The sequence below is a fragment of the Bradyrhizobium sp. CCBAU 51753 genome, from assembly GCF_015291565.1.
Classification (GTDB): domain Bacteria; phylum Pseudomonadota; class Alphaproteobacteria; order Rhizobiales; family Xanthobacteraceae; genus Bradyrhizobium; species Bradyrhizobium ivorense.
The window spans coordinates 2972468-3029503 of the sequence record NZ_CP030037.1 but is presented as its reverse complement, the minus strand read 5'-3'; the positions used below and the strand labels follow the sequence as shown (position 1 = coordinate 3029503).

Sequence of the window (57036 nt, the reverse complement as noted above, 5' to 3'; positions counted from 1 at the left end):
TGAAGAAGTAGCCGGCTTCTCCCTCTCCCCGCTTGCGGGGAGAGGGTCGGGGTGAGGGGGAGTCTCCGCAGGGACGGTGAGCGCAGAGTGCGGGGAGACTCCCCCTCACCCGGCGCTACGCGCCGACCTCTCCCCGCAAGCGGGGCGAGGTGAAGGCCTCAATTATCTTCCCGCACCGCCGTGAATGCGCTCTCGATCACGTCGCCGATCGGCTGCCAGGCGTTGCCATCGAACTGCACCAGGCGCATCTGCTTGATCGGGCGGAAATCCTTCGGGCCGGTGTTGATGACGATCCCCGGCAGCGCGATCGGGCTCTGATAGTTCTTCAGCGAGGCGGCCTGCCGCATGATGTTCTCGCGCGAGAAATCGTCGCCGCATTGGCGCAGCACCTGGTGCAGCGTATCGGCCGCGGCATAGCCGAACATGGCGTTGATGTCGTCCTTGCCGCCGTCGGGGAAATATTGGTCCATGAAGTCGGACCACGCCTTGATATGCGGATCGTCCCGCCACGAGGCGTCGCCGGCGTCCTTCAGGAACGAGGTCGAAATCACGCCGAGCGAATTCTGCAGGCCGGCCGGCTGCAAGGCGCTGGCGATCGAGGCCGACGCATTGTCGAGGATGAACACCGGATGCCAGTCCATCGCGGCGACGACACGGATCGCGCGCGCGGCGATCGCCGGCGCGCCGTCGAACACGAGAATCTCGGCACCGGAATCCTTCAGGATTCCGAGCTGTTTCTCGATCCTTGTCTCCGATGCATCGAAGGCGAGATCGGCCACGATCCTGCCGGCTGTGTCGCCGAGCCCTTCCTGCAATCCCCTGAACAGATCGCGGCCGAACTGGTCGTTCTGCCACAGCACGGCGATCTTGCGGTCGGGATAGGCGACCTGGATGTAGTTGGCGTAGATCCGCCCCTCGGCGCGGAAGGATGGCTGCCAGCCCATGGTCCAGGGATAGGTTTTGGGACGCGCCCACTCCTCGTCGCCCGAGGCGACGAACAGTTGCGGGACATTCTTCTCGTTCAGGTAGTTTCGGACGGCGAGGTTGCTCGGCGTGCCGAACGAGCCGAACATCAGCAGCACGTTCTGCTTCTCGACGAGATCGCGGGTCTGCTCCATCGCGGCCTTCGGATTGGAGCTGTCATCGACCGAGACGAACCTGATCTTGCGGCCGTTGATGCCGCCGCGCGCGTTGACCATGTCGAAATAGGCCGCCTCGGCCCGCCCGATGGTACCGAACGCCGCGAGCGGCCCGGTGTAAGGCATGACGTTGCCGATGCGGATGTCGTTGTCGGCCGTGGCCTGCGAGGCCTGTTGCGCGCGCAAGGGCGCAGCGACCAGCAGCGCGGCAACCGATAGGGAAAGCGCTATTTGTGTTCTTGTTTGCATCAACATCGCCATGACGTCGGCGATGTTGCCGACGTTCCTCCCGAGCGACCCGACCTTATCGCCCAAGGCAACGCCGGGAAAATGAAATGTTGATGGCGGAGGCTGGCCTCAGCGCAATGTTATGTCGAGCCAGCCCAGCGGATTGACGGTCACACGATCGCCCGTATCGACCAGCACCGTCGTGGTCTCGGCTTCGATGATCGCCGGACCGGTTAGCGCATGGCCGGGCCTGAGATCGTCGAGCGCATAGACCGGCACCTCGCGCCAGCCGCCGAGCCAGGCCTGCCGGCTGCCGCGCGGCGCGCAGGGCGCGGCTGCGGTGACCTCGCCGACATCGCGGCCACCAGGCGCGACCTTGCCGACCGCAGCGACGCGGGCGTTGACGAACACCACCTCCTGCCCGCGCGAGGCGTAGGTATAGAGCTCCTCGTGGCGACGGTGAAAGCGATCCTCGATCTGCGCCACCAGGTCGGCGGCGCTCAGGTCGAGTTCGCCGAGCGGCACGTCGATCTCGAACACCTGCTCGCCATAGCGCATCTCGGCGGAGCGCTCGATCGCGATCTCGCCCTTGAACCAGGAGCGCAACCGGCCGGCCGCCTGCGCTTCCAGCGCCGCGAACAACGCGCGCACCTCGTCGGCGGAAATCCGCCCGGTACCGTAATGGGTGCGGCTGACCTCGTAGCGCAAATCGCTGGTCAGCATGCCCCAGGCCGACAGCACCGAGGCGACCGCCGGCACGATGATGCGCCGGATTTCGAGCTCGCGCGCGACTTCCGCCGCATGCATGCCGGCGGCGCCGCCAAAGCTGAGCAGCGCAAACTTCCGCGGATCGACGCCGCGGCGCAAGGTCATCAGGCGGATGCCGTCGGCCATCTTCAGATTGATCATCTTGGCGATGCCGGCCGCGGCCTCGATCCGCGACAGCTGCAGCGCCTCCGCGATGCGATCGACCGCGGCTTCCGACGCCGCGCGATCGAGCGGCCGCGCGCCGCCCATGAAGGCGGCCGCATCGAGATAGCCGAGCACGACATTGGCGTCGGTGACGGTCGCCGCCAGGCCGCCATTGCCGTAGCAGGCCGGGCCCGGCACCGAGCCCGCGCTCTCCGGCCCGACCCGCAGCGTGCGGCTGCCGTCGACGCTGGCGATCGAGCCGCCGCCGGCGGCGATGCTGGCGATGTCGAGGCTGCGCAGCGCGATGCGCTGTCCCGCCAGCATGCCGTCGGCGGAGAGCGAGGCCTGGCCATCGGCAATCAACGAGATGTCGGTCGAGGTGCCGCCCATATCGAACGGCACCAGATCGGGAATGCCGAGCATTTCCGCGCAGCGGCGGCTGCCGGAGATGCCGCCGGCCGGCCCCGACAGCACGGTGCCCGCGGCGAGCCGCGAGGCCTCTTCGACCGGCGCCATGCCGCCGTGCGACAGCACCACGAACAGCGAGCCCTTGAAGCCGGCCTCGGTGAGGCTGCGCTCGAGGTTGGTGAGATAGCGCTGCACCGTAGGCTGAACATAGGCGTTCACGATCGTGGTCGAGACCCGCTCATATTCCTTGATCTGCGGCAGCACGTCGCTGGAGCGCGACACGCTGACGTCAGGCAGTTCCTTCGCGAGCCGTTCGACCGCAGCAAGCTCGTGCGCCGGATTGAGATAGCCGTGCAGGAAGCAGACCGCGACCGAATTCGCGCCCGACCGTTTCACCTCGGCGATGACGTCGCCGAGCGCAGCGGCATCGAGCGGGATCGCCGCGCTGCCGTCGGCCTTCAGCCGCTCGCGCACGCCAAAACGGCGCTCGCGCGGCACCAGCGGCTCCGGCGGCGGCGTGCGCAAATCGTAGCGATCGGGCTTCAGGCCCTCGCGCATCTCGACGACGTCGCGATGGCCCTCGGTGGTGAGCAGCGCGACCTTGGCGCCCTTGCGCTCGAGCAGCGCATTGGTCGCAACCGTGGTGCCGTGCACCAGCCGATCGGTCGCGGCCAGCATCGCCGCGCGCGTCACACCGAGCCGGCGCGCGAGCTCGTCCAGTCCGGCCATCACGCCAACCGACTGGTCGGCCGGTGTCGACGGCGACTTTGCGAACACGGTGCGGCCGGTTTGATCGGTCGCAACCAGGTCGGTGTAGGTGCCGCCGACGTCTACTCCAATCGTGTACATCACTGCCCTACACCGCTTTCGAAACCAGACCCTGGGCGGCGTCGCGCGCCCGCGCGTCCGCCGAGCGCCTCGAAGGCGGGCCCCAGCCGCCGCCGCCGGAGGAGCGAACCTCCAGACAGTCGCCGGGACGCAGCTCGATGCCGACCTCTTTTGTCCTGAGCACGCGCGGCTCGCGGCCTTCGGAGAGCAGGCGGTAGCGATGCGGCTCGCCGTCCTTGCCGCCGAGCATGCCGCACGGGCCGTGCCGCGCGCCGTCGCCGGCGGTGTTGCCTTTGGCCGGCTTCTGCGTCTCCAGCACCATGTCGAGCGCGACCCCGAGGCCGCCGCGATGCTGGCCGTCGCCGCCGGAATCGGGGCGGAATTCGTGCTGGCGGAAATGCAGGGGGAAGCGCACTTCGGCCACCTCGATGCTGCCGAACTTCAGGCCGCCGACGGTGTGCCACTCGCCGATCGACGAATAGCCGTCGCCGCCGATCGAGGCCCCGCCGCCGGGCCGCGCCTGGAACATGTGCCAGATGAAGTTGCGTCCGTTGCGCGGATCCTCGCCCTGGATCGCGATGCGGAAGCGGCGGCCCCATCCGCCCATCACGCGGTCCGGACAGGATGACGCCATCGCCTTGATGATGGCCTCGACGATTTCATTGGACGGATGGCTGGTGCACAGCGTCACCGGGCGGCCGGGATCGGCCCAGACGATGGTGCCCTGCTTCGCGATCACATTCAGCGGCCGCAGCGCGCCGGTGTTTTTCGGGATGTCGGCGTCGATCAGATAGGCGAACGCCATCGCTACCGCGGCCTGCATGTTGGCATGCGAGGAATTGACGAAGCTGGTCGACTGCGGATCGGAGCCGGAAAGATCGACCTCGATGTCGCTGCCCTGTTTCGTCACCTTGGCTGATATCTTGATGTCGGTGCGGCCGTGGCCGTCGTCATCGAGCAACGCCTCGCCGTAGAACACGCCGTCTTTCCAGGTCGACACCACGGCGCGGGTCTGCTGCTCGGTGGCATCGAGAATGGCCTCGATCGCGGCTTCGACAGTGTCGGCGCCGAACTCGCTGAACAGCTTTGCAACGCGGCGCTCACCGAGATGCGCGGCGCCCAGCATCGCAGCGAGGTCGCCGCGGAATTCGCGGGGGTTGCGGATGTTCAGCGCCAGGAGGTCGAGCAAGTCCTCCCGCGGCTTGCCGGCCTCGTAGAGTTTGATCGGCGGAATGCGGATGCCTTCCTGATAGATCTCGGTCGCGCCGGGATTGTAGGCGCCGTGGGTGGCACCGCCGATGTCGCTTTGATGCGCGCGCACGATGGTCCAGAGCAGCCGCTTGCCGCCGTCGAACACCGGCACGAACGCGGTCACATCAGGCAGGTGGCTGCCGCCGCCCTGATAGGGATCGTTGAGCAGGATGACGTCGCCGGGCGCGACGTCCTTGAAGCGCTCCTCGACCGCAAGCGTCGCCCAGGGCAGCGCGCCGACATGCACCGGGATGTGATCGGCCTGCGCGATCAGCCGGCCGCGCGTATCGCAGATCGCCAGGGAGAAATCGCGGCTGGAATTGAGGATCTGCGAATAGGAGGTGCGCAGCATGGCCTCGCCCATCTCCCGCACGATCGAGGAGAGACGGTGCTGGACCACGGAGCGGGTGATCGGATCGATCTTGCTGGACATTGTTGCCTTGGGTAGCGGCGCGATTGCGCAAACGAGACGGAGACCGGCCGACCGGAGCCGGAATTCCCTCTTATAGCCAGAGGTTTGCCGATCGCAAACCGGGCGACCCGGCGGAACGATGCGATCGATCAGCAAGTCGTGATCGGTCCCATGGAATAGAGCTCGCGCCACTACGTCCCACCCACGAAGCCGACGGCTTCAACGCCTGCGCGGCCCGGCCTCGGCCGTGGCGGGCAGCCGCCTCACGACAACCTTCAGGGTGTTTCAGATGATCCTGCGATTCTTCAGACCCGGCCTCGGCGCCGCGCTGCTCGGCGCGCGCGTCCTGTTTGCCCTCGCCGTCTCTCCGGCCGCAATGGCACAGGAAGCCAATCACCCGGTGCCGGCCGGACAGTCGGCCGAGGAGCGCGCGTTCCTCGCCGAGAACGATACCGCGATGACCAAGATGATGAACGACATGGCCGCCAAGCCGACCGGCGATGTCGATCGCGACTTCGTCGCGATGATGACGCCGCATCACCAGGGCGCCATCGACATGGCTGTGATCGAGCTGCGCTACGGCAAGAACGAACAGCTCCGCCGCATCGCGCAGGAAATCATCGTCGACCAGATGCAGGAAATCCAGGCGATGAAGCTCGCACTCGGCGAGCAGGTCACCGACACGAGCCCTGCCCCGACGCAACCCGGGCCGCGCGCAAATCCACAATCCAGCCCGGCCATGGCCGCACACGATCACATGAACATGTCCCTTGAGATGAAGATGCAGGAGACCAAGTGATGAACCGTCTTTTCATGAAGGCATTGCTGGCCACCAGCATGATCGCACTGTCGACGTCGGCATTCGCAGGGCAAGCGCCGGGTGCGGCGTCCGCACCAGACATCCCGGTCAGCCACCACGACCGCGTCTACGCCGCCGAGCAGTTCTCCAACACCGTCTCGGTCACCGATCCCGTCGACAACAAGCTGCTCGGCGTCATCCGGCTCGGCGATCCGCAGCCCGGCAATTTCAGCCCGCTCTACAAGGGCCAGGTGCTGGTACACGGCATGGGCTATTCGCCCGATCACCGCACGCTGGCCGTGGTCTCGATCGGCTCGAATTCGGTGACCTTCATCGACACCGCGACCAATGCGGTCAAGCACACTACCTATGTCGGCCGCTCGCCGCACGAGGCGTTCTTCACGCCGGACGGCAAGGAGGTGTGGGTCACGGTGCGCGGCGAGAACTACATCTCGGTGATCGATCCACAGACCTTCAAGGAAACCACGCGCATCGAGGTGCCGCCCGGCCCGGGCATGCAGATTTTCTCGCCCGACGGCAAATACGGCTACATCTGCTCGTCGTTCAATCCGGAGACCGACGTGGTCGAGGTCGCCGACCACAAGATCGTCGGCAACGTGAAGCAGGAAAGCCCGTTCTGCCCCAACATCGCGGCCTCGCCCGATGGCGATCAGGTCTGGTTCACGCTCAAGGACACCGGCAAGACCCAGGTGTTCAACGCCAAACCGCCATTCAACGCGATCAAGACCATCGACGCCGGCCCGATCACCAACCACGTCAATTTCGCCAAGACGGCGAAGGGAACATTCGCCTATGTGACGATCGGCGGCACCAACGAGGTCAAGGTATTCCGGACCGACGATTTCTCGCAAGTCGCGATCATACCGGTCGGCAACCTTCCGCACGGCGTCTGGCCGTCCGGCGACGGCACGCGGATCTATGTCGGTTTGGAAAATGCCGACGCGCTGGCCGCGATCGACACCGCGACCAACAAGGTGATCGCAAACATCCCGATCGGCCAGGCGCCGCAGGCGATCGCCTACGTGCCGAACGCCGCGCCCAACCCCGACGATCGCCAGAACCTGCAAGGCCTCGGCGTCGCCGGCCAGGCCGCGCATCTCACGCTGGCACCCAAGAAGCAAGCCAAGGGCGACAAGCCGCCGACCAGCGTCTCGCTGTTCGATCAGGGGCTGAGCCAGGTGCTGCAGGCCTCGGTCACCGGCCTCGAACCGAAGCAGCATTACGTTCTCGCGCTGGCCGACAAGGCCGACGGCAGCGGCATGCTGGAGCCGCTCGCCGCCTTCGTGACCAACCCGGCGGGCTCGGCGATCGTCAATGCGGCTGGCCCGATCAGGCAGATCGTGCAAAGCTCGGCCAAGGCCGAGCGGCGCTATCTGGTCATCGCGCCCGGCGAGCCGTCCAAGCTCGGCGCGGTCGTGCAGGTCCAGACGCCATGAGCGACATGCTGCACCAGATCGAGCCGGTGATTCCAGCGCTGCGCCGCTATGCGCGTGCGCTGGTCCGCAACCACGCGGCGGCCGACGATCTGGTGCAGGACTGCCTGGAGCGCGCCGTCAGCCACTGGAACCAGCGGCGCGACACCGGCAGTCCCCGGCCCTGGCTGTTTGCCATCCTGCACAACCTTGCCGTCAACCAGTTCCGCCGCGCCTCGACGCGCGGCCAACACATCTCCATCGACGACGCCGGCGAGCACGAGGTCGGAGAAAGCGCCGTGCAGGAGCAGAAATTGATTTATCAGGACGTCCTCGGAAAGCTGGCAAAACTTCCCGACGAGCAGCGCGCCGTGCTGCTGTTGATCGCCGTCGAAGATTTGAGCTATGCGGAGGCCGCCAGGGTGCTCGACATCCCGATCGGCACGGTGATGTCGCGGCTGTCGCGGGCGCGCGAGCGGCTGCAGCAGGAGCTCGAACGGCCCGCGGGCAGCCAGGGAGGAAACGTCGTGCAGTTGCGGAGTAATTCATGAGCATTCGCCCCATCTCGGAAGACGATCTGCACGCCTATGTCGACCGCGCGCTCGAGCCCGAGCGGCAGGCCGAGGTCGCCGCCTATCTGGAGAGCCATCCTGACGTCGCAAAGCGCGTCGCCGCCTTCGCCGATCAGCGCTGCTGGCTGCGCTCGGCCCTTGGCCCGATTGCCGAGGAGCCGCTGCCGCCGCAGCTCAATCTGTCGAGGATCATCGAGAGCCGGCGCCGCCGTCCGTCGTCGGCGCGCTGGGCGATCGCAGCGATGCTGATGCTCGCGATCGGCGGCATCGGTGGCTGGACGATCCGCGGCGCGACGCAGGCGCCGGCAAGCGGCCTTGCCGCGCTCGCCCAGGAGGCCAGCGATTCCTACCAGGTGTATGCTTCGGATCGCACCCGGCCGGTCGAGTTGCGCGACAGCACCGAGCTGGTGTCGTGGGTCTCCAGCCGGCTGCGCCAGCCGGTCAAGCTGCCGGATCTGAGCAAGTCGGGCTATCGCTTCATGGGCGGCCGCGTGGTGCCGACCGCCCACGGTCCTGCGGCGATGTTCATGTATGACGATGATCGCGGCAACCGGCTCGTCGTGCTCACCCGGCCGATGACGACGGACCAGAACGCGCCGATGGCGTCGCATGCGGGCAATAACGTCGCCGGCTTTTCCTGGGCCGACGGCGGCATGGGCTACAGTCTGGTCGGGCCGGGCGCAGCCGAACAGCTGAGGCCGCTGGCCAACGAGGTCCGCAAGCAGGCGCAGTCGATCTGATCGGGGGTCTACGCTTTGGTATAGACCCAGAACAGCACGACGCCGACCAACAGCACGAACGCCATGTACAGGAGCACCGCGGGCAGGCCGAACAGCGCCGCGACGCCGGCGGTGATCGACTGCATCAGCGCGGCGCCGAGGAAGAAAGCGAGGTTGACCGCCGACAGCGCCTTGCCGGTGTTCTGGGCGTCGACCAGCTGCCGCGTCATTCCGAAGATCAGCGGCTGCGCCGAGGTCGAAAGCCCGATCAGGATCAGCAGCACGAGATCGTATTGCGACGGCATCACGGCAACGCCGAACAGGTTGGAGACCGCAAGATGCGGCGCGCCGGCGGCCAGGAGCGCCAGCAGCAGCGCGGCGATCGCATGCGCGGCCGCCACCATGGTGCGACGGTGCCCGAACTTGCGATCGAGCATGCCGATGCAGAGCGGCCCCACGATCATCGCCAGCGTGAACAGGCCGAGCACGTTGCCGGCCTCAATGCGGGTCAGCCCCTTCACATCCATCAGCCACGGCCCGCCCCACAACCCGCGCAGGGTCAGCGATGCGCCGAGCGACACCAGCGACAGCGCGATCAGGCCGCGCAGGCCGCGCGACAGGCCGAGCCGCAGCACCTCGGCCATCTGATGCAGCGGCGAGGAATCGTCGGCGTGCGCGGCCGGCTGCCGCGGCACCAGCGCGAACACCGCGATCAGCACGGCGACGCCGAAGCCGGCGGAGACCCAGAACCCGGCGCGCCAGCCGAACTGGTCGACCACGAAGGCGAGCGGACTCGCCGACAGCAGCATGCCGATATTGCCGATCGACAGGATCAGGCCTGACCACAGCCCGAATTTTGCAGCCGACATCTGCTTGGCTGCCAGCGTCATCGGGCACATCAACATGCCCGAGGTGGCGACGCCGAGCATGAATTGCCCAAGCACGAAGGTGGTGGGACCCGTGGCCAGCGCCGACACCAGCGTACCCACCACCGTACCTGCGAGCAGGCTCAGCGACACCGGCCGCACGCCAAAGCGATCCATCGTGGCGCCGACCGGCACCTGCGAGGCGGCAAAAGCGAAATGATAGACCGAGGTGAGGCTCGCCAGCGCCTGCGGCGAGCTGCCGAAGTCGGATGCCATCAAATCGAGGCTGATCGCCGGAACCGTCCTGAGCAGCGTCGACAGCATGTGGCCGCAGGCGAGTGCCAGGAGTGCAAGAACCAGGGCGCGGAAACCGATCCCCGCCTCTCTTGTCGTCACCACGCCGTCCATGAACCGTCCATTCCCCAAGCATTTTGGGAACGGCGTAACACTATTGGGCTGACGGTGCCAACCGGTTAGCCCTCTCCCCGTTCTTCACGGGGTCGAGACGAGCGAAGCTCGCTCTGAGAGGGTTGGGTGAGGGGCTGTCTCAGCAAAAATGGTGACAGTTCGACGCGCGGAGGCTCCCCCTCACCCGGATCGCATCTGCGATGCAATCCGACCTCTCCCCGCAAGCGGGGCGAGGTGACTTCTAACGCTTATGGAACACCAGCGTGCGCAGCTCGATGCTCTCGCGCGGTGCGGCATCGGCCGGTGTGGTCGGATCGACGAACGCAGTGTGCGGTCCAAACCGGGTGCGGCCATCGGTCGCCGAGTCGTAGCATTTCAGCAGGATCGCCTCGTCCGGCGTCATCTCGGGAATGTAAAACCAGCGATGGTTCGGGTTGTACTTCACCGAATAGGTCTCGCCGCTGCGGTTCGGATAGATCAGGTCGGAGGCGACGAGATCCTCCGGCGCCACGGTAGTGCCGTCGGCCATCGCCAGCGGTGAATCGCGCAGCGGACCGCGGATCGGGCGCCACAGATTGATCACCTGGACGCGGCCCTTGACCAGCTCTTCGGCCTCGTCAGGCAGATGCTCGAACACGCGGTTGCGGCCGGAGACGTCGGTCTGGTCGACATGGACGCGGGTCGCGGGCTGGCGCGGACCGGCGCCGCGGATGTCTGCTGCACCGTCAACGCGCTTGCGCACGGTGTGATCGAAGATCAGGACGCGATCAGCCTTCAGCGTCGCCTTCAGGAACGCCTCGACCGCGGGGTAGTAGACCTTGCGGACTTCGTTGTCGTCGTAGAAATCCTTGACGAAGGTCGGATGCTTGACCAGGGCAAAACCCTCGCGATCGAGCGAGAAGTTTTCGGCGATCAGGCGCCCGTCGAAGATCGGAACGTTGTGGGGTTCGGGCAGCGCGGTGGATTTGGGTTCGCCTGGCGGTGGATCGAAGGCGTAGGTGCGCGGCTTGCCCGGCGTCGGCGCGAGATAGTTGAGTTCGGCGGTAACAAACGGCAACGACTCGATGCGAGTTTCTTGAAGGCCCATGGTGATCTCCCGGACTCGATTGTTCGTCTGCTTGATTTTGGCGGCGCGGAAGAGAGCGGCAAGGCCGCGGCGAAAATAGCAACGTTGCGGTTTTGGCGGGTCGGGAATGGAGAAAATCCTTGCCGGGCTTCCGCGCGCCGACGAATGGATATTTTTGGGATCACGGTTTCGTTAGTCGCAGGTCGCAGTCGGTCGTGCCTTCATGCGAGACCCCGCCCCCGTCATTGCGAGGAGCGGTAGCGACGAAGCAATCCATCCCTCCGCATATGCGGCTCGATGGATTGCTTCGCTTTGCTCGCAATGACGGGGAAGGTTCAGTGGCTCGAAGCTACAGCCCGGCGCCCTGTTCGATCGCCGCGCCGAACGAGCGGTCGACGATCTCCGCCGCGTTCACCTTCTGCCGGATCAGGCCCCAGCGGTCGTAGAGGTCGATGGTTTTCTGCTCGTCGGCGACCACGTCGTCGTCGATCGGCGCGATGCGGATCTTTGCCCGCGTCAGCCAGTTCAGCGGCACCGCCGGCGGGATGTTCATCAGCTTGCCCCAGGTCGCGGCATAGCTCTCGACATTGCTCTGCGACCACGCGCGCGCGGCCGCCAACCGGCGCACGAAATCCTCGAGCTGCGCGCGCTTGTCCTTGATCGCATCAGGCGTCGCCACCTGAAAACCAAGGCCCGGCGTGAGGCCGTCGGCCGTGATCACGAGGCGTGACTTGAACAGCACCTCCTCCTGGCTGACATAGGGCTCCCAGGTCGACCAGGCGTCGACCGAGCCTTGCGTATAGGCGACCTTGGCGTCCGACGGTGCGAGGAACACGATCTGCACGTCGCTCGCCTGCCAGCCGCGCGCCTCCAGCGCCGCCAGGATCAGCTGGTGGCCGATCGAGCCGCGGCCGGTCGCGATCTTCTTGCCGCGCAGGTCGTCAAAGCTCCTGATCGCGGAGTTTTCCGGCACCACGATCGCAAGGCCCGCGCGCGACTGCCTGACCGCGGCAATCGCCTTGACCGGAATCTTCGCGGCGGCGGCAAAGGTGAACGGTGCATCGCCGACCAGGCCGGTGTCGATTGCGCCCGCCCCCAGCGCTTCCAGCAGCGGCGCCGCCGCGGCAAACTCCTTCCATTCGATCCTGTAAGGGACGTCCTTCAGCACGCCGGCCGCTTCCATCACGGCCTGCGAATTGCCCTTCTGGTCGCCGACGCGCAGCGTCTGCGCGGCGGCGACGTCGAGAGCGGCGAGCGCAAGCGCCGCCGCGACAACAAGCCGGATCATTCCGCGGCAATCCCGCGCTGCTCGTCGCGCGCGGCGATCAGCTTGCGCGTCAGCGGGATCAGCTCGCGGCCGTAGTCGATCGCATCGACCAGCGGATCGAAGCCGCGGATCAGGAAGTGGCTGATGCCGAGATCGTAGTAATCGCCGAACACCTCGGCGACCTGCTCGGGCGTGCCGACCAGCGCAGTGGTGTTGCTGTTGGCGCCGGTGAGCTTTGCGATCTCGGTCCACAACCGCTTGTCGATGCGCGTGCCTTGATCGGCCAGCGCCAGCAGCCGCTTGGCGCCGTCGGTGGCGTGGTTGGGCCGGCGGTAGCCGGTCTTGTCCTGCAGCGCGGTGGCGCGCTCGAGGATCGCATCTGCCTTCTTCCACGCCTTCTCCTCGGTGTCGGCAAGGATCGGCCGCACCGACAGGCTGAAGCGCGGCGTCGGACGGCCATGCTTGGCCGCCGCGGCGCGCACCCGCGCCGTGACGTCACGCACCTGGGCGTAGGATTCGCCCCACAGCGCAAAGGTGTCGGCATGCTTGCCGGCGACCTCGACCGCGGCATCCGAACCGCCGCCGACGAAGGTGTAGATGCCGCCCTTCTGCAACGGCTTCACCTGCGAGAATCCGTTCTCGACGTTGTAATACTTGCCGCTGTAGCTGAACGGCTTTTCGCTGGTCCATTCCAGCCGCACGATGTCCAAAAATTCCTCGGTGCGGGCGTAGCGCTCGTCCTTGTCGTCGAGCGTGTTGCCGTCCTGGCGCAGCTCGATGGCGTTGCCGCCGGTGATGACGTGCAGCGAGACACGGCCGCCATAGAGCTGGTCCAGCGTCGCGAGCTGGCGCGCCAGCAGCGTCGGCGCGGTGAACCCCGGGCGCTGCGCGATCATTACCTTGAGCGTCTTGGTGATGGTCAGCACGTGCTGTGCGACCTGCAACGCATCGGGCGTGGTCGAATGGAACGCGAGCAGCGCGCGGTCGAAGCCGGCGAGCTCATGGGCCTTGGCGACCGTCTCGATATAGGGCGGGTCGAGCACCGGACCTGATCGGACGATGGTCTCGGACGAATTGTTGTTGGTGATGAAGCCGATGAACTCGACCGACATGAAAAACTCCGTTGTTGTTTGGCTGTTGTTTCAGACGCCCAGCGCCAGGCGTCCGGCGGAGACACGGGTGGAATCGTCCTGCGGGGTGTGGACGCGGCCGCACAGCACGTCGCGATAATGCCGCTCCAGCGGATTGGTTCGCGACAGGCCGTGGTTGCTGGCGAGCTGCAAGGCGTCCTCCACCGCTTTGACGGCGTTGTTGGTCACGGTCAGCTTGATGATGTTAGACTCGATCGCGGTGAGCTGGAAGCCGTCATCGAAATCGGAGGCAAAGCTCTCGATCAGGCGCGCGTTGACGGCAAGGCGCGCCTCGATACCGCCGACCACCTCCTGCACCCGCGGCAGGCTCGCCAGCGGCGCGCCGAGATTGGCCGGCACCCGCTCCTGCAGGAAGTTGACCAGCCAGTCGCGCGCCGCGCGGGCGACGCCGTCATAGATCGCGGCGACGAAGATCGCGTGCACGGTGCTTTGCGTGAAGTCCGGAACCTTCCAGTCGTCGGGCTTGCGGACGTCGATCTCGGAATCAAGCGGGAACACCACGTCGTCGAAGACCACGGTGTGGCTGCCGCTGGCGCGCAGGCCGAGATGGTCCCAGCTCTCCTCGATCCGCGTTCCCGGCAATCCGGCCGGGACCAGAAACAGTCCGACACGGGTCTCCGGCTCGTCGGTCCTGGCCCAGACCGCGTACCATTTCAGGATCGGCGCGCCGGTCGAATAGATCTTCTTGCCGGAGAGCCGCCAGCCGGTCGCGGTGCGCCGCGCTGTCGTCGCCGGCAGGCCGCCGCGCGCCGGCGAGCCGAGCTCGGGCTCGACCCGGAGCGCGTTGATCAGCGCCACGCCCTCGACCGTCTCCTTCGCGAGCTTGCGCGAGAGCCGGCCGGGCCAGCGCGTGCTGCGCGCCATCACCAGGTGCTGGATGTAGTGCATCGACAGCACCAGCGCGGTCGATGGATCGGCCTTGCCGATGATGCCGAGCACCCGCGCGGCGTCGCGGGCGCCCGCCCCGATGCCGCCGAGCGCCGCCGGCACCGTCAGCGCCAGCAGCCCCTCGCGCGCCAGATCGGCGAAATTCTCGAACGGGAAGCTGGCGTCGCGGTCATGCGCCGGCGCACGCGCGGCGATGACATCGGCGAGCTTGAGGGCGCGCGCGATGTGCTCCGGCTCGTAGGCCGGCGGCAGCTCCTTGGCTACGGTGATCACCATGTCGCCTCCAGTCCGAGCAGGCCGAGGATCTGCTTGCGCAGCTCGGCCAGATAAGGGTCGCCGCGATGCCGAGGATACGGCCGCGCGACCGCGATGTCGGCCTTGATCCGCGCCGGGCGGTCGGAGAGCACGATGACGCGATTGGCGAGCACCAGCGCCTCCTCGACATCGTGAGTGACCAGCAACGTGGTAAAGCCCTTGCGCTGCCACAGCGCAACGAGCTCGGACTGCATCGCGATCCGGGTCAGCGAGTCGAGCTTGCCGAGCGGCTCGTCGAGCACCAGGATTTTTGGATCGTTGACCAGCGCGCGCGCCAGCGCCACGCGCTGCGCCATGCCGCCGGAGAGCTGGTGCGGATAGGCGTTGCGGAACGAGGCCAGGCCGACCAGCTCGATGACATCATCGACCCGGTGCCGCTGCGCCTTCAAGATGCCCTGCGCCTCCAGCCCGAGCGCGACATTGTCCCAGACCGAGCGCCACGGAAACAGCGTCGGATCCTGGAACACGACGACGCGCGACGGATGCGGGCCGGTGATGCGTGCCTCGTCCTCGCGCAGCACGCCGCTGCGCGGCTTCTCCAGCCCGGCCACCAGCCGCAGCAAAGTCGACTTGCCGCAGCCGGATGGGCCGAGCAGCGCGACGAACTCGCCGGGCGCGATCGCGAGGTTGACGTTGTCGAGCACCGGCAGATCAGCGCCGTCGATGTCGAAGGCGTGGCTGATGCCCTCGATATCGAGCTCGGCGCCGACGGCGGGATAGGTGATCGCTTCGGCTGTGGCTAGAGCTGTGGCCTGCGCTACCATTTGACTGTTCCCTTCTGCCAGACCAGCAGGCGATCGCGGGTGCGGAACAGCAAGGTGATCGCGCCGGAGCAGAGCAGCGACATCACGATCAGTGCCGCATACATGTTGGCATAGGCGGCCCAGCCCTGCGCCCATTGCAGGTACCAGCCGAGCCCAGCCTTGACGCCGATCATCTCGGCGACGACAAGCACGGCAAAAGACGAGCCGAGCCCCATGAACAGCCCGACGAACACATGCGGCAGCGCAGCGGGGATCGCGACCTTCAGCACCAGGAACGACGGCTTTGCGCCGAGCGTGCGCGCGACGTCGTAATAGGCGCTGCTGACGCTCGCGACACCGGACCAGGTCAACACCGTGACCGGAAAACCGGTGGCGAGCGCGATCAGGAAGGTCGAGGCGCTCCAGCTCGACGGAAAGGTGAAGAAGGCGATCGGCAGCCAGGCGGTGGCCGGCAGCGGGCCGATGAAGCGCAGCACCGGATGCACCCAGTAGCCGACCCTCTGCGACCAGCCGATCGAGACGCCGGTGACGAAACCGACCGTCGCGCCGATGAGATAGCCGCCGAGTTGCAGCTTGACCGAGGCGAACACGCTGTCGAGCAGCTTTGGCAGGTCGTCGGTATAGACCTCGAGGATCGCCTGCGGCGGCGGGAAGAACGGCAGCGGCAGCCAGGCGAATTTTGCGGTGGCGACCTCCCACACCGTGACGAAGGCGCCGAACGCGACCAGCCACGGCGCCCGCTTGCGCAACGCCTGCCCGGCACCGCCGAGGTAGTCCGCGCTGACCGTGCCGAACAGGATGAACGCCGCGATCACGATCGCGCCGATGCCGAGCGACTCGGTCCGCGACCAGTCGCCGACATCGGGCCAGTACAGGCATGACAGCCCGAAGGCAAGCCAGGCCAGGCTCGCGGCGAGACCCACACCGTAGCTGCCATCGCGCAAATTGATGAACGACGCCGCTGTGCGCGGCGCCGTCGTGTCAGACACTGAATACGTCGACATAGATCCGCTCCGCGAATTTGGCCGTGTCGGTGCTCGTCTTGAACACCTGGACCGATTTCAAATCGTCGGCGTAGCCCTTCAGCTCGCTCTTGAGCACCGCGCCGGTCGGATGATGGTGATGGGTGTGGTAGCGCGCCATCGCCTCGAGGTCGGCGAGGCTCGCCGCCTTCGGCGCATAGGGCTGGAACGATTTTGCCGCCTTGTCCGGATTCTGCGCGGTGAACATCGCAGCATCGAGCAGCGCCTGGGTGATGGCGCGCGCGACGTGAGGTTCTTCCCGTACCAAACTGCCGCGCAGGCCGACGATGCAGCAGCTCTTGTCGCGATACTCGCCGTCGAGATTGGAGGCGACCTCCTTGTATTGCGGATCCTTCAGCCAGAGATAGGCCAGCGGATCCGATGACAGGAACGCCTGCACTTCGCCCTTCTCGACCGCGACGTTGAGCAGATTGCCGGGATAGGCGCGCCAGTCGACATCCCTGACCGGATCGATGCCGAGCTTGGACAGCTGGATCGAGAAGAAGTTCTTGTCGGGCCCGGCGAGATCGCCGACCGCGACGATCTTGCCCTTGAGGTCGGCGAGCTTGCCGACGCCGGAATTGGTCCGGGTCAGCACCCGCATGCAGCCGCCATGGGTGCCGGCGGCGATCTTGACATCAAAACCCTGCTCCAGCGGCTTGAGCCAGCGCAGCGCCATGCCGAGGCCGGCGTCGCTCTTGCCGGTGGCGATCGCCTCCAGCAGCTGATCGGTCGAGCCGGAACAGTTGACCAGCTCGACGTCGAGGTTCTGCTTCTGGAAGAAGCCGTGATCGATCGCGACCGGCAGCGGCGCGAGGCAGACCGCGCCCGCGTTCCACGACAGTTTCAGCTTGCGCGGTGCGCCGGTCAGCGGCGGCGCATCAGAGGCGGTCTTGCAGATCGGGAATTCCGAGAAGTCGATCGCCGGCGCGATTGCGCGCGGCGTGAAGGCCTGCGCACCGTAAGCCCCGATCGGCGCCGCAAAGGCCGCGGCGGCGCCCGCGCGCAGCAATGTGCGGCGATCCATCACCGTCTTCTTGTTGTCAGTAGACATCATCACTCCTGCATTTCGGCAAGGCTCCGCCCCGCGCGCAAATGCCTCCGTCTGCGCGCACCGCCGTCCAAAGCTCATGGTCCAGAAAAAGCGGATTTCTCCGGCGCTATTGCACCAAGCAACGCGCAAATGATGCGGCGCGGCAGGTTCATCGTCAATGAAATGGAATTTCGAATGTTGTCGGCGCGACAGCGTTTCTCACCACGAACACATCGCGCGACGACGAAAGGATTTTTGCCGATGTCAGCGCGCAGACTCGCGACGCAGCGGTTGTCGTTGCATCAAATCTGAGCGCTCTGCGGTCGTCCGCATCAGGTCTTCTACAAACGCTACGCCGGACGAGATCGTCGTTGCTCGCCGGCACGGCAATACAGTTTTCCGTTTCGTTGACGGCGAACCGTTTGCTCATCAACCTGATCGGACGCTGACGCGCTTGTTGCCGGGCAGCGAATGAATCAGAAAGAAAATGGACATGCGCAAACTCGCCCGCTCGGGCTCCTCCCATTCCCTCACCCGCCGCACCACGGCCGTGCTGATCGCGGCCGCGATCGCGCTGTCGACGTCTGTCACAGCGTTGGCGGCTGACGCCGTCGTGCTGAAGGTCGGCGACCAGAAGGGCGGCAACCGCTCGCTGCTGGAGATTTCCGGTCTCGCCAAGGACCTGCCTTACAAGATCGAATGGTCGGAATTCCCAGCAGCGGCGCCGATCCTCGAAGCAATCAACGCCGGAGCGCTCGACGTCGGCTATACCGGCGACCTGTCGTTCCTCACGGTCTATGCATCGGGCGCACCGATCAAGGCCATCGGCGGCACGCGCTCCGACGCGCGTACGCAGGCGATCCTGGTGCGCGGCGATTCATCGATTAGGACGGCGGCCGACCTCAAGGGCAAGCGGCTCGCCGGCACCCGCGGCGGCTGGGGCCAGTTCCTGATCGACGCAACGCTGGAGAAGGCCGGCCACAAGATCGACGACGCGACCTTCGCGCCGCTCGGCCCGGTCGACGCCAAGATCGCACTCGTCGCCGGCTCGATCGACGCTTGGGCGGTGTGGGAGCCCTACATCTCCTACGCGACGCTGAAGGACAAGGCGCGCATCGTCGCCGACGGCGAGGGCCTGACGCCGACCATCACCTTCATCGTCGCCTCCGACAATGCAATCGCGACCAAGCGCGCGGCGGTGCAGGACCTGGTGCAGCGGTTGAACAAGGCGCGGCTGTGGTCGCTGGATCATCTCGCCGAATACGCGAAGAGCACCGCGGAACTGACAAAACTGCCGGAGGACGTGCTGCTCGCCGCCTACACTGCCCAAAAAACCAGCCCGATCGCGATCGATGAAGCCGTGGTGAAGGAGGTGCAGGCCGCCTCCGACCGCGCGACGCGCTACGGCATCCTCGGCAAGACGCTGGATGTCAGCAAGGCGGTCGACCGCAGCTTTACCGCGAGCGCAAGCCTGAACTGACGGCGCGGCCTCTAACCTCCCCTTGAAAAGGGGAGGTCGGGCTGCGCGAAAGCGCAGACCGGGTGGGGATCATGCCTCCACCAACACCAGCGCTCGCGGAGAGTTACCCCCACCCCACCCTCCCCCTTTCAGGGTGAGGGAGCCAACGAGCGGTGCTCACCTCACCGCGCAACACGGAGACGCCCATGTCCGGTCCGCTCCATCTTGCACTGATCGTCGCCGCGCATCTGGCCTGCATGACGCTGCTGGTGATGATTTCGCTCTAGGTTCACCCGTCATGGCATACGCACGACGATCAGTGTTTGTGGTGGAGACTCGCCAGGCCGCCGCATTCGCGTTCGAGGCGGCGAGCCTGGCGCAGGCGCAGGCGCTGCTCCAGGCACCATGGCTCGCCGCTGCGCTTGATGATTTCCTGCGCCGGCGCCGCGCATCTGAATGGTGCGAGCACGCCCGCATCCGCGTCGCCACGACCGCGGAGGCCGCGCTCTATCGCGGCCTGGCCGACGAGCTTGCCGACGGCTCCGGTCGCTTTCTGGTCGCGGAACTGCCCGACGAGACGAACGAGCCCTAGCGAACTGCACGTGTCAAGGCTTCGGAACGGACCGCCGCCTTAAGAAGGCGACGGTTCACTCCGTCTTCCATTCCGCATCGAAGACGTTGATCGCCTTCGGGATCAGTTTGAGGCGGGTGAAGACGTCGGCGATCTTCTGCTGCTCGGCGAGCACGGCGGCATCCACCCGACGGGCGCCAAGCTCGGCACGGTTGACCGAGCGTTCGATGATGTCGGCGGGAAGGCCGATCTTCGGGCTGAGCTCGGCGGCGTACTGCTTGCGATTGTCCCTGATCCAGACATCGATCTCGTCGATCGCCGCCAGCACTGTGGTCAGCACCTTCGGGTTCTCCTCCGCGATCGCGCGCGCGGCGATGTAGAAGGAGACGTTGGCGGCAAGTCCGGTCGCATCCGCGACGCTGCGGGCGCCGAGACCGATTTCGGCTGCGGCATAATAGGGATCCCAGATCACCCAGGCATCCACCGCGCCGCGTTCGAACGCCGCCCGCGCATCCGCCGGCGCGAGATAGACCGGCTCGACATCCTGATAGGTCAGGCCGTTGGCCTCCAGCGCGCGTACCAGGAAGTAGTTGACGTTCGATCCCTTGTTCAGCGCGACGCGCTTCTTGCGCAGGTCAGCAATCGTCTTGATCGGGCTGTCCTTGGGAACGATGATCGCCTCGTTGCGGGGCGAGGCCGGCTCGTATCCGGCGTAGACGATGCTGGCGCCGGCGGCCTGCGCGAAGATCGGCGGCGCCTCGCCCACCGGGCCGAAATCGGCCGCACCGATGTTCAGGGATTCGAGCAGTTGCGGACCGGCCTGGAATTCGTTCCAGCTTACGGTCCAGCCGAGCGGTGCCAGCTTCTGCTCGAGAATGCCGCGCTCCTTGAGAAAGATCAGATTGCCGCCGCCCTTCTGGAATGCGACGCGAAACACTTTGTCCCTGGCTTGCGCGGATGGCAGCGCGTTCCATCCTGCGAGCAAGCCGGCGATCGCCAGCGCGAGACCTCGACCCAGCCAATTTCGCATGCTCGCTTTCCCCTTCGAAAGACAGTAAGGATGAGAAAGCGTGTTTGATTTTGCCGATCGCAGCAATTTCAAAGATCGACGGTTTCCGGCTCAAGCGTTTCACGCAGCATCGGTGCGGAAGAATTTCTTCGCCGCCCGCAACGACAACAGGGAGAGAGAACCATGCAACTATCAATGAAGGACCGCGTCGCGGTGGTGACCGGCGGCAGCAAGGGCATCGGGATCGCGGTGGCGCGGCGGTTTGCCGAGTCCGGCGCCAAGGTCGCGATCCTCGCCCGTGGCGCCGCCGACCTCGCCGCGGCGCGCGAGGCGCTCGCCAAAGACGAGCTCGCGGTGCGCGATTATGTCTGCGACGTCTCGAAGGCGGCCGACATCAAGACCGCCCACGACAGGATCGTCGCCGATTTCGGCAAGATCGACGTGCTCGTCAACAATGCCGGCACGGCGCGCACGCTGGCGTTCGAGAACATCAGCGACGAGGCCTGGCAGGAGGATTTTGACCTCAAACTGTTCGCGGCAATCCGCTTCAGCCGGCTGGTCTGGGGCGGCATGAAGCAGCGCAAATGGGGCCGCATCATCAACGTGCTCAACACCTTCGCCAAGGCGCCGGCGGGCAACTCGGCGCCGACCTCGGTGTCGCGCGCGGCCGGCATGGCGCTGACCAAGGTGATGGCCAACGAAGGCGGCGAGCACAACATCCTGGTGAATGCGCTCTTGGTCGGCCTGATCATGAGCGATCAATGGGTCAAGCGCCACGCCGCCACGGCGCCGAACACGGATTTCGAGGAGTTCGCGAAGGGCCTCGCCAAGGGCACGCCGCTCGGCCGCATCGGCACGGCGGAAGAATTCGCCAACCTCGCCTGCCTGCTCGCCTCCGAGCAAGGCTCCTACATCACCGGCACCGCCATCAATGTCGATGGCGGCCGATCGCCGGTGGTCTGAGCGACGCCACATAGGGTGCGGCTTCCTTCACCTCTCCGCGCACGCGGGGAGAGGGAGCCCGCCCAGCTTGCGATGTGACCACGCAAGTCGTCGCTCAAAAGCAAAAGGCCTCCGTCACCGGAGGCCTTTCGATCTTAAACCGCGTCCTTGGCGGCCTTGACCGGCCGGGCGCGGACGATCTTCCGGGCCGGCTTGGCCTTGAACATCATCTCTTCGCCCGTGAAGGGGTTGGTGCCCTTGCGCGCCTTGGTCGCAGGCTTCTTGACCACGACGAACTTGGCGAAGCCGGGGACGAGGAACACCCCGCTCTTCTTCAGCTCCTTGTGGCCGACATCGACCAGTGAGTCCAAGACGTTCTTGACGTCGCGCTTGGAAAGTTCGGTGGTGGTCGCGATCTTCTCGATCACTTGCGACTTCGACAATTGGGTAGCCATGGTTGCTCCATTGATTCTGGAGTTGGCACGATATGGCGGAAAACGCCGAAAAAAACAGGGTTTTCTGCACTCCCCACAGCAATATCGCTGTGGAAAGCCCCCGAATCAGCACTTTTTTCGCGGTTTTTCCAAGTCAAGGCACTTCCGACCCCTGAAATTACAGGGTTTGCGCGCCTCGCGGCCTGCGGGAAATGCGCTCTGGAGCGAATCAAGATGCGCTAGCCGACGAGAGGTGCGCGGTCGCGCGCAGGCGCAATGCGAGTTGCGCAGCGGCGCGCTACGCCACTTCAGGTTTCGAAAACGATCGTCCAAAAGGCCGAGCCATTAGAAAATGACTCGGGTTCCCAATCCAAGGTAACATCGGCCGAAGCCCGCCCGCCGCCAGCCGGCGGGCCGCTTATGTAAGCGTTGATGTAGCTTTGGAGACCAGCGTATGGATTTGACCCGCCTCGAGATCAACCGCCGCACCGCCCTTTTGACCTCGGCCGCGATCGCGGCCAACGTCATCAATCCGATGCGGGCTTTTGCGCAGGAGGCTCCGCGCAAGGGCGGCGTGTTCAACGTCCATTACGGCGCCGAGCAGCGCCAGCTCAATCCGAGCATCCAGGCCTCCACCGGCGTCTACATCATCGGCGGCAAGATTCAGGAGAACCTGGTCGACCTCGACGCCAACGGCCAGCCGGTCGGCGTGCTCGCCGAGAGCTGGGAGGCTGCGCCTGACGGCAAGACCGTCACCTTCAAGCTGCGCAAGGGCGTCACCTGGCACGACGGCAAGCCGTTCACCTCTGATGACGTCGCCTTCACCGCGATGAACATGTGGAAGAAGATCCTCAACTACGGATCGACCCTGCAGCTGTTCCTGACCGCGGTCGACACGCCCGATCCGCAGACCGCGATCTTCCGCTACGAGCGGCCGATGCCGCTGAACCTGTTGCTGCGCGCCCTGCCCGACCTCGGCTACGTCTCCGCCAAGCATCTCTATGAGAGCGGCGACATCAGGCAGAACCCGACCAACCTCGCCCCGGTCGGCACCGGCCCGTTCAAATTCGTCAAATATGAGCGCGGGCAGTACATCATTGCCGACCGCAACCCGGATTACTGGCGGCCGAACGCGCCCTATCTCGATCGCATCGTCTGGAAGGTGATCACCGACCGCGCGGCCGCGGCGGCGCAGATGGAGGCCGGCGAGCTGCATTATAGCCCGTTCTCCGGGCTGACCATCTCGGACATGGCGCGGCTTTCCAAGGACAAGCGCTTCGTCGTCTCGACCAAGGGCAATGAGGGCAACGCCCGCACCAACACCATCGAGTTCAACTTCCGCCGCAAGGAATTGTCCGACATCCGCGTCCGCCGCGCCATCGCGCACGCGATCAACGTGCCGTTCTTCATCGACAACTTCCTCGGCGACTTTGCAAAACTCGGCACCGGGCCGATCCCCTCGATCTCGACCGACTTTTATCCCGGGCCGAACACGCCGCAATACCCTTACGACAAAGCCAAGGCGATCGCGCTGCTCGACGAGGCTGGCTTCAAGGCCTCCGGCGGCAACCGCTTCACGCTAAAGCTGCTGCCGGCGCCGTGGGGCGAGGACATCTCGCTGTGGTCGACCTTCATCCAGCAGTCGCTGGGAGAAGTCGGCATCCAGGTCGACATCGTGCGCAACGACGGCGGCGGCTTCCTCAAGCAGGTCTATGACGAGCACGCCTTCGACCTCGCCACCGGCTGGCACCAGTACCGCAACGATCCCGCGGTCTCGACCACGGTGTGGTACCGCTCCGGCCAGCCCAAGGGGGCGCCCTGGACCAACCAGTGGGGCTGGGAGGACAAGACCGTCGACGGCACCATCGACAATGCCCTCACCGAGCTTGACCCGGTCAAGCGCAAGGCGCTCTATGCCGAGTTCGTCAAGGAGGTGAACACCGAGCTGCCGGTCTGGATGCCGATCGAGCAGATCTTCGTCACCGTGATCACGGCCAAGGCGCGCAACCACTCCAACACCCCGCGCTGGGGCTCGACCAGCTGGCACGATCTCTGGCTTTCCGCGTGAGGCGATCTGACGCTCACGGCGGTGTCTCCTTCCCCCTCTCCCCGTTCTTCACGGGGTCGAGACGAGCGAAGCTCGCTCTTAGAGGGTCGGGGTGAGGGGCTCTCTCCGCGAGATCGATCCATCGATGGACCTGTACCCCCTCACCCGGATCGCATCTTGCGATGCGATCCGACCTCTCCCCGCAGGCGGGGAGAGGTGATTGTGCGGCCAGCGCCAATCTGATCCGAACCGGTGTCCACTTCGTTCGAAACCGCTATAGATAACCGATGCGCATCCTGAGCCTTGCGGGGCGGCGGCTGGCCGCCTCGATCCCGACCCTGTTCCTGATCCTGATCGGCGTGTTCCTGCTGCTGCAGCTGGCGCCGGGCGACACCGTCGACGCGCTGATGGCGCAGATGGGCGGCGGCGATGCCGCGACCGCAAAACAGCTGCGCGAGTTCTACGGGCTTGACCTCTCGGTTCCTGCGCAGCTCGCCAATTACCTGTGGCGGCTGGTGCGGCTCGACCTCGGCTTCTCCTCGATCTACGGCAAGCCGGTGGCGACCGTGATCCTGGAACGGCTGCCGCCGACCATCCTGCTGATGACCGCCTCGCTGTCGTTCGCGTTCTTCTTCGGCCTGGTGTTCGGCGTGATCGCATCGCGCGGCGTCAACCGCTGGCCGGATACGCTGATCTCAACGCTCGGCCTGATCTTCTACGCCACGCCCTCGTTCTGGTTCGGCCTGATGGCGATCGTGGTGTTCTCGGTCTATCTGCAATGGCTGCCGCCGGGCGGCTTCGAGGACATCGGCACGGTGCAGACCGGAATCTGGCGCGCGCTCGACATCGCCGCCCATCTGGTGCTGCCGACGCTGACGCTCGGGCTGATCTTCCTCGCGATTTACCTGCGCATCATGCGCGCCTCGATGCTGGAGGTGCTCAATCTCGACTTTGTCCGCACCGCCCGCGCCAAGGGACTGGACGAGACCCACGTCATCACCCGCCATGTGCTGCGAAATGCGCTCTTGCCGATGGTGACGCTGATCGGGCTGCAGGCCGGCACCATGCTCGGCGGCTCCGTCGTGGTCGAAAGCGTGTTCTCGCTGCCGGGTCTCGGCCGGCTCGCCTATGAATCCGTGGTGCAGCGCGACCTCAACACCCTGCTCGGCATCGTGTTCGTCTCGGCGCTGCTCGTCATCACCGTGAACTTCGTCGTCGACCTGCTCTACGCGCGGCTCGATCCGCGCATCGCGGCGGAGGGCTGACCATGGACGCAATGAAGCGCTACTTCCGCAGCCCGGCCGCCGTGATCGGCCTGATCCTGCTGCTGCTGGTGATCGCGATGGCGGTCAGCGCCGGCTTGCTCTACCCGCGCGATCCGCTGGCGCTGGCGGGACGGCCGCTGATCTGGCCATTCTCCAATCCGCGCTTCCTGCTCGGCACCGACAATTCCGGACGCGACATCGCCGCGCAGATCTTCTACGGCGCGCGGATTTCGCTCTTGATCGGCGGCGTCGCCACCGCGATCGCGATCCTGATCGGCATCCTGGTCGGCGCCTTCGCCGGCTATTACGGCGGCTGGGTCGACAACGTCCTGATGCGGATCACCGAGGCGTTCCAGACCTTGCCGAACTTCGTGCTGCTGCTGGTGCTGGTCGCGGTGTTCGGCTCGACCCTGACCACGGTGACGATCGCGGTCGGCGTGGTGTCGTGGCCGGCGCCGGCGCGGCTGACCCGCGCCGAGTTCCTGTCGCTGCGCAACCGCGAATTCGTCCAGGCCGGCAAGACCCTCGGCATGCGGGACGTGCAGCTGATCCTCGGCGAGATCCTGCCCAACGCGCTGCCGCCGGTCATCGTCTATGCCAGCGTGGTGATGGCGGTCGCGATCCTCCTGGAAAGCGCGCTGGCCTTCCTGCGGCTATCCGATCCCAACGTCGCCTCCTGGGGCAATCTGATCGGGCTCGGCCGCGACGTGCTCCGCGTGCAGTGGTATGTCTCGGCGATCCCCGGCATCGCGATCCTCGTCACCGTGCTCGCGGTCTCGCTGGTCGGCCAGGGCCTCAACGATGCGCTCAATCCGAGGCTGAAGAGCCGATGAGCGACACCGTCCTTTCGCTCGACGCCTTGACCGTGCGCCTGCCGAGAGGCGCCGACCGGCCGCACGCGCTGTCCGATGTCTCGCTGTCGATCGCTTCCAACGAGATCCTCTGCGTGGTCGGCGAATCCGGCTCCGGCAAGTCGATGATGGCCAACACCATCATGCGGCTGTTGCCGAACGAAGTGAGCATCCAACGGGGCCGGATGATGTTCGGCGGCCGCGACCTCTGCGCTGCCGATCCGGGCGAGATGCGCGAGGTCCGCGGCGCCGGCATCGCGATGATTTTTCAGGAGCCGATGACGGCGCTCAATCCGCTGCGCACCATCGGCGACCAGATCGGCGAGATGTTTGCGATCCACACACAACTCTCGAAGGCCGAGATCGCGGCACGGGTGCAGGCGCTGCTCGAGGACGTCCGGATTCCCGATCCGAAGGCCGCGGCAAAGGCCTATCCGCACGAGCTCTCCGGCGGCCAGCGCCAGCGCGCCATGATCGCGATGGCGCTGGCGCTCGATCCGAAGCTGCTGATCGCGGACGAGCCGACCACCGCGCTCGACGTCACCACGCAGGCGCAGATCTTGAAACTGATCCGCGATCTGCAGCAGCGCAAGAAGACGGCGGTGCTGTTCATCACCCACGATTTCGGCGTGGTCGCCGAGATCGCCGACCGCGTGGTGGTGATGCAGCACGGCGTGATCGTCGAACAGGGCGCGGCGGAGAAGGTGCTGAACGATCCGCAGCACAGTTATACAAAACAGCTGATCGCCGCCGTTCCGCCGCTGAATGCACCGCCGCCGCGGCTGCTCTCCGGCAAGAGCATCCTGACCATCGACGGCGTCTCAAAAACCTACCGCACCGGCGGCTTCCTCGGCCGCGGCGCGCGAGTCACGGACGCGGTGAAGAATGTCTCGCTGCAACTGCCGCGTGGCGCGACGCTCGGCATCGTCGGCGAGTCCGGGTCGGGCAAATCGACGCTGGCGCGCTGCATCGTGCGGCTGATCGATCCCGACGCCGGATCGATCCTGCTCGACGGCAAGGACTGGGCCAAGCTCACGCGCGATGAAGTGCGCGGCGAGACTCGCCACATCCAGATGGTGTTCCAGGATCCGTTCGCCTCGCTCAACCCGCGCCGCAAGGCGGCCGAGCTGGTGGCGCAGGGGCCGATCGTGCACGGCACCGACCGCGCCACCGCGATCGCGGACGCGCGAAAGCTGTTCGAGCTGGTCGGGCTCGATCCATCCGCCGGCGACCGTTTTCCGCACGAATTTTCCGGCGGCCAGCGCCAGCGCATCGGGCTGGCGCGGGCACTGGCGCTGAAGCCCGACGTGCTGGTCGCCGACGAGCCGGTCTCGGCGCTCGACGTCTCAGTGCAGGCGCAGGTGCTGAACCTGCTCGCCGGGCTGCGGCAGCAGCTCGGCCTCTCCATCATCTTCATCACCCATGATCTGCGCGTCGCCGCCCAGATCTGCGATCTCGTCGCCGTGATGAAGGATGGCGCCGTGGTCGAGCAAGGGCTGACCGCCGAGGTATTCGGCAAGCCGCAGCATCCCTATACGCAGGCGCTGCTGTCGGCGATCCCCGGCGGCGCGTTCGCGCGCGAGCACGGCACCGCAACCGTGTAGCCGGGCACGCGCGGCCCTACTCCGCCGCTTGTGGCTTGGGCTCCTCGCGCAGCCGGAAGCGCTTCAGCAATCCGGATACCGTGTCGCGGAAGCCGCCATATTCCAGCTCTGAATAGGGCAGCATCGCAGCGCCGGACCAGCCCTGGCTGCGCATCTCGATCGCCTTGCGCTGCGCGCGCTGGCGAACCTCGTCCCACGCAAGGTTGTCAAAGAAATCGGTATAGGACTCCGAGAACTTCCCGTCCCGGTCGATCGAGAAGCCGACGCAGGACACGATCGGCAGGCAGTACATCCCGGTCACCGGGGTGTTGAGCGGCACCGGCATGAGCGGCATCACATGCGAGCCGCGCGCATCGCCGCCCACGAAGTGCGCCTTGGCGAAGGGCGAGATGATTTCTTCGGGCGCCGCGAAAATGCCCTGGTTCCTGACGACCGCGACCGGATCATCCTTGCCGGTGTACTTGCCTGCGATGGAGTGAAGACGCTGCGCCGAAACGGCGACGGCGACCTCGCCATAGGTTTTTGAGACGATGCGATCAATGCCGAAGCGCTCGTTGTCGCGAAGCAGCGCCGCAATGTGGTAGCCGTCCGCGGGCGCATCGAGTTCGATCACGCTGTCGCCGGCCGTGTTGTCCATATCGATGATATGGAAACGGAAGCCCTTGATCATCGGGGGCAGCATCAGCCCGGCGCAATACATGGGATCGGCAAAAGCCAGATAGAGCGGCAGGTTGTAGGCGCCGGGGCCGCATTTGTCTGCGGCGAACACCATGAAGGACTCCGCGGGTCTCGCGCCCGCGAGGCTGTGGTCGAAGCTGAGTTCGGCGACGGCCGGGCCCGCGCCGCGAACGTTTCCGGAAGGGGCGTCGACGAGAAGATCCTGGCCGGCGCCGTAGAGCCCGGAGGTCTTCGCAACCGCAGTGGCCGCGAGAAACGTCTTCCAGGCGAATTGGTGGACTTCGGAGCTCCCTTCGCCCCGCGTGTGCGTCATGATGATCGCAATGTCGTCGCCGGTATGGCGCACGAACCCGTCGATCAGGAGACCGTTGTCGATCGCTTTCGCGACCTCCCCTTCGACAGCCGCCATCATGCGCGCAGATGGTTTCGTGTGGCCCCCAACGGAGCCAATGTCAGCCTTGATGACCGAAATGGTGAGTTTCATGAGCATCCCTCCGACCGCAGCGCAGCGCCTTCGCCTCGGCGCTCGCTGCGCCGGGGGCGACGGCGCGCTCATTTGCTAAAAGAACGTCGTGTGTTGCGACAGGTTCCCTGCGCAAATTGCTTGCGGAACTATGGCCCCTCCGTCACCGACTGTCGATACGGGCTATCGACGCATCTGAAATAACTCGTGATGCTCGATGGGGTTACCACCCGCCCTATGAAGCGCGGTTGAGAAAAATCGGCAGCCCCCGCTTGTTGGAGTAGAGAGGCCGATAGCGCTCCGTGTTGTACGCGGAGGCAACATCCAATTTGCGCGGCCCAAGCCTGGCATCAGGTATCGGCACGAGGTCGTAGCGGCCCTCGACCAGCGCCGACATCAGACCCGTTTTGCCTTCCAGGATCGCATCGTAGGCCAAGTTGCCGAACGTCAGCGCGACAAGCTTGTCGATGAAATCCGGATCGCCCGATCGCAGATCGTAGGTGAGGTCAGAGACGATGGTCTCCTCGCCGGAGCGCCGCTTGATCTCGTCGGCGAATGCTTCGGCCACGCTCGCCTTCCTGCGGTGCCCGTAGGCGTCGGGATCGCCGTATTCCTGCACCTTGTAACCCTCCCACTCGGCGCCCTCGCTGAGCACGATAAGCGCGTAGTTGCTTGGGTTGCCGCGCTTGTCCTCGACGAGAAGCTGGATCAACTTGTCGAGGTTGACCTTGTACTCTGGTATGGCGCATCGGATCGAGGTCGCGTAGGCGGTGTAAAATGCCGTAAACCCGGCATCGCGGCCAAAGATGCGGAAAATGCCAATTCGCTCGTGCGAGCCGACAGTGGTGCGCTGCCGTTGGATGGCTTCGCTGGCGCGGGTGATCGCGGTCGAGAAACCGATGCAGTACTCGGTGTTGCGGACGTCGTTGTCCATCGTCTTCGGGATGGCAATGATCTTGACGCCAAGTCTATTCAGCTTGTCAGCATAGCTGAGCGTATCGTCGCCGCCGATCGCGATCAGATGCTCGATGCCGAGCCCTGCGAGGTTCGCCAGCACCTTGTCCGTGAGGTCCCACGTCTTGGTTGCGATCCCGTCCTTGGTACTCTGGGAAACTGGAAAGTCCTGCCCCACGAGATGATTGGGCAGCTTCTTCATTTTGGAGGGATTGGTGCGACTCGAGTGCAGCACGGTGCCGCCGCGCCGGTCGATGATGCGCGTGTTTTCGCGGTTCAGCGGGATGACGTAGTGAGACTTGCTGGCCGGGTCGTCGAGGTTCACGTGCGTGAGGGCCTCCCAACCACGGCGGAGACCGACAACCTCAATGTCGTCCTCGCTGCCGCGATAAGTCACACTCTTGATCACAGCATTGAGGCCGGGAACGTCACCGCCTCCGGTGAGAATACCAATGCGCTTCCTCGCCATGCCCACCTCCCAGGATTGGTATGTCGCATAACGCCAGCGTCAGGTTGCGGGTTCCGTAGGCTATCCGCCGGCGCCCCTTCTTGCTCTAGATTTCCCGCGCATCGCGGCGACGGTAGACCAGGAGCATCAGCGGCGCCAGCTTGCGCATCAGGCCGTGCGCCGGGATCGTCACCGGATCGGTGAACGGCAGCGCCAGCTCGCTGTCCGGCACGCCCTCCACCGCCTTCGCGAGCTCGCGGCCGAGCGGCATGGTCAGCGCAACGGCGCGGCCGTTGCAGCCGGTCCAGCCATAGGCGTTCGGCCCGAGCCGGTGCATGCGCGGCAGGAAATCCGTGGTCATCCCGACATAGCCGTTCCAGACATAGTCGAACGAGACATCGCCGATCTGCGGCCACAGCCGCTGCAGCCGCTCGGTCACGCGGGCCTTGATCCGCTCGACCTTGTTGCCGGGGCCGAGCACCGCACCACCGGTGACGAGGCGGTTGCGGGCGTCGTAGCGCGCGAAGTAGAGCTCGCCATGGGTGTCCGACATCGCCTGCCGGCCGGGGATGATGGTCTTGCGGACATTGTCCGACAACGGCTGCGTCGACATCTGCCACGACAGCACCGGCATCACCTCGGTCGCGATCTCCGGCACCAGCGATTTGGCGAACTCGCCGCTATAAGCGTTGGTGGCGACCACCAGCGCGCGGCCGGCAATTTCGCCGTTCGCGGTCTTCACCACCCAGCGGTCGCCACGGCGCTCAAAGCTCAGCGCCGGCGAGCGGGCATAGATGCGCGCGCCGAGGCCGATGACGGTGTGCGCGAGGCCGCGCGCCAGCGCCAGCGGATTGATGTGACCGCCGCTCCTGTTCCAGAAGCCGCCGTACCAGGCATTCGAGCCGAGCATGTCGCCGACCTGCTCACGCGACAGCAATTCCACCGGCGCGCCGAATTTCGACCATTGCCGCACCCGCCGCTCCGCGATCTTGATACGGCCCGGCGAATGTACCGGCTGCACCCAGCCGGCCTGCTCCTGCTCGGCGTCGATGTTGTAGCGACGCACGATGTCGAACAGCGTCGAAGCGCTGTCGCGCAGCATCGCGACAAAGCGCTCGCCGGCCGCGCCGTGCCTGGCGATGATGTCCTCGGGATCGGGCCGCGACAGCGTCGGGATCACCTGCCCGTTGTTGCGGCCGGAGGCGCCCCAGCCCGGCTCGGCGGCCTCGACGATGGCAACGTCGACATTGGCCTCGCGCAGATGCAGCGCGGTCGACAGCCCGGTAAAGCCGCCGCCGATGATGACGACATCGGCCTGTTGCGCGCCGGCCAACTCGGGGCAATCGGGGCCTGTAGGCGTCACCGCGGCCCAGAGCGACTCGGGCCAGCGCACGGCATTGCTGCTCATCATGATCCTTTCTTGCGGGCGCCTGATCGTTCTGCTTAGCTTTAAAGCATGATCTGGAAAATTGCGTAGCGGTTTTCCGAAAAGATCATGCTCAAACAAGTTTCCTTATTCCAGCCGGGAAGACAAGAAGTGGCACTCAAGAACGTCATCGGAATCGACCACGCCGTGGTCATGGTGAAGGACCTCGACAAGGCCGCCGAGAACTACAAGCGGCTCGGCTTCACCGTGTCGCCGCGCGGCACCCACAGCGCGCATATGGGATCGGGCAACTACACCATCATGTTCGATCCCGACTACATGGAATTGCTCGGCGTGCTGACGCCGACCGAACATAATGCGCCGGCACGGTCGTTTCTGGAGAAGCGCGGCGAAGGCATCGAGCGGATCGCATTCACCGCGGTGGATTCGGCCGCCGGCGCCGAAGAGATCCGCGCCCGCGGCTACACGCCGGTCGGCCCGACCGACTTCGAGCGCCCGGTGACGCTGCCTGATGGCACCGTCTCCGCGGCAAAATTCCGCACCTTCCAGTGGCCGACCGCCGAAGCGCCCGGCGGCGTCCGCATCTTCGCCTGCCAGCACAAGACCCGCGAGACGGTGTGGATCCCCGAGCTGATGACCCACGCCAATGGGGCGAAACGCCTCAAGCAGGTGTTGATCGTCTCGCCCGATGCGGCCACCGATGCGGCGCATCTCGCCAAGATGATCGACATCGCCGTGCGGAATGAAGCCGACGGCGCAATCGCGGTGCCGTCGGGCGGCGACCGCGCCGACTTCGTGTTCCTGAGCAAGGACCAACTCGGCAAACGCTACCCCGGCGTGTCACTGGACGGGCTGCCCAATCGCGGCGGCGCCGGCCTCGTGATCGCGGCCGATCTGGCCAAGACGGAGCAAGCACTGGGCGTGACCGGCGTCAAGAGCGGCAGCAGCATCTGCGTGCCGCCGGCGGCCGGCAACGGCACCCTGCTCGCCTTCGTCAAGGCATAGCGGCCCCGGCCTGCAACGCCGCGCAGGGCCATACCGACGAACTTGCGACATCGATGCGGTCGCGAATCGCATCGATGTTCTTGCTGCATCGCTTGATGCAGCATCGGTCTGGAAAACCGGTTTTCACTTTTCCGGATGATGCTCTAGTATCTCTCCCAAACAAGAACCGTCCAGGGAGAGAACGATGTCGCATCACCTGATCTCGCGCCGCCAGATGCTGGCCGGCACGGCCGCCACAGGCGCGCTTGCATTGACCGGGTCTCCGGCCCGCGCCGAGGTGAACTGGAAGAAATATTCCGGCACCACGCTCGAGGTGATCCTGGCCAAGGGGCCGCGCGGCGACAATCTGCAAAAATACATCAAGGAATTCACCGAGCTGACCGGCATCAAGGTCGAGTCGGAGCAGATCCCCGAGCAGCAGCAGCGCCAGAAGGCGGTGATCGAGCTCGCCTCGGGCAAGCCGAGCTTCGACGTCATCCACCTCAGCTACCACGTGCAGAAGCGGCAGTTCGAGAAGGCCGGCTGGCTCGCCGACATGTCTGCTTACATGAAGGATCCGACGCTGACCGCGGCCGACCTCGTCGAGAGCGACTTTTCCGCGGCCGGGCTGCAATACGCCAAGAACGACAAGGGGCAGATGCTGTCGCTGCCGTGGTCGGTGGATTACTTCATCCTCTACTACAACAAGGAGCTGTTCCAGAAGAAGGGCGTCGCGGTGCCGAAGACGCTCGACGAGATGGTCGCGGCCGCGGAAAAGCTTACCGATGCCAAGGACGGCACCTTCGGCTTCGTCGGGCGCGGCCTGCGCAACGCCAACATGACGCTGTGGACCAACTTCTATCTCAACTATGGCGGCGAATTCCTCGACAGCAAGGGCAACATCCTGACCGACGGGCCCGAGGCGATCGCCGCAACAAAGCTCTATCAGACGCTGCTGACCAAGGTCGCGCCGCCCGGCGTCGCCGGCTTCAATTGGATGGAGTCGATGGCCTCGTTCACGCAGGGCCGCTCGGCGATGTGGATCGACGGCGTCGGCTGGGCGCCGCCATTGGAAGACCCGGCGGCCTCGCGCGTCGTCGGCAAGGTCGGCTACACCGTGGTGCCGGCCGGACCGAAGGGCCAATATTCGGCGACCTATGGCGACGGCATCGGCATTGCCGCGGCCAGCAAGAACAAGGAAGCCGCCTATCTGCTTTGCCAATGGGTGGTCTCGAAGAAGCAGGGCGCGCGGCTGTTGCAGGCCGGCGGCGGCGTCCCGTTCCGCAATTCGATATTGAACGATCCCGAGGTGCAGCAGGGCGTGAAGATGCCGAAGGAATGGCTGCAATCGGTGGTCGATTCCGCAAAGATCTCCAAGCTCGGCCTGCCCGTCGTGATCCCGGTCGCCGAATTCCGCGACATCGTCGGTGCCGCGCTGACATCGACCCTGTCGGGCGCCGATCCTGCCACCGAGCTGAAGAAGGCGCACGAGCAGTATCGCCCGATCCTGGAGCGCAGCGAAAAAGCGTGAGTGTGGTGACAGAAGCTCCGGCAGTCGCGCAACGCGCCGCGCCGGAACGTGAATGGCGTCCGCCGTCCTACTGGCCGTTCGTGATCCCGGCACTCGTCGTGGTGCTGGCGGTGATCATCTTCCCGTGGTTGTTCACGATCTGGATGAGCCTCAACGAATGGAAGGTGGGCTCGCCGATCACCTTCGTTGGCCTGTCCAATTATCTGCGGCTGCCCACCGATCCGCGCTTCGTCGAGGCGGTCGGCCATACGCTGGTCTACACCGCGCTGTCGGTGCTGCTGCCGCTGATCCTCGGCACGCTGGCGGCGATCGTGTTTCACCAGAAATTTGCCGCGCGCGGCTTTCTGCGCGGCATCTTCATCATGCCGATGATGGCGACGCCCGTGGCGATCGCGCTGGTCTGGACCATGATGTTCCACCCGCAGCTCGGCGTGCTGAACTATCTGCTGTCGCTGGCCGGCCTGCCGCCGCAGCTCTGGGTGTTCAATCCGACCACCGTCATCCCGTCGCTGGTGCTGGTCGAGACCTGGCAATGGACGCCGCTGGTGATGCTGATCGTGCTCGGCGGCTTAGCTGCGATCCCGACCGAGCCCTACGAGAGCGCGCAGATCGACGGCGCCAGCTTCTGGCAGGTGTTCCGCTTCATCACGCTGCCGCTGATCATGCCGTTCCTGTTCATCGCCGGCATGATCCGCATGATCGACGCAGTGAAGAGCTTTGACATCATCTTCGCGATCACCCAGGGCGGTCCCGGCTCGGCGTCGGAGACCATCAACGTCTATCTCTACAGCGTCGCCTTCGTCTATTACGACCTCGGCTACGGTTCGGCGATCGCAGTCGTGTTCTTCCTTTTGATCGTCGCGCTGGCCGCGCTGCTGCTGTATTTGCGCAAGCGCATGCTGTGGACATCAGAGCTCGGAGCCGGCGCATGAGCCTGCGTCAGATTGTTGGCCAGATCGGGCTGTGGCTGTCGGTGCTCGTGATCGTCTCGCCGGCGATCCTGTTCTTTCTCTGGATGGCCTCGCTGTCGCTGAAGTTCGAGGTCGACAACGCTGCCTATCCGCCGGTGTTCATCCCGGAGCACTTTGCCTGGAAGAACTACGCCGACGTATTCGCCTCCAATCGCTTCCTGACTTATTTCATGAACAGCCTGATCGTCACCGGCGCCGCCACCGGCCTTGCGATGCTGGTCGGCGTGCCCGCGGGCTACGGCATCGCGCGGATGGCGGCGCATAAATCCGCGGTCGTGATCCTGATCGCGCGCATCACGCCGGGCCTGTCCTACCTGATCCCGCTGTTCCTGCTGTTCCAGTGGCTCGGGCTGCTCGGCACCTTGGTGCCGCAGATCATCATCCATCTCGTGGTCACGGTGCCGATCGTGATCTGGATCATGATCGGCTATTTCGAGACCACGCCGCTCGAGCTCGAGGAAGCGGCGCTGATCGACGGTGCCACGCGCTGGCAGGTATTCCGCCATGTCGCGCTGCCGATCGCGAGGCCCGGGCTCGCGGTCGCCTTCATCCTCGCAGTGATCTTCTCCTGGAACAATTTCGTGTTCGGCATCGTGCTGGCCGGGCGCGAGACCCGCACCCTGCCGGTCGCGGTCTACAACATGATCTCGTTCGACCAGCTGAGCTGGGGCCCGCTCGCCGCCGCCGCGCTGATCGTCACCGCGCCGGTGCTGCTGCTCACCGTGATGGCGCAGCGGCAGATCGTCGCCGGGCTGACGGCGGGCGCGGTGAAGGGCGGTTAGCGAATCCCGTCATTGCGAGCGAAGCGAAGCAATCCATAGCTCCGCAAGTGGAGGCATGGATTGCTTCGTCGCTTTGCGCCTCGCAATGACGGGCGAAACCACGGAACACTGCGATCCGTTATGCTTATGCCCCGAGCGCCTTCAGCACCGCGGCCGAGTCGGTGACCCAGCCGAAAATCCCGCCCTGGGCCTTGATCATCTTCAGGCCCATCTCGTGGAATTCCGGGAAGTAGGAGGCGCAGCCGTCAGAGATCACGACGCAGCGATAGCCGCGGTCGTTGGCCTCGCGCACCGTGGTGTTGACGCAGACCTCGGTGGTGACGCCGCAGACCAAGAGGTTCTCGATGCCGTATTTCTGCAGGATGTCGCCGAATTCGGTGGCGTAGAACGCGCCCTTGCCGGGCTTGTCGATCACGATCTCGCTCTCGAGCGGATAGAGCGCGGGGATGATGTCGTGCCCCGCCTCGCCGCGGATCAAAATTCGTCCCATCGGCCCGGGGTCGCCGATCCGCAGGGACGGTGCACCGCGTTCGACTTTCGCGGGCGGGGCGTCGGAGAGGTCAGGCAGATGGCCCTCGCGGGTGTGGATCACGAGCATGTCGTGACCGCGCGCCATCGCCAGCACCGCGGCGATCGGCTGCACCGCGCGGGCAAGCTGGCTGACGTCATTGCCGAGCGTCTCGCCGAAGCCGCCGGGCTCGAGAAAATCGCGCTGCATGTCGATGATGACGAGCGCGGTCCGGCTCCAGTCGAGCGTAATCGGCTCCGGCTCCGCCGCGATCGTGCCGCTTGAGATCGTCATCACACCCCCCGCCCAACGCAATATCCCCGTGCATGGCAAGCAATCGACGTGCCATTGTATACGATGGATTTCGACCGGTCTTGGCATGATGATTGCTGGATCGACGTCGACCGAACGGCAAGGACCGACGGGTCGCCGCGTCGAACAATCGGGAGGACAGGCATGAACGGACTTGGTGGTCTCAACAAGTCACCCAATGGGGTGGTGATCGGACTGGTGCAGCTGCAACTGCCCGTGGTCGCGACGAGGGCCGATCTGGCGCGGCAGACCGAGCGCATTGTCTGGATGGTCGGCAAGGCGCGGCGCAATCTCGCCACCATGGACCTCGTCGTATTTCCTGAATACTCCCTGCACGGCCTGTCGATGGACACCAATCCGGAGATCATGTGCCGGCTCGACGGGCCCGAGGTGGCGGCGTTCAAGAGGGCCTGCATCGACAACAGGATCTGGGGCTGCTTCTCGATCATGGAGTACAACCCCCATGGCAACCCCTATAATTCGGGCCTGATCATCGACGATTACGGCGAGATCAAACTCTATTACCGCAAGTTCCATCCCTGGATTCCGGTCGAGCCGTGGGAGCCTGGCGACATCGGCATCCCCGTGATCGAGGGACCGCGGGGCGCCAAGATCGCGCTGATCATCTGCCACGACGGCATGTTTCCTGAAATGGCGCGAGAATGCGCCTACAAGGGCGCGGAGATCATGATCCGCACCGCGGGTTACACCGCGCCGATCCGCGAAAGCTGGCGTTTCACCAACCAGGCCAACGCGTTCCAGAACCTGATGGTGACGGCCAATGTCTGCATGTGCGGTTCGGATGGTTCGTTCGACTCGATGGGCGAAGGCATGATCGTCAATTTCGACGGCAGCATCATCGCGCACGGCACCACCGGACGCGCCGACGAGATCATCACCGCCGAGGTGCGGCCCGACCTCGTGCGTGAGGCGCGGATCAACTGGGGCGTCGAGAACAACATCTATCAGCTTTGGCACCGCGGATATGTCGCGGTGAAGGGCGGCGCGATGGATTGCCCCTACACGTTCATGCAGGACATGGTGTCCGGCCGCTTCCGCCTGCCGTGGGAAGACCAGGTCAGGATCACCGACGGCACATCCTGCGGCTTTCCCGCGCCGACACGCATGTTCGGAAAGGCCGCGAAAGCCGCCGAGTGACCTTTCCTACTTGAAGAAATGCACCAGGGCGATGCTGAGGCCGAGCAGCAACAGCAGCGACAGCGTCACCGCGGCGGTCACCCGGCCGCCGACGGTCGAGAGCACGCGCACGTCGACGCCGAGCCCGAGGGCTGCCATCGAGAGCACGGTGAGGATCACCGCCGTCTTGGTCACCGGCGCGATCACGATATCGGGCACCAGCTGGAGCGAGCGCAAAGCGGCCAGCGCCAGAAAGCCGATGATGAACCAGGGCACCAGCTTGAACGGTGAGATCGGGACCGTCTTGGCGTTGCCGGCCTTGCGCTTGCGCCGGGCGACGAACAGCGACAGGCCGACCACGATCGGGCCCAGCATCAACACCCGCACCAGCTTGACCAGCGTGCCGATCTGGGTCGAGACGATGCCGGCCGGCACGGTCGCGGCCAGCACCTGCGGCACCGCATAGACGGTCAGCCCCGCCAGGATCCCGTATTGGGTCGCCGACAGCTTGAGCAGCGGTATCAGCAGCGGCAGGCCGAGCACCATCAGCACGCCGAGAATCGCGGTGAACGAGATCGACGAGGCGATGTCGTCGCCGTCGGCCTCGATCACCGGCGCGACCGCCGCGATCGCCGAATTACCGCAGATCGAGTTGCCGCAGGCGATCAGGATCGAGAGTTTTGTCCGCAGCCCGAGCATCCGGCTGAGCCCAAAGCTCACCGCCAGCATGATCGCGACGGTCACCGCGATGGCGCCGATCAGGAGCCAGCCCGAAGCCACGATCGCGGCGAAGCTGATGGAGGCGCCGAGCAGCATCACGGCCACCTCGAGCAGCTGCTTGGCGCTGAAGGCGATCCCGGAACGCCAGCGCTCCGACGGCTGCCAGGCGGTGCGCACCGCCATGCCGAGCAGAATCGCAACCACCAGCGCCTCGATATAGGGGTGGTCGAAGACGTGCTCCTCGGCGGCCTGGATGCCGAGCGAGATCACGGTGATCACCCCGCAGAGCAGGATGCCGGGAATGAGCAGGAACAGGCGCTTTAGCGCGCCCGGCTTCTGCTTCTGGCGGTCAGGCCCTTTCGATAGCTCCGGCACAAAATCCTCGTCTTCGGAGAAGATTTTATGCGCCAGATCGCGCCCGTTGAGCAACTCATTTTCGGATTACGGCGATGCAGAGAAGTTCTATCTCGCAATTGATGTCAATATCGCGGGATTGACGATGCGCACAGTCGGCGCGGCGCCGGAACTGCTACACGGAGCTCGACGAGGAATAGAGGAATACGAGAATCGGTACTGGCACGCGCTAAAGCGCGGCGAACAGGCCCTGCGCCCATGCCACGGCACCGTCGAAGCTGAACACGCCCGGCTCGAAATAGGCCGCCCGCGCCAGCACAATGCCGACCACCAGTACCCAGAACACGCTGGTGCCCGCGGTCTTCAGCCAGTTCGACGCACGGGTGCTGCCGATCGAATTGTCGACCGCGGGGACCGGCTCGCCGAAGGGATCGAATGCGGATTGGCTCATCGTTCTGACCGTCTGGAATGTGGCCTAACATGTCGCGACGGCGGGCGCGGAAGCAAGGGTCGTGAAATGCCTTTTGCGGCAGCTCCTTGGAAGGACATTTTCCGGCGCAAAAGCCGCGGAGCATTTTCTTCTTGGGCGCCCCTGGGCGAGCCTTAACCATCGGTTACGCGCTGCGGCGCCACCCGCGGCAGCGTGATCCGCATGTGGGTCCCGATCCCCGGCGTGCTGTCGAGCTGAAGCTCTCCGCCGAGCCGGTTGGTGACGATGTTATGGACGATGTGCAGGCCGAGCCCGATCCGGCCATTGTCGCGGCGCGTGGTGAAGAACGGATCGAAGGCCTGCCGCCGCACCTCGCTCGCCATCCCGCAGCCATCGTCGCCGAACAGAACCTCCACCCGATCGGTACCCGCGGCACGCAGCCGGATCGTGATGGTGCCGCCCTTGCCGTCCGGAAACGCGTGCGCGACCGAATTGACGAACAGGTTGGTCAGCACCTGGCCGTAAGGGCCGGGATAGCTGTTCATCGCGAGGTCAGGCGCGAAATCGACCTCGAGCGCCAGATTGTTCTTCGGCAAGGCCGGGCGCAGGTTCGCGAGCACCTGCTCGGTCACCTCGCCGAGATCGAACGGGCGCCGCTCGAAATAGCTGCGGTCGACCGCCACCTGCTTGAACGACTGCACCAGGTCGGCCGCGCGCTTGAGATTGCCGACCAGCAGCGACGATGCGCTTTCGACCACCTCGACGAAATCGCTCAGGCTCGACCGCTTCAGCTTGCCGCGCGCCGCCTCGGCGGCGAAGTCGGCGCATTTCTGCTCCAGCACCGAGGCGACGGTGAGGCTTGGTGCCGACCGGACTGTTGATCTCGTGCGCGACGCCGGCCACCAGCCGGCCGAGCGCCGCAAGCTTCTCCGCCTCGATCAGCGAGGCCTGGGTTTCCTGCAGATGGTGTAATGCCCGCTCGGCGGCATCGCGAGCCGCGCGGATCTCGCGTTCGCTCCGCTTGCGCTCGGTGATCTCCTCGGCCGCAACGTTGACGCCGACGACGTTGCCGTTCGGCCCGAGTTGCGGGTGCCAGTGCGTGATCCAGCAGCGCTCGTCATTGTGGCCCGGGCGCTGGCCGTACACCTCGACGTCGGTGACGGGTTGCCCGGTCTCCATGATCGACCGCACGATGCCTTCGACCGCCGCGGCCAGCGCCCGGCACGCAATCGCGCACGGTGCGTCCGAGATGGCCTTCGACCGAGATGCCGCAGATCTCGGTGAGACGCTGGTTGATCTGCAGATAGCGGCAGTCGGGAGAGAGGTAAGCAAGGCCGATCGGCGCCGTGTCGTAGATCAACTGCAGCGCCGGTTGCTTGGGGAATTGAATCTCGTGGACGACGGACGACCCCATGTCCTTCTCCCCGGTTTTTGCAAGTCTAGCGCCTCGCGACCGGCTCGCAAGTAGCCCTCAGCCATGCTGAATTCAGGGCGGAACCCGTCCAGATTCGGCACGACCGGGCGTTGACACAGATCAAGGCCGCACCCGGGGAGCGCGTCAGCTTCCACTATTTGCCGCCGGCCGGAAATTTTCGATGAAGCGCAGCAGCACGCGCGCGCCGGTGTCGGCGTCGGCGAGTTCGACATGCTCGGCCGGATTGTGGCTGACGCCGCCGCGGCAGCGGACGAAGAGCATGCCGATATCGGCGACGTCGACCATCGCCATGCCGTCATGCCCTGCCCCGCTCGGCAGTTCGAAGCTGGCAAAACCCTCGGCGGCGACGGCGTCGGCAAGCTGCGCCTTCAGCCACGGCGCGCAGGGCACGCCGCGGTTCTCATGGGTGACATCGATCTGCAGCGCCAGGCCGCGGCGCGATGCGATCGCCTCGATCCGCCGCACGATATCGGCGACGGCGCGCTTGCGATGCATGTCGCTCTGCGAGCGGATGTCCATCGTGAACGAGACTTTACCCGGGATCACATTGGTGGCGCCGGGCATGGCGGTGATGGCGCCGACGGTGCCGACCAGCCCGGCTTGATCGCTCCGACAAAATTCCTCGATCGCGACGATGCATTCGGCGGCGCCCGCCAGCGCGTCGCGCCGCATCGGCATCGGCACGGTGCCGGCATGGCCGGCGGTGCCGGTGAGGCTGGCGGCGAGCCGGGTCGCGCCGGCGATGGCGCTCACCACGCCGACCGGCAAGCCCTTCTCTTCCAGCACGGGCCCCTGCTCGATGTGCAGCTCGACATAACCGAGCAGCTCGCGGCGCACGCGCGCCGCCTTGCCGATATGATCGGGGTCGAGCCCGAACTGCAGCAGCGCGTCGCGCATCGAAATGCCGGCGCGGTCGCATGTCGCCAGCACACTCTCGTCGAACGTGCCGGCCACCGCGCGGCTGCCGAGCAGGGTTGAAGCAAAACGCACGCCCTCCTCGTCGGCAAAGCCCACGATCTCGATCGCGAACGGCAGTCGCTTGCCGCGCCGATTCAGCTCGGCGACGCAGGCAATCGCGGTGATGACGCCGAGCGGGCCGTCCCATTTGCCGGCGTCGCGCACCGTGTCGTAGTGCGAGCCGAGCATCAGGCTTGGCAGGCCCGGCCGCTCGCCCTCGTAGCGGCCGCAGACATTGCCGATGGCATCGAGATGCGCGGCCATGCCGGCCTCGCGCATCCAGGACAGGATGAGATCGGCGGCCTTGCGGTGCTCGGGCGTGAGGAAGACGCGCGCCAGGTGCTCGGGCGTCTCCGAGATGGCGGCAAGCTCGCCGATCCGCGCCACGATCGCATCGCCAAGGGAATGGCCAAGGGATTTCATCTCGCTCATGCTCATTCAGTCCAATCCCCGTCCCGGCGTCTTGCCACACTCGTAGCAGCCTCGACCCGATTCACCAGCCGGCAATTGGTGCATCGATCGGTCTCACCGGCCGCCGGCCGGTTACCGGCTGCTTAACGGCATTGCATACAACGGTGATCGATCGCCCAAAATATATGCAAATTGTTCCGGCGCGGACCGCGGGCATGTCTATGACGATAGGCGTCGCCCTTCAATTTCAGATACTTAGCTGCGCCTGACCGCACAACGCGCTCTGGCACGAAGCTTGCGACATCTCTCCCAAGCTCCGCCGTGACGGCGCGGCTGCGACGAGGACAGGCGGCGGACCGCCGGAGGGAGCAGGCGATGGATTTTGGCAGCATTTCACGACGGCATTTATTGCAGGGAAGCGCCGCGTTGGCGCTCGGCAGCACGCTCGGCATCCGCGGCGCGGCTGCGGCCGAGACCACCATCGGCTTCATCTATGTCGGCTCGCGCGACGACTATGGCTACAACCAGGCGCATGCGCAGGGCGCCGCGGCGCTGAAGAAGCTCCCCGGCATCAAGGTGGTCGAGGAAGAGAAGGTGCCGGAGACCGACGCGGTCGAGAAGACCATCGAGTCCATGATCAACCTCGACGGTGCCACGCTGCTGTTCCCGACCTCGTTCGGCTACTACAGCCCGCACGTCCTCAAAATGGCGACCAAGTTTCCAAAGCTGAAATTCGAGCATTGCGGCGGCCTGTGGAGCGAAAAGGACCCGAAAAATGCCGGCAGCTATTTCGGCTATATCGACGAGGCGCAGTTCATCTCCGGCATCGTGGCCGGCCACTCGACCAAGAGCGGCAAGCTCGGCTTCGTCGCCGCCAAGCCGATCCCGCAGGTGCTGCGCAACATCAACGCCTTCACGCTCGGCGCCCGCCTCGCCAATCCGAAGGCGACCACGCAGGTGATCTTCACCGGCGACTGGTCGATGCCGGTCAAGGAAGCCGAGGCGACCAACAGCCTGATCGACCAGGGCGTCGACGTGCTGACGTGCCATGTCGACGGGCCCAAGACCATGGTCGAGAACGCCGCGCGGCGCGGCGCCATGGTGTGCGGCTATCACGTCAACCAGTCGCCGCTCGCACCGAAGGCCTATCTCACCGGCGCCGAGTGGAACTGGGAGGCGCTGTATCCAAAGTTCGTCAAGATGATCACCGCGGGTGAAGCGATCCCGAACTTCTATCGCGGTGGGCTCAAGGAGGAGATCGTCAAGGTCTCGCCCTATGGCGAGGCGGTGTCGGCGGAGGCGCGCAAGCACGCCGATGACGTCAAGGCCAAGTTCATGGCCGGCGACTTCACCATCTTCAAGGGCCCGGTCGTCGACAACAAGGGCAAGACCGTCATCGCCGCCGGCACCGACCGCGGCCAGCAGGATCCCGAGCTCGAGAAGATGGACTATCTGGTCGAGGGCGTGATCGGAGCCACCGCGTGACGGCGGAAGTGGAATCCGTGGAAGCGGTCGGCGTTGCGCCGGCCGCCGATCCCGGATTCCTTCAGCGCTACGGCGCCAGCATCGAATACGTCCTGATCCCCTGCGCGGCGCTGCTCGGCGCACTCGCGGTGTTCGGCGGCTTCGTCGCGCTCTACGGCAAGAACCCGCTCGACCTCTATTTCTACATGTATTATGGCGCGTTCGGGACATGGTTCTCCTGGCAGAACACCCTGACCCGCGCCGCGCCCTTGATCCTGACCGCGCTGTGCACCGCGCTGCCGGCGCAGCTCGGCATGGTGATCATCGGCGGCGAAGGCGCGCTTCTGATCGGCGCACTGTCGGCGACATCGGCCGCGCTGGCCTTGCAGGGCGCAGCACCGATCGTGGTGCAGATCGCGATGGTGATCGCGGGCGTGATCGGCGGCGGGCTGTGGATCACACTGTCAGGCGGCTTGCGCCAGTATCGCGGCGTCAACGAGACGATTTCGAGCCTGCTCTTGGTCTATATCGCGCTCGCCATCCTCAACCATCTGGTCGAGGGTCCGCTGCGGGATCCGGCCAGCCTCAACAAGCCGTCGACCCGCGAGATCGGCGCCGCCAACATGATCAGTAGCATTCCCGGCACCGACGTGCATTGGGGTCTGGTGTTCGGCCTCGTCGCGGCCGTTGCCGCCTACATCCTGATCTATCACACCACCTTCGGCTTCGCGGCGCGCGTTGCCGGCGGCAACATCCGCGCTGCGAAGATCGTCGGACTCAATGTCGGCCGGCTGATCCTGACCGTCTGTTTCCTTGCCGGCGCCTGCGCCGGGCTTGCCGGCATGATCGAGGTCGCGGCAGTGCAGGGCCGCACCAATGCCAACCTCGCCGCCGGCTACGGCTTCACCGGCATCCTGGTCGCATTCCTGGCACGGCAGAATCCGCTGGCGATCATTCCGGTAGCGATCCTGCTCGGCGGCATCAGCGCCTCCGGCGGCCTGCTGCAGCGGCGGCTCGGATTGCCCGACGCCTCGGTGCTGGTGCTGCAAGGCATCATCTTCGTGTTCGTGCTGGCGAGTGACGCGCTCTACGGCCGCATCGGTTTCTTCAAGTGAAAATCCTGAGATGGCGGACACCTCGCTCGGGCTCTGGACCGTCCCGCTCGCCGTGTTCGGCGGCGCGATTCGCGTCTCGACGCCGTTTTTGTTCGTCAGCCTCGGCGAATGCATCACCGAGCGGTCCGGCCGGATCAATCTCGGCCTCGAGGGCACGCTGGTGATGGGCGCGATGAGCGCGTATGGCATCTCCTATCTGTCCGGCTCGCCTTGGCTCGGCGTCCTCGCCGCAGGCATTACCGGCGCGCTGTTCGGCGCGCTGCACGCCGGCATCTGCTCGCTGCCGCGGGTCAACGACATCGCGGTCGGCATCGCCTTGATGCTGCTCGGCACCGGCCTCGCCTTCTTCCTCGGCAAGCCCTTGATCGAGCCGACCGCCGCACGGCTGCCGGCGATCGATTTCGGCTGGTGGAGCGACGTGCCGCAGGTCCGCGCCGCGCTCCGCATCAACGTGCTGTTCCTGATCGGGGTGGCGATTGCGCCCCTGCTGTATTGGGCATTCAAGAGCACGCGCTGGGGCCTGTTGATCCGCACCGCCGGCGAAAGCGCCGACGCGGCGCGCGCGATGGGCCATTCGGTGCTGCTGATCCGCTTGCGCGCCACCATGGTCGGCGGCTTCCTCGCCGGCATCGGCGGCTCGTTCCTGTCGCTGTTCTATCCCGGCAGCTGGAATGAAGGGCTGTCATCGGGACAAGGCATCACGGCGGTGGCGCTGGTGATTTTCGCGCGCTGGGACCCGATGCTGTGCCTGTGGGCTTCGCTCGCCTTCGGCGGCGCCGCCGCGCTCGGCCCGGCGTTGCAATCGGTCGGCATCACCTCCGGCTATCATTTGTTCAACGCCGCGCCCTACATTTTGACCCTGGCGATCATGATCATCACCTGCTCGCCGAAGCGCACGCTGACCGGCGCGCCGGCCGAATTGTCCATCACCCGATAGGTTTTGCGAGATCGTCCCATGCCCGAGCGCTTCATCAAGTCCGAGCCCTACGCCTGGCCCTACAATGGCGACCTGCGGCCGCAGAACACGGCGCTGATCATCATCGACATGCAGACCGATTTCTGCGGCGTCGGCGGCTATGTCGACAAGATGGGCTACGACCTGTCGCTGACCCGCGCCCCGATCGAGCCGATCAAGAAACTGCTCGCGGTGATGCGGGCGCAGGGCTTTCACATCATCCACACCCGCGAGGGCCACCGGCCTGACCTCGCCGACCTGCCCGCCAACAAGCGCTGGCGCTCGCGGCAGATCGGCGCCGGGATCGGCGATCCCGGCCCCTGCGGCCGCATCCTGGTGCGCGGCGAGCCGGGCTGGGAGATCATTCCCGATCTCGCGCCGCTGCCGGGCGAGCCCATCATCGACAAGCCCGGCAAGGGCTCGTTCTGCGCGACTGACCTGGAGCTGATGCTGCGGCTGCGCGGCATCGAGAACATCGTGCTGACAGGGATCACCACCGACGTCTGCGTCCACACCACGATGCGCGAGGCCAACGACCGCGGCTTCGAGTGCGTGCTGGTCGAGGATTGCTGCGGCGCGACCGACAAGGGCAACCACGAGCACGCGCTGAAGATGATCAAGATGCAGGGCGGCGTGTTCGGCGCGGTGGCGACATCCGCCGACCTGATCGGGGCGCTGTCGTGATCATCGGCGAGACGCCGGCCCCATCAGGCGCGTTCGGCGTCGACGCCATCGCGATGACGATGCGGTTCGGCGATTTCACCGCGCTCGACAATGTCGAGCTCAAGGTGCGGCCCGGCTCGTTCCACGCCCTGCTCGGCGAGAACGGCGCCGGCAAGAGCACGCTCGTCAAATGCATCATGGGCTATTACCACGCAACCGAAGGCGACATCCTGGTCGGCGGCCGCGAGCAGGCCATCGCCAACCCGAAGGATGCCCATGCGCTCGGGCTCGGCATGGTCTACCAGCATTTTACCCTCGTCCCCGCGATGACCGTCGCCGAGAACCTGGTGCTGGCGCGCGACGACGTGCCCGCCGTGGTCGACTGGCGCAAGGAGAAGAAAGAGCTCGAGGCCTTCCTGGCGCGGATGCCGTTCAAGGTGCCGCTCGACGCAAAAGTCTCCGACATCTCCGCGGGCGAGCGGCAGAAGTGCGAGATCCTCAAGCAGCTCTATCTGAAGCGCCGCTTCCTGATCCTCGACGAGCCGACCTCGGTGCTGACGCCGGGCGAAGCCGACGAGGTGCTCGGCATGCTCCGCGCCATGGTGGTCGCGGGCGAGCTGACCATCTTGATGATCACGCACAAGTTCCGCGAGGTGATGGCGTTTGCTGACGAGGTGACGATCCTGCGCCGTGGCAAGCTCGCCGGCACCGGCCGCGTCGCCGACCTCACGCCGGATGAGATGGCGCGCACCATGATCGGCGCCGAGCAATTGACGGTGCAGCCGCCGCGCTCTGGCGAGACCGGCGCGCCGCGGCTCGAGCTCGACAAGCTCACCGCGCTCGACGATGCCGGCGCGATCGCCGTGCACGGCGTGTCGCTGACCGTGCGAAGCGGCGAGATCGTCGGCATCGCCGGCGTCTCCGGCAACGGCCAGCGCCAGCTCGTCGAGGTGCTGGCCGGGCAGCGCGCGGCCGAGAGCGGCGTGATCCGGGTCCAGGGCGAGGCGTATGCGGCGAGCCGCGAAGAGATGCGCCGGCACAGGATGTCGCTGCTGCCGGAGGAGCCGCTGAAGAACGCCTGCGTCGGCGGCATGAGCGTCGCCGACAACATCGCGTTCCGTGAATTCGACCGCGCCCCCTTCGCGCGCGGCGGCTGGTGGCTGAACCGCGCGGCGTTCCGTAGCGACGCGACGCGCAAGATCAACCGCTACAAGATCAAGACCCGCACGCCGGAGACGCCGATCGCCGCGCTGTCCGGTGGCAACGTGCAGCGCGCGGTGCTGGCGCGCGAGCTATCCGACGACGTCGAGGTGCTGATCGCCGCCAATCCCTGCTTCGGCCTCGACTTCGCGGCGGTGGCGCAGATCCATGCCGAGATCATGGCCGCGCGCAACCGCGGCGCGGCGGTGCTGCTGGTGAGCGAGGACCTCGACGAATTGCTGGAGCTGTCCGACCGCCTGGTGGTGATGTTCCACGGCGAATTCGTCCACTATGCCCGCACCAGCGAAGCCGACCTCACCGAAATCGGCCGGCACATGGCCGGGCATTGAGGACGCGACGCGTCGCCTGGTCGCCGAAAGCGATCATCAAACGCTTCTCATCCGGTAGTACTTCGGCAACATGAGCCCCGCGCCAGCAAGCTCGGCTTCAAGCATATCCGAAAGACAAAGAAGCCATTCGTTGAGGCCGCGCTCGCGCCAGAGGTGTGCCCCGTTGAAGACAGACGGACGAAGCGCCAATCCGGCGACGTTATTCTTGTAACCAAGAATGCTGCACCACCTCACTCCATTGGCTTCGTGCGGCGTGAAAGACTCTTGATTGCTGTCTTCCGGAGAGAAGCCCTGCAGCCAGCTACCGACAACAAGGAGATAGTACTGAACCGGATAGACCATCCCGCGCGGTGACCGTATTTCGACGGGGTAGAACCGGTGCAAGTCAGGCTCGAACTGCTCGACGATTTTCTTCACAGCTGCGTCGACAGCCCACATGCGGTTGCTTAGACTGATGACCGAGGCCAGTTCATTGTAACCCTTATCGGTCTGAAAGAATCTGGGCGGCTCATGAACTTCAATCGGTGTAACCATCAGGTCATCGGGACCCGGCTGCCTGTGCCCAGGTTCATAAAGGAATTTTTCGACAACGCTGTACGCGTATTTCGATGCGTCGCGATAGAAGCTTTTTTGCGCGTCCGGCATCTGATCTTGATAGTACTTGATGAGTCGATGCCTCCAACCATCGCCATATTGATCGACGGGCCCCTCCTCATTGCCGTATGGCCCGTAACGACCGCCGCTGCGCGGAAGATACATTCCCCAGACCATCGCGCTTAGCCCCTCATCCCGGAATTGGTGACGCTTGCGAATTAAAGCGAAAAAGTGAACCGGTTCTTTTGATCCATGCGGAATCAAAGGGTAACCGAACTGCTCCAACGTTTCCCCAACTACGTGAGGGATGCAGTGGCGGTAGGGTTCCCTCTCCCCTTGCGGGAGAGGGTTAGGGAGAGGGGTACCGCACGGCACACTCTCTCAATTTGCACCTGAACGACTATAGCAGCGATAGCTCGGCTCTCGTTGACGATCTCGCCCGGAGCTTACCCCTCTCCCCAACCCTCCCCCGCAAGGGGGGAGGGAGCCCGTGCAGTGTGCTCACCTTACTTCCTATCCGGCGACCAAACTCAGTTTGGTGCAGGCTCTGGCTTACGACGTGCGCCGCCGCGCAGGAACGCCCGGCCAAAGCCGTCGTCATCGGCAGGCGCCAGGATCGCCCGATCGCGCGGCAGCGCATCGGGCATCTCGTCGCGGATGAAGGCCAGAAGCTGCCATTGAAGTCGGTCAGCGTATCGCGTCCATCCACCCGGTGCTAGACATCTCTCGGCTTCACGGTGATGCGGCCTGTCCTTTTGGTCGGAGAGCTTATGTCCTGGAATATTGCGCGACGGGCCTCTTCAAGGAGTTTACTGCCTGCGTCAGTCCATTGAGCTTCTCGCGAACTGAGAACCTGCATTAAGCCAAAATCCGCCAAAGCCTGTACCGCATGTTCTGCGGCAGACATTGCCTGCGGGTCAACGGAGCCCTTGTAGCTATCGAGGTATTGATCGACCATATTGGCTAGAGCAACCAACAACGTCTTTTCGCTTTCCGTCATACTGTCTTGCCTTGGTCGAGAACTCGACTAGAACCGCCCCTCGTCAGTCTGAAGGTATCCGGCCGCTTGCGACGGCGAAGTCATCCAGCGCGCAAACAGCGCCCGCCACGAACCGGCATGCAGGATCGCGAGGCAAACAACGACGCCCATGCCGGCGATGATGTCGGTGAAATAATGCCCTCCCACAGTGGGCGTTGCGGCGAGCATCAACACATTCAAGACAAGGAATGCCGGGAAAAGTAGTTTTACGCCCCGGGAGGCGTAGATCAGCATCACGGCGAGTGCCGCGTGGAAGGATGGAAACGTGATCAGGCCATTGACTTGCGCCAGCGAGATGCGCGTCATCTGACCGGCGCGCAGCGCGTTGAAGTCGGCCAGATGATAGGTGTCGGCGCGCTCGGTGACCCCAAAATGGACCCAGGCGCTTGCGGCCGGTATGATCCACGAGATCGGAATGATCACGAGCAGCGTTGCGACAAAAAGCCAAACGAATTCCCGCATTCTTTCAACTCGATCGCACGCGCTCAGCCACAGCAGCAAGACGGCGACCTGTATCATGCTGCTATCGTACGCAGTAACGAGAATCCCCTTGATCGTCGGTCTTGCATCGACCCATTCAAAGAAGGCCAGCCAGTCCAGCTTCAGCGCGGCGTCGGCCTCGGCGAGATGACGATCAATCAACGGGAAATTTGCGGTGACGGTCAGATAGCTCAAGACCGCTCCGGCGGCGGTAAAGACGACGAGCTGGGCGCACGCCGTCGCGAGTTCAGAGATACGTCGATCCGGCCTGAACCTCGTGTAGACAAGCACGAGCAAAAGCACCGAGCAGAGCGCAATCGCCTTCGCCGGACTGACAGTGACCGACATCCCGGACGCGAGAAGCCAGATCAGGTCGACGGCTGCGACGCTTGCAATGACTAGCCATAGAACTCGAACCTCGACGACTTGATTTGTCACCGTTGTGCCTTCCCACGATACGCCGGTATCGCGGTCCGGCACTCCAGGAATGCATCGTAGTGCGGGCAGCTTAAGGTTGCACCCGCCCGATCGTTAAGATTCTTCAGAATGCGGGACTTTCTGCTAACCATCAGTTGGGCGACGGCGCGACCGTGCGCTCACGCCGCGGCGCGCGGCGCAGGAAGTTGCGGCCGAAGCCGTCGTCATCCGCGGGCGCCAGGATCGCCCGGTCGCGCGGCAGGGCATCAGGCATCTCGTCGCGGATGAAGGCCAGCAGCTTCTCGCGGATCTCGCAGCGCAGGTCCCAGGATTGCGGCGCGTTGCGTGCACTGACCAGCGCGCGCAGCTCGATGGTGCGCGGATGGGTGTCGATCACCTGCAGATTGACCACCGCGCCGTCCCACAGCCGCGACTCCTTCGCCACCTGCTCCAGCCGCTTGCGGATTCGCGGCACGTCGGCGCTGTAGTCGACATGCAGCGCGATCGCGCCGATCAGCGATTGCGCATCGCGGGTCCAGTTCTGGAACGGACGCTCGATGAAATAGGCCAACGGCACGACCATGCGCCGCCAGTCCCACAGCCGGATCACGACATAGGTCGAGGCGATGTCCTCGACCCAGCCCCATTCGTTCTCGATGATCACGGCGTCCTCGATCCGGATCGGCTGGGTGACCGCGATCTGCACGCCGGCGATCAGATTGCTGAGCAGCGGCCTTGCGGCAAGACCGACGATCAAGCCGGCGGCGCCCGCGGACGCAAACAGGCTTACGCCATACTGCCGGACCGAATCGAACGTCATCAGCGCGGTGGAGACCGCGATGATCACGATCAGCGTGTCGGTGACCCGCTTGAAGACGCGAACCTGGGTGACGTGCTTGCGCGCCAGAAAGTTCTCGGCGATGTCGAGACGAAACTTGTCGAGATATCTGGCGGAGGCCATGTCGACGGCGCGGATCGAGATCCAGCCGACCAGTGCGATCACGGCAACGCCGAAGAAGTGGCTGAGCGTCTGCCGCAGCACGTCGTGGAGCGGCGCCAACGGCAGCACCAGCGCGACCGCCGCGAGGCACAGCGCCAGCCGGGTCGGGCCTGACGTGCGGTCGAGCAGCAGCGGCGCGACCGTGTTGCCCGGCTTGAACATGCGGCGCGCCACGCGCAGCGCGATCGAATGGATGACGAGCGCGGCGACGATTGCGCCCGTGATCAGACCGAGGCCGACAACCCAATCCGGCACCCAGCGAAAGGTGTGTTCCAACTCGGCAATGGCGTCCTGCATGCGACCCCGCCTGCTCCCAAGCACTGCTCGGCAGCTAACGCACGGAATTCGCAATCGCTTCTGACATCACCGCAAAGCAGCAATTCATCCAATGCATCTCACGATGCAATGGAACCTGGTCGCCTTCGCGCGATCGATGTTTCAGATTGCCGTACCAGTGCTAGGCGAGCCACCGCTTGCGTCTCTTGTAGTGCTTCACATTGCGATAGGATTTTCGTTTGTCACCGGCGACGCCGAGATAAAACTCCTTGACGTCTTCGTTGCTAGCGAGCGCAAGCGTTTCGCCATCCATTACGACGCGGCCGTTCTCGAGGATGTAGCCGTGGCTCGCATATCTGAGCGCCATATTGGTGTTCTGCTCGGCGAGAAGAAAGGATACGCCCTCCTTGACGTTGAGATCCTTCACGATCTCGAAGATCTCTTCCACGATCTGCGGCGCGAGGCCCATCGATGGTTCGTCGAGCAGGATCATCTTCGGGCGCGACATCAGCGCGCGCCCGATCACGCACATCTGCTGTTCGCCGCCCGACGTATAGCCGGCGGCGGAATTGCGTCGCTCCTTGAGGCGCGGGAAATATGCGTAGACCCTTTCAAGGTCCTGCGCGACCGCGAGCTTGCCATCCGTTCGCGTAAAGGCGCCGGTCAGGATGTTCTCCTCGACCGTAAGATGAGAGAAGGCGCGGCGCCCCTCCATCACCTGAATGCAGCCGCGCCGTACCAGTTCGTTTGGCGACATGGATTTCACCTCGACGCCATCGAACAGGATCGAGCCCTTGGTGACCTCGCCGCGCTCTGCGTGCAGCAGATTGGAGATCGCCTTCAGCGTCGTCGTCTTGCCGGCGCCGTTGGCGCCGAGAAGCGCGACAACGCCGCCTCGCGGGACCTCCAGCGAGACGCCCTTCAGCACGAGGATGACGTGATCGTAGACGACCTCGATATTGTTGATCGATAAAATCAGGGCTCCCGCTTCCGTCGCAGCGGTGACGACCTTGGCGATTGACACGCGCAGACCTCCAAACTGCAGCAGGGTCCGGAATCCGGGAGCAGGCAAACCTGCCTCTCCCGGATCATTTGCACGGGCTCAGGTCTCTTTCGCGCAGTCGCGCGGCGTGATCTTCTTCTCCGCGGCATACTTCGCGGACACATCGGCGACGAGCGGTTCGATCAACGATTCGTCGGCCGTGAACCAGTCGGAGATCACTTTCCAGCCCTTGCCATCCCATTGCTGGACGCGCCCGTAGCGCGCGCCCTCGTGGTCGGAGCAGGAAATGCTGACCGGCTTCAACATCCCCTCAAAGCCGAGTTCCTTGATACGATCAGCGGTGAGGATGAGGTTCTCAAGCCCCCAACGGACCTGCTCACCGGTCAGCGGCTTCTTGCCGAACTTTTCCTGCGCCTTGCGGATCGCCTCCACGCCAAGCATGGCATTCGTCATGCCGCGGTTGTAGAGAATTTCGCTGATCTTGCCGGGTTCTGTCGAACCTTTGCCCTTCGCGTAGAGGTATTTCTCCATGTCGGCGTGAACGGGAAACTTGCCGGCGCCGTGCTGAAGCATCAGCGACTTGTAGCCGGCGGCCTGGTCACCTGCCGGCGTCACATCCGGCTCTGCGCCTGACCACCACACGCCGATCATCTTGTCGCGCTGATAGGCGACGGCGGCCGCTTCCTTGATTGCCGTGCTGTTCATGACGCCCCAGCCCCAGACCAGGACATAGTCCGGCCGGTTCTGACGGATCGCCAGCCATTGCGACTTCTGCTCGACGCCGGGATGCGTGACCGGGATCGGCGTGAACTCAAAGCCGTATTTCTGCCCCAGCACCTGCAGCATCGGAATCGGCTCCTTGCCATAGGGGCTGTCATGGTACAGCAGCGAAATCTTCCTGCCCTTCAGCTTGTCGACACCGCCGAGTTCCTTGGCGACGTATTGGATCGCGATATCGGCCGCGGACCAATAGGTGCCGAGCAACGGGAAATTATAGGCGAACACTGCGCCGTTCTTGGAATCGGCACGGCCGTACCCCATCGTGATGATCGGGATCTTGTCGGTCGCGGTCTTCTCCGTGAGTGCGAAGGTGATGCCGGTCGACAGCGGATTGATGAAGGCGGCGCCGGTCGGTCCCTTGCTCTTGAGACGCTCGTAGCACTCCACTCCCTTGTCGGTCGCGTAACCTGTCTCGCATTCCTCGGTCAAAATCCTGACGCCGTTGATGCCGCCGTCACGTTCATTGATCAGATTGTAGTAGTCCACAACGCCGTTTGCGTAAGGCGCGCCGTTCACGGCGTACGGTCCGGTTCGATAGGATAGAATTGGAATGAATTGCTCGTTTTGCGCTGCGGCCGGTGCGCTGAATGCCGCGCCGGCCAAGGCCGCCGCCAGTATCGATACGCTGCGTGCAATAATTGTCATGTTATGTCCTCCTCCTTAACGTCGCTCTCTCCTGTATGCAGTGCTTGCTTCGTCTCCGTTGTCAGCGGCCGTCATCCGTGTTGCGATCGAGGCGCGATCGCTCCTTCAATATGGAAACGGCCAAAGTCTGAGCTTCTCCTTGCCGATCGATATCAGCCGGGCGAAGCCATGGGGTTCCTTGATGAGCAGATAACAGATCAAGGATCCGAAGATGATGAACTGGAGGTGAGTGATGGTCTGCGTCGACAGTGGCAGGCCGAGTTCGGTTGGAATCACATTCAGCATGATCGGCACGATGAGGATGAAAGCCGCCCCGATGAACGAACCCATGATCGATCCGAGCCCGCCGATGATAACCATGAACAGAAGCTCCAGCGAGCGGTCGATCGAGAACGCAAGCGGCTCCCATGAACCGAGGTAGACGAACGCCCAGAGCGCACCAGCCGTCCCGATGATGAACGACGAGACCGCGAAAGCCGTGAGTTTTGCATAGAGCGGCCGGATGCCGATCAGTTCGGCGGCGATATCCATGTCGCGGATCGCCATCCATTGCCTGCCAAGATTGCCGCGAACGAGGTTCTTCGCCAACACCGCTATTACGGTCACGAACAACAGGCACAGCAAATAGCGCTCGACCGGCGTGCGAACCACCATACCGAAGAAATTCAGTTCCGGCGCATTCACCGATCCCGACGGAGCGTAGTTGGTAAACCACGGGATCCGCAGGAACGCCCAATCGAAGAAGAACTGTGCGGCGAGCGTTGCGACCGCCAGGTAGAGACCCTTGATCCGCAGACTGGGAATGCCGAACAGGATTCCGGCACCCGCCGCCATCAACCCGCCAAGCAGGATGGACGCCAGCACGGGCAACGGTGGGATCGCGACCGCGAAGCCGAGCCAGGCAAGCGGAATGTGAACGCCGGTCGCCAGCTTGTAGGCGGAATAGGCGCCGATGGCCATGAACGCGCCGCTGCCGAGCGAGATCTGGCCGCAATAGCCGACGAGAATGTTTGTCCCGATGGCGGCGAGCGCCAGGATGAGGAAGGGCAGCAGGATGGCCCACAACAGATAGTCGGTGCGGAACGGCCAGATATGGAAGCTGGCCAACAGCGGCACGCCAATGAAGGCAATCCCGAGCAGGATGGCGAGCGCGATCCGATCCTGACGGATCGGGAAGATCGCCATATCCTCCGCGTAGGTCGTCTTGAACTGGCCAGCTTCGCGATAAAGCACGACGATCTCCTTGCCTCAGATACGTTCGATGATGCGCTCGCCGAACAGACCCTGTGGCCGCAACAGCAGCACTGCCAACGCCAGCACGTAGGCAAACCAATATTCGATGCCGCCGCCGATCGATGGCCCGAGGTACACTTCTGCGAGTTTCTCACCCGCGCCGACAATGAGCCCGCCGACAATGGCTCCCGGAATCGACGTGAGTCCTCCGATGATCAGGACTGGCAGCGCCTTCAGCGCCAGGAAGGTGATGGAGAACTGCACGCCAAGCTTGGTCCCCCACACGGTCGCCGCGACCAGCGCGACGAGACCGGCAACGAGCCAGACCACGAACCAGATCCAGCTGATCGGAATCCCGACCGAATGCGCGGCCAAATGGTCGTCGGCGACGGCTCTGAGAGCGCGACCGGTCTTGGTACGCTGAAAGAAGACGGCGAGGCCGGCGACCAGGACGCCCGCGATCAATGCGCCCCAGACATCCAGCTTGTTGACCAGAATCCCACCCGGGAACAGGCCCTCAAACAAGAACCAGGCGTCGGTCGGGAACAGCCGCAACGGGTAGACATCCGATCCGAAGATCATCTCCGCAGCGCCCTCGATGACGAATGTGACGCCGATCGTCGACATGAACAGCGTCAGGCCGTCCTGGTTGACAAGGGGTCCGATCACGAACCGCTCGATGAGCCAGGCCGTTGCCGCCATGATCACGGCGGCAAAACCGATCGCGACGACCACCGCGACCCAAAGCGGAAGGCCGTTGGCGACCAGGAGGTCGAGGGCGCGAACCAGCGCCAACCCTGCGAGCAATACCATTGCTCCCTGCGCATAGTTGAATACGCCGGATGCCTTGAAGATCAGCACGAAGCCGAGCGCGACCAGCGAATAGAGCACGCCGGACATCAATCCGCCGATCAGGACCTCGAGAAACTGACCCAATGCGATCACGAGTGCTCCTCAGCGCGCAACTCCAAGATAGGCGTCGATGACCGACTGATTCCTCTTCACCTCGTCCGGCGTGCCGTCGGCGATCTTGACGCCGTGATCGAGCACCGCCACGCGATCCGACAGATCCATGACCACGGCCATGTCGTGCTCGATCAGGGCGATGGTCGTGCCGTAATGGTTGTTCACGTCGATGATGAAGCGCGACATGTCCTCCTTCTCCTCGAGGTTCATGCCTGCCATCGGCTCGTCGAGCAGGAGAAGATCGGGCTCCATCGCCAGGGCGCGGCCGAGTTCGACACGCTTCTGCAAGCCGTACGGCAAACGCCCAACCGGTACCTTGCGGATTGTCTCGATCTCCAGGAAGTCGATGATCTCCTCGACCTTGCGCCGATGCTCGGCCTCCTCTGCGAGAGCAGGGCCGTAACGCAGCACCTGCCACAACAGCCCCCGGCGCACCTTCAGGGTGCGGCCTGTCATGATGTTGTCGAGCGCGCTCATGCCCTTGAACAGGGCGACATTCTGAAAGGTGCGTGCGATGCCGCCGCGCGCCGCCTCGAACGGCTGCATTTTGGTCCGGGTACGCCCCTTGAAGGTGATGACGCCGTGGTTGGGATGATAGAAGCCGTTGACGACGTTCAGCATCGAGGTTTTGCCGGCGCCGTTGGGGCCGATGATGGCTCGAATTTCGCCTTTTCTGACATTGAACGAAACGTCCCGCAGCGCCTTGACGCCGCCGAAGGCCAGGGCCACGC

General features: G+C 64.8%; 54 protein-coding genes and 1 pseudogene (2 of these 55 only partly in view). 23 read left to right on the top strand and 32 right to left on the bottom strand.

Annotated elements, in window-relative coordinates; genetic code table 11:
• Positions 1-11: the 3' portion of a mandelate racemase/muconate lactonizing enzyme family protein gene (locus XH93_RS13540; RefSeq protein WP_194473884.1), read on the top strand. It extends 1204 nt beyond the left edge of the window; 11 of the gene's 1215 nt are visible here — the last part of the coding sequence; the start codon falls outside the window, past its left edge; it ends in the stop codon at positions 9-11.
• A gap of 147 nt (positions 12-158) precedes the next feature.
• Here XH93_RS13540 and XH93_RS13535 read toward each other — a convergent pair whose 3' ends face one another.
• The 3 genes from XH93_RS13535 to XH93_RS13525 all read right to left on the bottom strand — a co-directional run bounded on the left by XH93_RS13535 (position 159) and on the right by XH93_RS13525 (position 5199).
• Positions 159-1394 carry an ABC transporter substrate-binding protein gene (locus tag XH93_RS13535; RefSeq protein ID WP_194475137.1) on the bottom strand — a complete coding sequence of 412 codons (1236 nt, stop codon included), beginning with the start codon at positions 1392-1394 and terminating at the stop codon, positions 159-161.
• A gap of 102 nt (positions 1395-1496) precedes the next feature.
• Positions 1497-3536 carry a hydantoinase/oxoprolinase family protein gene (locus XH93_RS13530; protein ID WP_194473883.1) on the bottom strand — a complete coding sequence of 680 codons (2040 nt, stop codon included), beginning with the start codon at positions 3534-3536 and terminating at the stop codon, positions 1497-1499.
• A gap of 7 nt (positions 3537-3543) precedes the next feature.
• Positions 3544-5199 carry a hydantoinase B/oxoprolinase family protein gene (locus XH93_RS13525; protein ID WP_194473882.1) on the bottom strand — a complete coding sequence of 552 codons (1656 nt, stop codon included), beginning with the start codon at positions 5197-5199 and terminating at the stop codon, positions 3544-3546.
• Between the two features lie 268 nt (positions 5200-5467).
• Between XH93_RS13525 and XH93_RS13520 the strand changes: the two genes are divergently transcribed.
• Genes XH93_RS13520 through XH93_RS13505 form a run of 4 tightly spaced genes read left to right on the top strand, consistent with a single transcriptional unit; the run spans position 5468 to position 8722 of the window.
• Positions 5468-5977 (top strand): DUF305 domain-containing protein, encoded by a 510-nt coding sequence (locus tag XH93_RS13520; protein WP_194473881.1) that lies wholly within the window; start codon positions 5468-5470, stop codon positions 5975-5977.
• Complete coding sequence (locus tag XH93_RS13515) at positions 5977-7434, top strand: YncE family protein (protein WP_194473880.1); 1458 nt, start codon at positions 5977-5979, stop codon at positions 7432-7434. Before XH93_RS13520 ends, XH93_RS13515 begins: the two co-directional genes overlap by 1 nt.
• Positions 7431-7961 (top strand): RNA polymerase sigma factor, encoded by a 531-nt coding sequence (locus XH93_RS13510; protein WP_194473879.1) that lies wholly within the window; start codon positions 7431-7433, stop codon positions 7959-7961. The genes XH93_RS13515 and XH93_RS13510 overlap by 4 nt, the downstream gene beginning before the upstream one ends.
• The gene (locus tag XH93_RS13505; RefSeq protein ID WP_194473878.1) at positions 7958-8722 is read left to right on the top strand and encodes an anti-sigma factor; all 765 of its coding nucleotides are present in this window, start codon (positions 7958-7960) and stop codon (positions 8720-8722) included. The genes XH93_RS13510 and XH93_RS13505 overlap by 4 nt, the downstream gene beginning before the upstream one ends.
• Positions 8723-8730: 8 nt before the next feature.
• Here the strand turns inward: XH93_RS13505 and XH93_RS13500 are convergent, their stop codons facing one another.
• The 9 genes from XH93_RS13500 to XH93_RS13460 form a co-directional block, all read right to left on the bottom strand.
• Entirely contained in the window at positions 8731-9975 is a 1245-nt protein-coding gene (locus tag XH93_RS13500) for an MFS transporter (RefSeq protein ID WP_194473877.1), read from the bottom strand.
• A 241-nt stretch (positions 9976-10216) separates the two neighbouring features.
• Positions 10217-11062, bottom strand: a complete 846-nt coding sequence (locus tag XH93_RS13495; RefSeq protein WP_139481658.1) for a CmcJ/NvfI family oxidoreductase — start codon at positions 11060-11062, stop codon at positions 10217-10219.
• Positions 11063-11390: 328 nt separating this feature from the next.
• Positions 11391-12329: an ABC transporter substrate-binding protein gene (locus tag XH93_RS13490; protein WP_194473876.1), complete on the bottom strand. Its 939-nt coding sequence runs from the start codon at positions 12327-12329 to the stop codon at positions 11391-11393.
• A complete protein-coding gene (locus XH93_RS13485) occupies positions 12326-13420 on the bottom strand; it encodes an LLM class flavin-dependent oxidoreductase (protein WP_194473875.1) in 1095 nt (364 codons plus the stop codon). Before XH93_RS13485 ends, XH93_RS13490 begins: the two co-directional genes overlap by 4 nt.
• A gap of 30 nt (positions 13421-13450) precedes the next feature.
• Positions 13451-14623 carry an acyl-CoA dehydrogenase family protein gene (locus tag XH93_RS13480; protein WP_194473874.1) on the bottom strand — a complete coding sequence of 391 codons (1173 nt, stop codon included), beginning with the start codon at positions 14621-14623 and terminating at the stop codon, positions 13451-13453.
• The gene (locus XH93_RS13475) at positions 14617-15426 is read right to left on the bottom strand and encodes an ABC transporter ATP-binding protein (protein WP_194473873.1); all 810 of its coding nucleotides are present in this window, start codon (positions 15424-15426) and stop codon (positions 14617-14619) included. The genes XH93_RS13480 and XH93_RS13475 overlap by 7 nt, the downstream gene beginning before the upstream one ends.
• Complete coding sequence (locus tag XH93_RS13470) at positions 15420-16430, bottom strand: ABC transporter permease (RefSeq protein ID WP_194473872.1); 1011 nt, start codon at positions 16428-16430, stop codon at positions 15420-15422. The genes XH93_RS13475 and XH93_RS13470 overlap by 7 nt, the downstream gene beginning before the upstream one ends.
• Entirely contained in the window at positions 16408-17505 is a 1098-nt protein-coding gene (locus XH93_RS13465; protein ID WP_371814998.1) for an ABC transporter substrate-binding protein, read from the bottom strand. The genes XH93_RS13470 and XH93_RS13465 overlap by 23 nt, the downstream gene beginning before the upstream one ends.
• Before the next feature lie 151 nt (positions 17506-17656).
• Entirely contained in the window at positions 17657-17911 is a 255-nt protein-coding gene (locus tag XH93_RS13460) for a hypothetical protein (RefSeq protein ID WP_139864663.1), read from the bottom strand.
• Between the two features lie 63 nt (positions 17912-17974).
• On the opposite strand from XH93_RS13460, the gene XH93_RS13455 reads away from it, so the two are divergent.
• Both XH93_RS13455 and XH93_RS13450 read left to right on the top strand, forming a co-directional pair.
• A complete protein-coding gene (locus tag XH93_RS13455; RefSeq protein WP_194473870.1) occupies positions 17975-18961 on the top strand; it encodes an ABC transporter substrate-binding protein in 987 nt (328 codons plus the stop codon).
• A gap of 277 nt (positions 18962-19238) precedes the next feature.
• Positions 19239-19532, top strand: a complete 294-nt coding sequence (locus XH93_RS13450) for a hypothetical protein (protein ID WP_210340482.1) — start codon at positions 19239-19241, stop codon at positions 19530-19532.
• Between the two features lie 55 nt (positions 19533-19587).
• Here XH93_RS13450 and XH93_RS13445 read toward each other — a convergent pair whose 3' ends face one another.
• Positions 19588-20541: a sulfonate ABC transporter substrate-binding protein gene (locus XH93_RS13445; RefSeq protein ID WP_210340481.1), complete on the bottom strand. Its 954-nt coding sequence runs from the start codon at positions 20539-20541 to the stop codon at positions 19588-19590.
• Between the two features lie 40 nt (positions 20542-20581).
• Here XH93_RS13445 and XH93_RS13440 point away from each other — a divergent pair, with 40 nt between their 5' ends.
• Both XH93_RS13440 and XH93_RS13435 read left to right on the top strand, forming a co-directional pair.
• Positions 20582-20719, top strand: coding sequence for a hypothetical protein (locus XH93_RS13440; RefSeq protein ID WP_194473868.1), 138 nt, complete (start codon positions 20582-20584; stop codon positions 20717-20719).
• Positions 20704-21483 (top strand): SDR family oxidoreductase, encoded by a 780-nt coding sequence (locus XH93_RS13435; RefSeq protein WP_194473867.1) that lies wholly within the window; start codon positions 20704-20706, stop codon positions 21481-21483. The genes XH93_RS13440 and XH93_RS13435 overlap by 16 nt, the downstream gene beginning before the upstream one ends.
• Before the next feature lie 134 nt (positions 21484-21617).
• On the opposite strand, the gene XH93_RS13430 is transcribed toward XH93_RS13435, so the two are convergent.
• A complete protein-coding gene (locus tag XH93_RS13430) occupies positions 21618-21917 on the bottom strand; it encodes an HU family DNA-binding protein (RefSeq protein WP_139481669.1) in 300 nt (99 codons plus the stop codon).
• 433 nt (positions 21918-22350) lie between these two features.
• Here XH93_RS13430 and XH93_RS13425 point away from each other — a divergent pair, with 433 nt between their 5' ends.
• The 4 genes from XH93_RS13425 to XH93_RS13410 all read left to right on the top strand — a co-directional run bounded on the left by XH93_RS13425 (position 22351) and on the right by XH93_RS13410 (position 27663).
• Positions 22351-23964 carry an ABC transporter substrate-binding protein gene (locus XH93_RS13425; RefSeq protein ID WP_139481670.1) on the top strand — a complete coding sequence of 538 codons (1614 nt, stop codon included), beginning with the start codon at positions 22351-22353 and terminating at the stop codon, positions 23962-23964.
• Between the two features lie 266 nt (positions 23965-24230).
• Positions 24231-25208 carry an ABC transporter permease gene (locus XH93_RS13420; RefSeq protein ID WP_194473866.1) on the top strand — a complete coding sequence of 326 codons (978 nt, stop codon included), beginning with the start codon at positions 24231-24233 and terminating at the stop codon, positions 25206-25208.
• Positions 25209-25210: 2 nt separating this feature from the next.
• Positions 25211-26041 carry an ABC transporter permease gene (locus tag XH93_RS13415; RefSeq protein ID WP_139481672.1) on the top strand — a complete coding sequence of 277 codons (831 nt, stop codon included), beginning with the start codon at positions 25211-25213 and terminating at the stop codon, positions 26039-26041.
• On the top strand, positions 26038-27663 hold the full coding sequence (locus XH93_RS13410) for an ABC transporter ATP-binding protein (RefSeq protein WP_194473865.1): 1626 nt from the start codon (positions 26038-26040) through the stop codon (positions 27661-27663). Before XH93_RS13415 ends, XH93_RS13410 begins: the two co-directional genes overlap by 4 nt.
• 16 nt (positions 27664-27679) lie before the next feature.
• Here XH93_RS13410 and XH93_RS13405 read toward each other — a convergent pair whose 3' ends face one another.
• From XH93_RS13405 to XH93_RS13395, 3 genes are all read right to left on the bottom strand, one after another.
• A complete protein-coding gene (locus XH93_RS13405; RefSeq protein ID WP_139481674.1) occupies positions 27680-28825 on the bottom strand; it encodes a fructose-1,6-bisphosphatase in 1146 nt (381 codons plus the stop codon).
• Between the two features lie 214 nt (positions 28826-29039).
• Complete coding sequence (locus XH93_RS13400) at positions 29040-30227, bottom strand: 6-phosphofructokinase (RefSeq protein ID WP_194473864.1); 1188 nt, start codon at positions 30225-30227, stop codon at positions 29040-29042.
• Positions 30228-30312: 85 nt separating this feature from the next.
• A complete protein-coding gene (locus XH93_RS13395; protein WP_194475135.1) occupies positions 30313-31614 on the bottom strand; it encodes an FAD-binding oxidoreductase in 1302 nt (433 codons plus the stop codon).
• 129 nt (positions 31615-31743) lie between these two features.
• Here XH93_RS13395 and XH93_RS13390 point away from each other — a divergent pair, with 129 nt between their 5' ends.
• The 4 genes from XH93_RS13390 (at position 31744) to XH93_RS13375 (ending at position 35861) form a co-directional block, all read left to right on the top strand.
• Positions 31744-32598, top strand: a complete 855-nt coding sequence (locus XH93_RS13390; RefSeq protein ID WP_194473863.1) for a VOC family protein — start codon at positions 31744-31746, stop codon at positions 32596-32598.
• 184 nt (positions 32599-32782) lie between these two features.
• Positions 32783-34108, top strand: a complete 1326-nt coding sequence (locus XH93_RS13385; RefSeq protein ID WP_194473862.1) for a sugar ABC transporter substrate-binding protein — start codon at positions 32783-32785, stop codon at positions 34106-34108.
• The gene (locus XH93_RS13380) at positions 34105-35040 is read left to right on the top strand and encodes a carbohydrate ABC transporter permease (protein ID WP_194473861.1); all 936 of its coding nucleotides are present in this window, start codon (positions 34105-34107) and stop codon (positions 35038-35040) included. The genes XH93_RS13385 and XH93_RS13380 overlap by 4 nt, the downstream gene beginning before the upstream one ends.
• Positions 35037-35861 (top strand): carbohydrate ABC transporter permease, encoded by an 825-nt coding sequence (locus tag XH93_RS13375; protein ID WP_172626774.1) that lies wholly within the window; start codon positions 35037-35039, stop codon positions 35859-35861. The genes XH93_RS13380 and XH93_RS13375 overlap by 4 nt, the downstream gene beginning before the upstream one ends.
• Positions 35862-35985: 124 nt before the next feature.
• Here XH93_RS13375 and XH93_RS13370 read toward each other — a convergent pair whose 3' ends face one another.
• Positions 35986-36663: a cysteine hydrolase family protein gene (locus tag XH93_RS13370; RefSeq protein WP_194473860.1), complete on the bottom strand. Its 678-nt coding sequence runs from the start codon at positions 36661-36663 to the stop codon at positions 35986-35988.
• A gap of 162 nt (positions 36664-36825) precedes the next feature.
• On the opposite strand from XH93_RS13370, the gene XH93_RS13365 reads away from it, so the two are divergent.
• Complete coding sequence (locus tag XH93_RS13365) at positions 36826-37839, top strand: formamidase (RefSeq protein ID WP_194473859.1); 1014 nt, start codon at positions 36826-36828, stop codon at positions 37837-37839.
• A 6-nt stretch (positions 37840-37845) separates the two neighbouring features.
• Here the strand turns inward: XH93_RS13365 and XH93_RS13360 are convergent, their stop codons facing one another.
• The 5 genes and pseudogenes from XH93_RS13360 to XH93_RS13345 form a co-directional block, all read right to left on the bottom strand.
• Positions 37846-38853 (bottom strand): YeiH family protein, encoded by a 1008-nt coding sequence (locus XH93_RS13360; protein ID WP_371815113.1) that lies wholly within the window; start codon positions 38851-38853, stop codon positions 37846-37848.
• A gap of 268 nt (positions 38854-39121) precedes the next feature.
• Positions 39122-39343 carry a hypothetical protein gene (locus XH93_RS13355; RefSeq protein ID WP_194473857.1) on the bottom strand — a complete coding sequence of 74 codons (222 nt, stop codon included), beginning with the start codon at positions 39341-39343 and terminating at the stop codon, positions 39122-39124.
• Between the two features lie 152 nt (positions 39344-39495).
• On the bottom strand, positions 39496-40245 hold the full coding sequence (locus XH93_RS43085) for a HAMP domain-containing sensor histidine kinase (RefSeq protein WP_246799610.1): 750 nt from the start codon (positions 40243-40245) through the stop codon (positions 39496-39498).
• 154 nt (positions 40246-40399) lie between these two features.
• Positions 40400-40736, bottom strand: a pseudogene (locus XH93_RS42325) (PAS domain-containing protein); the annotation flags it as partial.
• A 144-nt stretch (positions 40737-40880) separates the two neighbouring features.
• Entirely contained in the window at positions 40881-42146 is a 1266-nt protein-coding gene (locus XH93_RS13345; protein ID WP_194473856.1) for an allantoate amidohydrolase, read from the bottom strand.
• A gap of 354 nt (positions 42147-42500) precedes the next feature.
• On the opposite strand from XH93_RS13345, the gene XH93_RS13340 reads away from it, so the two are divergent.
• Genes XH93_RS13340 through XH93_RS13320 form a run of 5 tightly spaced genes read left to right on the top strand, consistent with a single transcriptional unit; the run spans position 42501 to position 47872 of the window.
• Complete coding sequence (locus XH93_RS13340; RefSeq protein ID WP_194473855.1) at positions 42501-43610, top strand: BMP family ABC transporter substrate-binding protein; 1110 nt, start codon at positions 42501-42503, stop codon at positions 43608-43610.
• Positions 43607-44704: an ABC transporter permease gene (locus XH93_RS13335; protein WP_194473854.1), complete on the top strand. Its 1098-nt coding sequence runs from the start codon at positions 43607-43609 to the stop codon at positions 44702-44704. Before XH93_RS13340 ends, XH93_RS13335 begins: the two co-directional genes overlap by 4 nt.
• Before the next feature lie 10 nt (positions 44705-44714).
• Entirely contained in the window at positions 44715-45641 is a 927-nt protein-coding gene (locus XH93_RS13330; protein WP_139481688.1) for an ABC transporter permease, read from the top strand.
• A gap of 18 nt (positions 45642-45659) precedes the next feature.
• Positions 45660-46343: a cysteine hydrolase family protein gene (locus tag XH93_RS13325; protein ID WP_194473853.1), complete on the top strand. Its 684-nt coding sequence runs from the start codon at positions 45660-45662 to the stop codon at positions 46341-46343.
• Positions 46340-47872 carry an ABC transporter ATP-binding protein gene (locus XH93_RS13320; RefSeq protein ID WP_194473852.1) on the top strand — a complete coding sequence of 511 codons (1533 nt, stop codon included), beginning with the start codon at positions 46340-46342 and terminating at the stop codon, positions 47870-47872. Before XH93_RS13325 ends, XH93_RS13320 begins: the two co-directional genes overlap by 4 nt.
• Before the next feature lie 36 nt (positions 47873-47908).
• On the opposite strand, the gene XH93_RS13315 is transcribed toward XH93_RS13320, so the two are convergent.
• From XH93_RS13315 to XH93_RS13275, 9 genes are all read right to left on the bottom strand, one after another.
• Positions 47909-48751, bottom strand: a complete 843-nt coding sequence (locus XH93_RS13315) for an imm11 family protein (RefSeq protein ID WP_194473851.1) — start codon at positions 48749-48751, stop codon at positions 47909-47911.
• Between the two features lie 430 nt (positions 48752-49181).
• Positions 49182-49466 (bottom strand): hypothetical protein, encoded by a 285-nt coding sequence (locus tag XH93_RS13310; protein WP_194473850.1) that lies wholly within the window; start codon positions 49464-49466, stop codon positions 49182-49184.
• A gap of 27 nt (positions 49467-49493) precedes the next feature.
• Complete coding sequence (locus XH93_RS13305) at positions 49494-50465, bottom strand: phosphatase PAP2 family protein (RefSeq protein ID WP_194473849.1); 972 nt, start codon at positions 50463-50465, stop codon at positions 49494-49496.
• Positions 50466-50553: 88 nt separating this feature from the next.
• Positions 50554-51699: a mechanosensitive ion channel family protein gene (locus XH93_RS13300; protein WP_194473848.1), complete on the bottom strand. Its 1146-nt coding sequence runs from the start codon at positions 51697-51699 to the stop codon at positions 50554-50556.
• Between the two features lie 160 nt (positions 51700-51859).
• Entirely contained in the window at positions 51860-52702 is an 843-nt protein-coding gene (locus XH93_RS13295) for an ABC transporter ATP-binding protein (protein WP_139864689.1), read from the bottom strand.
• Between the two features lie 78 nt (positions 52703-52780).
• The gene (locus XH93_RS13290; RefSeq protein WP_194473847.1) at positions 52781-54106 is read right to left on the bottom strand and encodes an ABC transporter substrate-binding protein; all 1326 of its coding nucleotides are present in this window, start codon (positions 54104-54106) and stop codon (positions 52781-52783) included.
• Between the two features lie 105 nt (positions 54107-54211).
• Positions 54212-55339, bottom strand: coding sequence for a branched-chain amino acid ABC transporter permease (locus XH93_RS13285; protein WP_194473846.1), 1128 nt, complete (start codon positions 55337-55339; stop codon positions 54212-54214).
• Between the two features lie 15 nt (positions 55340-55354).
• Positions 55355-56284, bottom strand: coding sequence for a branched-chain amino acid ABC transporter permease (locus XH93_RS13280; protein WP_139864691.1), 930 nt, complete (start codon positions 56282-56284; stop codon positions 55355-55357).
• A gap of 9 nt (positions 56285-56293) precedes the next feature.
• A protein-coding gene (locus XH93_RS13275) for an ABC transporter ATP-binding protein (RefSeq protein WP_139481698.1) crosses the window boundary here: on the bottom strand, positions 56294-57036 show its 3' portion. It continues 43 nt past the right edge of the window; only the last 743 of its 786 coding nucleotides appear in the window; its start codon lies off the right edge, out of view — the gene reads right to left on this strand; its stop codon occupies positions 56294-56296.

What these genes read in the sequence shown, in the direction of transcription:
- XH93_RS13535 (WP_194475137.1), bottom strand. Translation starts at nt 1,394, where the DNA reads ATGTTGATGCAAACAAGAACACAAATAGCGCTTTCCCTATCGGTTGCC.
- XH93_RS13530 (WP_194473883.1), bottom strand. Translation starts at nt 3,536, where the DNA reads ATGTACACGATTGGAGTAGACGTCGGCGGCACCTACACCGACCTGGTT.
- XH93_RS13525 (WP_194473882.1), bottom strand. Translation starts at nt 5,199, where the DNA reads ATGTCCAGCAAGATCGATCCGATCACCCGCTCCGTGGTCCAGCACCGT.
- XH93_RS13520 (WP_194473881.1), top strand. Translation starts at nt 5,468, where the DNA reads ATGATCCTGCGATTCTTCAGACCCGGCCTCGGCGCCGCGCTGCTCGGC.
- XH93_RS13515 (WP_194473880.1), top strand. Translation starts at nt 5,977, where the DNA reads ATGAACCGTCTTTTCATGAAGGCATTGCTGGCCACCAGCATGATCGCA.
- XH93_RS13510 (WP_194473879.1), top strand. Translation starts at nt 7,431, where the DNA reads ATGAGCGACATGCTGCACCAGATCGAGCCGGTGATTCCAGCGCTGCGC.
- XH93_RS13505 (WP_194473878.1), top strand. Translation starts at nt 7,958, where the DNA reads ATGAGCATTCGCCCCATCTCGGAAGACGATCTGCACGCCTATGTCGAC.
- XH93_RS13500 (WP_194473877.1), bottom strand. Translation starts at nt 9,975, where the DNA reads ATGGACGGCGTGGTGACGACAAGAGAGGCGGGGATCGGTTTCCGCGCC.
- XH93_RS13495 (WP_139481658.1), bottom strand. Translation starts at nt 11,062, where the DNA reads ATGGGCCTTCAAGAAACTCGCATCGAGTCGTTGCCGTTTGTTACCGCC.
- XH93_RS13490 (WP_194473876.1), bottom strand. Translation starts at nt 12,329, where the DNA reads ATGATCCGGCTTGTTGTCGCGGCGGCGCTTGCGCTCGCCGCTCTCGAC.
- XH93_RS13485 (WP_194473875.1), bottom strand. Translation starts at nt 13,420, where the DNA reads ATGTCGGTCGAGTTCATCGGCTTCATCACCAACAACAATTCGTCCGAG.
- XH93_RS13480 (WP_194473874.1), bottom strand. Translation starts at nt 14,623, where the DNA reads ATGGTGATCACCGTAGCCAAGGAGCTGCCGCCGGCCTACGAGCCGGAG.
- XH93_RS13475 (WP_194473873.1), bottom strand. Translation starts at nt 15,426, where the DNA reads ATGGTAGCGCAGGCCACAGCTCTAGCCACAGCCGAAGCGATCACCTAT.
- XH93_RS13470 (WP_194473872.1), bottom strand. Translation starts at nt 16,430, where the DNA reads ATGTCGACGTATTCAGTGTCTGACACGACGGCGCCGCGCACAGCGGCG.
- XH93_RS13465 (WP_371814998.1), bottom strand. Translation starts at nt 17,505, where the DNA reads ATGATGTCTACTGACAACAAGAAGACGGTGATGGATCGCCGCACATTG.
- XH93_RS13460 (WP_139864663.1), bottom strand. Translation starts at nt 17,911, where the DNA reads ATGAGCAAACGGTTCGCCGTCAACGAAACGGAAAACTGTATTGCCGTG.
- XH93_RS13455 (WP_194473870.1), top strand. Translation starts at nt 17,975, where the DNA reads ATGCGCAAACTCGCCCGCTCGGGCTCCTCCCATTCCCTCACCCGCCGC.
- XH93_RS13450 (WP_210340482.1), top strand. Translation starts at nt 19,239, where the DNA reads ATGGCATACGCACGACGATCAGTGTTTGTGGTGGAGACTCGCCAGGCC.
- XH93_RS13445 (WP_210340481.1), bottom strand. Translation starts at nt 20,541, where the DNA reads ATGCGAAATTGGCTGGGTCGAGGTCTCGCGCTGGCGATCGCCGGCTTG.
- XH93_RS13435 (WP_194473867.1), top strand. Translation starts at nt 20,704, where the DNA reads ATGCAACTATCAATGAAGGACCGCGTCGCGGTGGTGACCGGCGGCAGC.
- XH93_RS13430 (WP_139481669.1), bottom strand. Translation starts at nt 21,917, where the DNA reads ATGGCTACCCAATTGTCGAAGTCGCAAGTGATCGAGAAGATCGCGACC.
- XH93_RS13425 (WP_139481670.1), top strand. Translation starts at nt 22,351, where the DNA reads ATGGATTTGACCCGCCTCGAGATCAACCGCCGCACCGCCCTTTTGACC.
- XH93_RS13420 (WP_194473866.1), top strand. Translation starts at nt 24,231, where the DNA reads ATGCGCATCCTGAGCCTTGCGGGGCGGCGGCTGGCCGCCTCGATCCCG.
- XH93_RS13415 (WP_139481672.1), top strand. Translation starts at nt 25,211, where the DNA reads ATGGACGCAATGAAGCGCTACTTCCGCAGCCCGGCCGCCGTGATCGGC.
- XH93_RS13410 (WP_194473865.1), top strand. Translation starts at nt 26,038, where the DNA reads ATGAGCGACACCGTCCTTTCGCTCGACGCCTTGACCGTGCGCCTGCCG.
- XH93_RS13405 (WP_139481674.1), bottom strand. Translation starts at nt 28,825, where the DNA reads ATGAAACTCACCATTTCGGTCATCAAGGCTGACATTGGCTCCGTTGGG.
- XH93_RS13400 (WP_194473864.1), bottom strand. Translation starts at nt 30,227, where the DNA reads ATGGCGAGGAAGCGCATTGGTATTCTCACCGGAGGCGGTGACGTTCCC.
- XH93_RS13395 (WP_194475135.1), bottom strand. Translation starts at nt 31,614, where the DNA reads ATGAGCAGCAATGCCGTGCGCTGGCCCGAGTCGCTCTGGGCCGCGGTG.
- XH93_RS13385 (WP_194473862.1), top strand. Translation starts at nt 32,783, where the DNA reads ATGTCGCATCACCTGATCTCGCGCCGCCAGATGCTGGCCGGCACGGCC.
- XH93_RS13375 (WP_172626774.1), top strand. Translation starts at nt 35,037, where the DNA reads ATGAGCCTGCGTCAGATTGTTGGCCAGATCGGGCTGTGGCTGTCGGTG.
- XH93_RS13370 (WP_194473860.1), bottom strand. Translation starts at nt 36,663, where the DNA reads ATGACGATCTCAAGCGGCACGATCGCGGCGGAGCCGGAGCCGATTACG.
- XH93_RS13365 (WP_194473859.1), top strand. Translation starts at nt 36,826, where the DNA reads ATGAACGGACTTGGTGGTCTCAACAAGTCACCCAATGGGGTGGTGATC.
- XH93_RS13355 (WP_194473857.1), bottom strand. Translation starts at nt 39,343, where the DNA reads ATGAGCCAATCCGCATTCGATCCCTTCGGCGAGCCGGTCCCCGCGGTC.
- XH93_RS13345 (WP_194473856.1), bottom strand. Translation starts at nt 42,146, where the DNA reads ATGAGCGAGATGAAATCCCTTGGCCATTCCCTTGGCGATGCGATCGTG.
- XH93_RS13340 (WP_194473855.1), top strand. Translation starts at nt 42,501, where the DNA reads ATGGATTTTGGCAGCATTTCACGACGGCATTTATTGCAGGGAAGCGCC.
- XH93_RS13330 (WP_139481688.1), top strand. Translation starts at nt 44,715, where the DNA reads ATGGCGGACACCTCGCTCGGGCTCTGGACCGTCCCGCTCGCCGTGTTC.
- XH93_RS13325 (WP_194473853.1), top strand. Translation starts at nt 45,660, where the DNA reads ATGCCCGAGCGCTTCATCAAGTCCGAGCCCTACGCCTGGCCCTACAAT.
- XH93_RS13310 (WP_194473850.1), bottom strand. Translation starts at nt 49,466, where the DNA reads ATGACGGAAAGCGAAAAGACGTTGTTGGTTGCTCTAGCCAATATGGTC.
- XH93_RS13300 (WP_194473848.1), bottom strand. Translation starts at nt 51,699, where the DNA reads ATGCAGGACGCCATTGCCGAGTTGGAACACACCTTTCGCTGGGTGCCG.
- XH93_RS13290 (WP_194473847.1), bottom strand. Translation starts at nt 54,106, where the DNA reads ATGACAATTATTGCACGCAGCGTATCGATACTGGCGGCGGCCTTGGCC.